Origin of the sequence: Streptomyces griseicoloratus, from assembly GCF_014534645.1 — a bacterium.
GTDB classification, from domain to species: Bacteria; Actinomycetota; Actinomycetes; order Streptomycetales; family Streptomycetaceae; genus Streptomyces; species Streptomyces griseicoloratus.
Genome location: NZ_JACVQF010000205.1, coordinates 1 through 54,843 on the forward strand (window position 1 = coordinate 1; position 54,843 = coordinate 54,843).

Below are 54,843 nucleotides of genomic sequence, written 5' to 3' on the forward strand. Positions count from 1 at the left end.
GACCGGGTCTACGTCGCCAACGGCAGCTCGGGCACGGTGGCGGTGATCCCCGTCTAGAACACGCCGCACGACAGGGACCGGACGGACCGGCTGCCGGCCGCCGCACGTTTCCCCGGGCCTGCGGCCAGGCCCCGGGCGGCCACTGACGTGACACGTTGCGGCACCGGCCGTTTCACGGCCCCGCCGGGTGCGGTGCCCCCGCGGGACCGGGCACGGCCGCGGGACCGGGCACGGCCGCCTCACCTCACGGCGGGGTACAGCCCGGCGGATCCCAGACGAGCGTGCCGTCCTCGCCGTAGTGGTAGTCCGTGCAGGTCCCATGGGGCGCCGCGCTCGGCGACTGCACCGTGGCCGGCGTCGTACGAGGCACCGCCTCGGCGCCCGCCACGCCCGCCGTTCCGGCGAGCAGCGCAGCAGCGCAGGACGCACCGGCAAGGTGCCGAAGGCGCCTATGGGCACGTATCGCCATGATGATCTCCCTTCGGGGGTGGATGAGTTGCTTACCCACCAGCCTGAAAGGCCGGTCGTGACGGCGTCAACGGACCCGAAAGGCTTGTCACAGGATCGGGACATTCCATGGCATTCAGGATTTTCCGCAGGTCTTCCCGGGCGGTCGGGAAGCCGTTTCCCGGCGGAGCGGCGGCCGGGCGGCCGCTGCACGCCCCTTGCGGACCGGGCATCGTGCGACGGTCCAAGTCCCCGGCCGGCGGGCGGGGTTCGGCGGGGCCCTTCCGGGAGGGCCGGGTGGCCGGCGGCCCTCGGCGGGCTCGTGTCCCGGTGAGCCGCGCATGCGCCGGCGCAGGCGGCCGGCCGTCACTGCGCGTCGGCGTACTGCGGCATGATGACCGTCATGGACACCGGGATACTCGCCGGCGTCCGGCAACGGCTTCTCGCCGGCCCCCGCAAGCCCGGGTGCCGGAAGACCGTGCGGGGCAGGCCACCGGGATCCTCAGGGAGTTCGGTCCGGTCCATGCGGCCTCACCGGCGGGCGACGTCGCGTCCTGGCCGGCGGGAAGGTGTCACAGCCCGAGGGCGATGGCCAGCCGCATCAGTTCCGCCGTGCTGGTGACGTCGGACTTGGCCCGGATACGGCGCAGGTAGGCGTCGACGGTGTGCCGGGAGAGACCCATCCGGCGGGCCGTCTGGGCGTAGGTGCGCCCTGCGGCGATGTGCCGCAGGACCTCCCGCTCCCGCTCAGTCAGCGGGACGGGGACGGGGACGGGGGCTTCGGGGTCGGGATACGGCGTGGTCGTGGTGTTCATGGGATGACGGGGGCTTTCGTCCGACGGGCCGGCTCGGTCGTCACCGCTCGCACCCTCGAAAGCGGTTGATACGCGCCGGATGTCGTTATTGGTGTCCTTCACGTGGAGGGCTCGGGATGCGGTTCCACGCCGGATGCACTTTCTGAAGATTTTTCCGCGCCGTCTCGCCCCGTCTCGTTCCTCCTCGTTCCGCCCGCCCCGCCCCCGCCCGCCCGGGGCGGGGCGGGGCGGGGGTGTCTGCCGCCTGAGGGGTGGACGTCCGGCCTGGAGCCCTCGGGCGGCGTTGCGTTGGTGCTGCGTGCTTCGCAGGATCATGCTTGTCAGTAGAGCCCTGGCCGTGCAGGTCCCGTGGTGGGGACTGCGGGGAAAAGGATCTACGAGGGCGAGATGAGCGGCGATGGAGCGACTTCCCCCACCTCTGGGTGAGCGGCACGACAGGGCGGACGACATCGGCGAGCCGGCGTACACGGCCGCGGCCACCGTCGATGCGCGGGGCATCGTGAGGGGGTGGAGCGAGGGGGCGCGGCGGCTGCTCGGCTACGAGCCCTCGCAGGTGGTGGGGCGCCCCGCCGCCCGCCTCCTCGCCGACGCCCCCGACACCCCCGGCGCCCGCCTGCTCGCCGGCGCCCTCGACGCGCCCGACACCCCCGGCGTCCTCGACGCGCCCGACACCCCCGGTGCCCCTGGCGCGCCCGGCGCACTCGACGCGCCCGGTGTGTCCGGTGTGCCGGGCGGGGGCGTGCGGGGGGATCGGCCCGGGCGGGACAGGTGGAGCGGCAGCGTGGCGGTGCGGCACCGGGACGGCAGCCGGCTGCGGCTGCGGCTGCTCGCCAACCGGCGCACGCACGGCGGGCAGGGCGGCGAGTGGCTCGTGGTGTCCGCCGTGGCTCCCCGGCCCGCAGGGCCCGGGCAGGAGGCCGGGCCCGGCGGGCGCGGGCAGGAGGCCGGGCCCGGCGGGCGCGGGGTGGGGGAGGCGCCGCTGGGGGAGTGGGCGTTCATCCAGTCGCCGTGTGCTCTGGCGGTCTTCGGCACGGATCTGCGGCTGGTGCGGGCGAACGCCGCCATGGAGCGTGTTCTCGGGTTCGCGGAGGCCGAGATGCGCGGGCTGTGTCTGCCGGAGATCGCGCCGCATCCCGTGAGCGAGGACGCCGACCGCAGGATGCGCCTGGTGGTGAAGACCGGCGAGCCGCAGTATCTGCAGGCCGGCATCCGTCCCGCGGCGCCGCCGGGCCCGCAGCACGGCCGGCCTGCCTCGCTGGCCCCGATGAAGGATTCCGGCGGCCGGGTGCGCGCCGTGTGCCTGGCCACGCACCACGGGGTGCAGGAGCCGCCCGCCCGGCAGCACACGACGCTGCTGAAGGACGCCGGCGCCCGCATCGGCACCACCTCGGACATCTCACGCACCGCGCAGGAACTGGCCGACGCCGCCGTCCCCCGTCTCGCCGACTTCACCGTCGTCGACCTGCTTGACGTCCCCACCGGCGGCGAGGTGCCCTCCGCCCCGCCGGCCGCGGTCGTCACCCTGCGCCGCACCGCGGTGCGCTCGGTCCTCGACTCCCACCCCGAATCGGTGGCCGCGGCGGGCGAGACGACCGCCTACCCGGCACTGTCACCCGTGGCCGAGTGCCTGGCCCGGGGCCGTGGCGCCCTGCACACGACGGCCGACGCCGCCGTCGCCCGGTGGGCGGGCGAGGACCCCCAGGCCGCCCGGCTGCGCGAGGTGGGCACGCACTCACTGATGGTGGTGCCGATGCGCACCCGGGACATCACGGTCGGCGTGGCCCTCTTCGGCCGCCACCGCAGCCCGGAGCGCTTCACGCCGGAGGACCTGTGGCTCGCCGAGCAGCTCACGGCCCGGGCGGCCGCCGGCATCCACGACGCCGGGCGGCACATCCGCGAACGCACCACCACCATGACCCTGCAGCGCAGCCTGCTCCCGCAGACACTGCCCGACCAGGCGGCCCTCGAGATCGCCTCCCGCTACCTGCCCGCCGACAGCCGGGCCGGCGTGGGCGGCGACTGGTTCGACGTGATCCCGCTGTCCGGCGCGCGGGTGGCCCTCGTGGTGGGCGATGTGGTCGGCCACGGCATCCGCGCCTCGGCCACCATGGGCCGGCTGCGCACCGCGGTGCGGACCCTGGCCGACGTCGACCTGCCGCCCGACGAACTGCTCACCCACCTCGACGACCTCGTCATCCGCCTGTCCACCGACGTGGCCGTCACGGGCGGCGACGCCGAGACCGCCGGGGGCATCGGCACCACCTGCCTGTATGCGGTCTACGACCCGGTCTCCCGCCGCTGCACCCTCGCCCGGGCCGGCCACCCCCCGCCCGCCGTGGTCACCCCGGACGGCGCCGTGTACCTCCTCGACGTCCCGGCCGGCCCGCCGCTGGGCCTGGGCGGCCTGCCGTTCGAGACCAGCGAGACCGAACTGCCCGAAGGCAGCCTCCTCGCCCTGTACACCGACGGTCTGCTCGAAGTCCGCGACCGTGACATCGACGACGCCCTGGACAAGATGTTCGCCGCCGTCGCCCGGCCCGCCCAGAGCCCGGAGTCGGTCTGCGACCAGGTCCTCGCGGACCTGCTGACCCACCGCCCGGACGACGACATCGCCCTGCTCATCGCCCGCACCCGGGCCCTCGACTCCGACCGGGTCGCCGCCTGGGACCTGTCCAGCGACCCCGCCGACGTCGCCCGGGCCCGCCAGCTGGCCACCGGCCGGCTGGCCGACTGGGGACTCACCGAGGCCGTCTTCGTCGCCGAACTGATGGTCAGCGAACTCGTCACCAACGCCATCCGCTACGGCCGGCCGCCCATCCAGCTCCGGCTCATCCACGAGAACAGCACCCTCATCTGCGAAGTCTCCGACTCCTCCAGCACCACCCCGCACATGCGGCGGGCCCGGATCTTCGACGAAGGAGGCCGCGGCCTGCTGCTGGTCGCCCAGCTCGCCCGCCGCTGGGGCACCCGGCACTCCCTCGTCGGCAAGACCGTGTGGGCCGAACAGTCCCTGACCGGCAGCTGAGCAGGAACAGAGGAACCGAGCAGGAACCGAGCAGGAGCCGAGCAGGAACTGAGCGGGAGCCGAGCGGGAGCTGAGGACCGAGGGGGAACCGAGCGGGCGTCGAGCGCCGGGCCCGGCCCGCGCGGCCATGCCCCGTCAGGCTCACAACGGCCTCAACTGCCCCCCAGCCGCCCACGACTCCTTCTAGGCTGGCCTTCCCCGACCTCCGGGAGAAGGCGAGAGGGGTCCTCATGGCGGCAGGCCCGGAAGCAACCGTCGTCGCGAAGGCCGCGGGCACCGTGCTGCGCGGACTGTCGGAGCGCGCCACCGCGACACCGGCATGGCCCGGCATGCACGAAGCGCTGCTGGAGCTCCACGAGATCCTCGACGACTGGTGCCAGGCCGCGCAGAGGACCGGCGAAGCACTGGAGCGGCTCAGGTCCCAGCACCTGACCCGCAGTTACGTCGCCTACATGGCCGGCGTGGGCAACGGCGGCGGCCGTTCGGTGCGCTTCCTCGGGATCCCCCTGCGACAGGGATACATCGAGACCGCACAGCGCGACATCAGAGCGATCATGGAACCCCCCGCCCCTGTGGCACAGCGCTGGAGCCCGGCCCGGCGCCGCCAGGCAGCCCGGCGTACGCTGCGCAGACTGATGGGCATCTACTGCCCCGACCTGCTGGAGAGCTTCCACCGCGCAGTGGAAGGCCGCGTCGACTGGGTGACGCGCCACCGCCACGACATCGACCACGCCCTCACACACGGACTGCAGCCCGGCACCCTGGCGGACATGATCCGCGAAGCCACGCGGACGACCACGGCGCTGGCCTCGGCACGCGACGACATCAAGCGTCTGATCCTGGAGCGCTACCCGATGGGCACCGCGACCGCAGGAGGGGACACGGCCTGAGCCCGCACCGGGCCCGGCCACCGCACGGCGCCCGCCACCGCGGGACGGCGCCCGCCACCGCGGGACGGCGCCCGCCACCGCGGAACGGCGCCCGCCACCGCGGGCGCGGGCCCGAGCGGTGACCGCCTCCAGCCGGTCCCGGCGCCCCTGCCCCGGCCGGCCTGCACCGTCGGCCCCGCCGCGACCGGCCTGCACCGCCCCGGCCGGCCTGCACCGTCGGCCCGCCGCGGCCGCCACGCCCTGCCCCGCCGCGGCCGCCCTGCCCCGCCCCGGCCTGCGCCGTCGCCCCGCCGCGGCCGGCCTGCACCGTCCGCTGCGGCCTCACGGCGCCCCGGCCCGGACGGCCTCGGTGTGCCGGCCGCTGTTCACGTCCGGCGGCAGCGGGCCCGGCCGGCCCGGACCGCAGCCGGAATCCTCCTCCCGCGCAGGGCCACGGGAAACGGCAGACAACAGCACAGCTCCGCCGGGCCGCCGCCGTGGCCGGCCGGCCTCCCGCCCCGCGCCGGCGGGGCGCGGTTCAGGCGGCTCTCACCGGTCCGAGGGGGCGGAGCCGCCGGTCAGGACGGCCGCGGTCCGGGTGAGGTGCCGGATCAGCACCTCGGCCGCGGTGTCGGCGTCGCGGGCCAGCACCGCCTCCTCCAGCAGGCGGTGTTCCTCGGCCCCGTCGCGGCCGGGGTTGCGGTGCGCCGACCAGCGGCGGGCCAGTTCACTCGCGGTCCACAGCCGGTCGAAGGTCTCCAGCAGGACGGGATTGCCGCACCCCTCCAGCAGGGTGCGGTGGAAGTCCCGGTGGGCCTTTGACCACGCGCTGCTGTAGTACTCGCCCTCCTCCGGCACGTACGCCGGGGTGCGGGCCAGGCGGTGGTGGGCGGCCCGTACCCGGGCCTCCCAGTCGACGTCGCCGCGCTCGACGGACATGCGCAGCACGACCGGTTCGATGGTCCGGCGGGCCTCGGCGATCTCCTGCCAGCGGCGGTCGGAGAAGGCCGGCACGGCGAAACCCCGGTTGGGCAGCCGGTCGGCGAGGCCCTCGCCGACCACCCGCACCAGCGCCTCCCGCACGACGGCCAGGCTCACGCCCTGCTGCTTGGCGATGTCCTGCGGTTTGAGCGCGTCACCGGGGGCGTAGTCGCCGCGCATGATCGCATCCCGCAGGCGTGCGTAGACCTGCTCGGAGAGCATCTGCTTGCCCGCCGGGGCCGTGGCCGGGGCCGGGGTGGGGACCGTCTGAGTCATGCCCCCACCATAGACGACCCGGCAGATAATCGATTATCCGTGGTACTGTCGATTCAGTGGTCGGGTGGGTGACGACGGCGCGGGCTGCGCAGCGGCCTCGATGCTGCGATCCGCCCGCCGCATGCGACCGACCCCGGCCGCCCCTGTCCGGCACTGCCTGAAAGGCAACGACACGATGCACGCCAACGACCCCTTCGCCCGCCTCCCCGAGGCGGCGTCCTTCACCGTCACCAGCACCACCGTCACCGACGGCGCCCCCTGGCCGCCCGAGCAGTTCGCCTCCGGCGTCCCCGGCGGCAGGGACGTCTCCCCGCAGTTGTCCTGGAGCGGCGCCCCGGCGGGCACCAAGAGCTACGCCGTCACCGTCTACGACCCCGACGCCCCCACGGGGTCCGGGTTCTGGCACTGGGCGGTCGCCGGCATTCCCGCCACGGTCACCGAGCTGCCCGAGGGCGCCGGCGACGACACCGGCTCGGGCCTGCCCGAGGGCGCCTTCCAGCTGCCCGGCGACACCCGCGCGGCCCGCTTCATCGGCGCCGCCCCGCCCCCCGGACACGGCCCGCACCGCTACTTCGTCGTGGTCCACGCCCTCGACGTCGCCTCCCTCGGCGTCCCGGCCGACGCCACCCCGGCCGTCCTCGGCTTCGCCATGTCCGGCCACACCCTCGGCCGCGCGGTGCTGACCGCCACCGCCGAGACCCCCGCCTGACGAGCGGCATGTCCCACCTCATCGACACCACGCAGATGTATCTGCGCACCGTCCTGGAGCTCGAGGAGGAAGGCGTGGTCCCGCTGCGCGCCCGCATCGCCGAGCGCCTGGACCAGAGCGGTCCCACCGTCAGCCAGACCGTGGCCCGCATGGAACGTGACGGTCTGCTGCACGTCGCGGGCGACCGGCGCCTGGAGCTGACGCAGGAGGGCCGGCGTGCCGCCACCCGGGTGATGCGCAAGCACCGGCTCGCGGAGTGCCTGCTCGTCGATGTGATCGGGCTGGAGTGGGAGCAGGTCCACGCCGAAGCCTGCCGCTGGGAGCACGTGATGAGCGAGGCCGTCGAACGCCGCCTCTTCGCGCTGCTGCGGCACCCGGCCCGCTCCCCTTACGGCAACCCGATCCCCGGCCTGGAGGAACTCGGCGGCGCACGGACGGCGGACCTGCTCCCCGACGACACCGCGGTCAGTCTCAAGGACCTGCGGCCCGGGCCGGACGGCACACGCGTCACCGTGCGGCGCATCGGGGAACCGGCCCAGACCGACTCCCGGCTGATGCACGCCCTGCGGCACGCCGGGGTGCGGCCGGGCGCGGTCGTCACCGTGACGCCGTCGCCCGGCGGCGTCACGGTCGCCGCCGCCGGCAGGGCGGCCGAACTCCCCGCGCAGAGCGCCGCGCACGTCTTCGTGGCCACGCCCTGACCCCACCCGGGGCGCCGCCCCTCCCCGGCGCCCCGGGCCACGCCCCGCCCGCCACGGCCGTGATGCCGGCGCCCGGCCTCCCACCGCGCATCCCGCCGCACCGCATCCCGCCGCAGCGCCCGTGACCGCGGGCGGCCCCAAAGCCGACGGGCTCGGTCCGGTGGTGCGGGTGAGGAGGCCGCCGGGCGTGCGGTGACCCGGCCGGTCATGGCGGGCCGGAGCCGGGCCGACCGGTGCAGCGGCGGCGGGGAGGGCGCGACACCGGCGTGTGCATGGGCAGGCCGCCTGCGGCCCCGCCCGGGCGCAACGGGACCCTGGTCCCCGCCCGGCCGCAAGGGGCACCGGGGCGGCCGGCGGCCTCCCCTCCTTGCCGGCCCTCCTGCGGCGGGCCGGCAAGGACCTTGCGGCCCTCGGCGCGGCCGGCGGTCAGTGCGGCCGGCGCAGTCCTGCGACGAGGAGGCCGACCAGCCGGCGTGCGTCGTAGCGGGGATTGCTGCCGGCGCCCGCGCACAGGCCCCCGACGCCGCGCATGAGCTCGTAGGCGTCCAGGCCGGACCGGATCTCGCCGCAAGCGGCTGCGGCGTCGAGCAGCCGGGCGCACACCGGCTCGAGCCGGTCGAGGAAGTAGGTGTGCAGCGGGTCGAAGCAGGGGTCGTCGGACTGCAGCACGGCGGCGAGCCCGTGTTTGGTGACCAGGAAATCGACGAAGAGGTCGATCCACCGCCCCAGCGCGGCGTGCGGTGACGCGCTGCCGGCCAGCAGGGAGGGGCCGGCCTCGGCGAGCGCCTCGACCTGGTGCCGGTAGACGGCGATGATCAGATCCGCCCGGGTCGGGAAGTGCCGGTAGATCGTGGCCGTCCCGACACCGGCCTCGGCCGCGATGTCGCGGACCGGCGCCTCCACGCCCGAGGCGACGAACACCGCCGCGGCCGCGTCGAGCAGCGCCTGCTCGTTGCGCCGCGCGTCCGCCCGCCTCGGCCTGGACGTGCCTGCCGCGCCCTGTTCCCTGCCGCTCACCGCACCGTTCCCTCCGCTACCGGCCTTTGCTAAACGGGACACTGTCCCGTATCTTCAACCGGGACAGCGTCCCGTTTCTCATGGTGCCAGATCAGGGACCCGGGAACCACACCGCGCACGGCCGGCCCGATGCGGCCAAACCCCGGTGCGCGTCACCAGGGCGGAGCGAGAGCCATGTCGACATATCTGCTGGTGCACGGTGCCTGGCACAGCGGGCAGTGCTGGGAGCGGGTGGCCCCGCTGCTGGCCTCGGCCGGGCACCGGGTGCTGACGCCGTCACTGACCGGCTACGGCGACAAGGCGCACCTGCTCAGCCCCGAGGTCGGCCTCGACACGCACGTCGACGACATCGTCGGGCTGATCACCGGCGAAGACCTCACCGACGTGGTGCTCGTAGGACACAGCTACGCCGGGCTGGTCATCTCCGCCGCGGCCAACCAGGTCCCGGACCGGATCGCGCATCTGGTCTACCTCGACGCGATGGTCCCCGAGGACGGCGAGAGCGCGGCCGATGTCCAGCCCGCGACGAGGGCCCTGATCGACCTCGCCCTCACGTCCGCCGGCGGCTGGCGGGTTCCGCCGCTGCCCGAGATGCCGCCGCCCTTCGGCCTGTTCGGGGTCACCGACCCGGCGGACGCCGCCTGGCTGCGCACCATGCTCTCGGACCAGCCGGTGCGCTGCCTGCAGCAGCCGGTCCGGATGGACAACCCGGCCGTGAAGACGATCCCGCGCACGCACATCCACTGCACCGTCAAGCCGGAGGGCATTCCCCGGCGGCCCGTCCCCGCGGTACAGCCCGACGGCACCCCGGCACGGGTGTGGGAGCTGCCGACCGGCCACGACTGCATGATCACCATGCCGGCCGAGCTCGCCGGACTCCTGCTCAGGCTCGGCTGACCCGTCCGCCCGGCACCCGCGGGCTGCGCGCAGCGGCGGGCCTCACCGGAGGCCGGCCGGGACCCGGGCCCTCCTCCGTCGCGGTCCTGCGCGTGCTGTGACGGCGGTGTCCGGGAACGGGCGGACGCCGGCGGGCACGGGGGAGGGGGGAGGGGCTGCGGCCGGAGGCCGATGGGTCATCCCGCGAGGGCGTGCGCGAGGAGGGTTTCCGCTGCCGTCCGCGCGTGCCGGCCGTAGTCCGCATCGCCCAGCACCATGGCCCGGCTGGCCGCCCCGTCCGCGAGGGTGACCAGCTGTTCGGCGAGCGCGGCCGGCTCGCGGCAGCCCAGCTCCGTCACCAGCGCGGTGACCAGCCCCACCATCCGCAGTTTCTGCTCGCGGGCGTAGGAGTGGACCGTGCTGTCCGGGTCGGGGAACTCCGCCGCGGCATCGATGAACGGGCACCCGCGCACCGGTGCCGCCTCCGGCACGGGCGGGTCGAACAGCCCGAGGATCCGCTCCCGCGCAGGGATGTCCTCGCGGGTCAGCACGCTCTCCAGGGTCGCCCCCGACGAGGCGAGGTCCTGGAGGTGGGCGATCACCAGGTCGCTCTTGGTCCGGAAATGCGCGTACAGCGTCCGCTTGGACACCGGTGCCGCCTCCGCGACCTGCTCCATACCGGTCGCGTTGATCCCCTGGACCGCGAACAGCCGGGCGGCGGCGGCCAGGATGCGCTCCCGCCCGCCGCGCCCGCGCCCCCCGGAGGCCGTAGTCGTCGCACTCATACACCAAGTATACGGCAGCGTTTACCTCGACGGACAACGTCTGCTAGGGTCCCGCCGTACCCGCAAGGTAAACGGATTCGTTTACATTGTTTGCTGTCGAGGAGTGTTCCATGAGCCTGCTGGTCCCCACCGAGCTGAGCGGCTGCGCCGAGAAGCTGATACGCGGCCGTCACGCGACCCGCGCGTTCCGTCCGGAAGCCGTGCCCGAGGACACGATGCGCGCGATCTTCTCGCTGGCCGGCGCCGCGCCGTCCAACTCCAACGCGCAGCCGTGGCGGGTGGAGGTGGTCAGCGGCGCCGCGCGTGAGCGCCTGGCGGACGCCTTGCAGGAGGCCCACGCCGCACACCGCACCTCGGCCGACTTCCCCTACTCCGAGGACATGTACGCGCCGGTGCACCAGGAGCGCCGGGCGGCGTTCGGCGCCCGCCTGTACGGAGCGCTGGGCATCGGCCCCGACGATCACGAGGCGCGGGCGGCCTACGACGCGCAGAGCCTGCGCTTCTACGGCGCGCCGCACGCCGCGTTCCTGTTCGTCACCGGGGACGGCGGGCCCCGGCTGGCCGCCGACGCCGGCGCCTACCTGCAGACGCTGCTGCTGGCGATGACCGCGTACGGCGTGGCGAGCTGCCCGCAGGGGCTGCTGAGCTTCTACGCCGACACGGTCCGCGCCGAACTCGCCGTCACCACAGGGCGGCTGCTGGTGGGCATCTCCTTCGGCTACGCCGACGAGGCCGCGCCGGTGAACCACGTCACGACCGAGCGGGCCGCGCTCGAAGAGGTCGCGATCTTCCACGGCTAGCCGGCCCGGCCGGTGCCGCCTGACAACCGGTCAACTGGCCAACCGATTCAGCTGGTCAGGATCACGCGGTGGTGTGCTGCCGGGCGGGTCCGGAACGGCAGGCCCGTGCGCGGCCTCACAGCCGCGCGAGGAGGGCGTCGAGCGGGGGCGGTGTCCCATCCGGGGCGAGGGCCTCGACCAGGAGGCGGCCGTAGCGGATCTTGCGGCCCTTCTTCGTGCCGAGGAAGCGCCGCACCTGCTGATGCCGGGGCCGGCCGTGCTGTGCGGGCTGGCGCTGGAAGGTCTGCCAGGCGCGCAGGTCGCCCTCGGCGCGGATGATCTCCTCGACCCCTGCCGTGCCGAGCGCGCGGATGAGTTCGTCCTCCAGGTCCGCGGCGCATACGCAGATGTCCTGGAGCGGTGCCTGCGCCCGCGTCAGGCCGCGCTCGTAGTAGCCCTGTTCGCGCTCGTCGCACAGTCCCGTCAGGCGCAGGCCGAGGCCGGGCGGCCCGAGGAGGCCGGCGTAGCGGCCGACGTTCATCGCCCCGCCCATCGCCACGACACACACTCCCTCGGCGGCCAGGTCCCGGCCGCGCCGGGCGGCCAGCGCCTCGACGGCCGCGAGATCGCTCAGCCCTTCCAGGAGCACCGCGGTTCGCACCCCCAGGCTTTCCGCCAGCTCGCGCGCCGGCCCGCCGGGACCGCCCGCCGCCCAGACGGTGACCGCATCCTGGAACGCCCTCATGTCCGCCATGAGGCGAGTCTGCACGTCCGCCGGTGGCACGGCACGGGATTATTCGCAGGTCCCCAAAAGATGCGGCAGCCCTCGGGCCCGGCCGCCGCGGGCCCGCACAGCCCGCAGCGGCCCTCGCCGTCCCGCCGCTGCCGACCACCGAGGCCGGACAGAGGCCGAACGGAGCGCCCGTACTGCCGTCGGGGCGGCCGCTGACCGACGTGGACCCGCTGAGCCGTAAAGCACGCCCGGGGCGGGCCCTTGGCGCGGACGCCGACGGGGCGGAGCCCGGCGCCGCTGGCCGGGGCCGCCGCCGTTGCCGCAGGTGCTCCCGGGCCGGAACCGGGTCCGGGTCCGGCGATTCGGCGAGGCGGGAAGCCGGGGCGCCCGGTGCAGGCCGCACCCGAAGGCCCCGTCCCGGGTACCGCCGGGTCTGGCCCGCGGGCCGTGCGTGCCGGCGGGAGCGGCCGTGGTGAGGGAAGGCGGTGGTGTTCCGGGCGGAAACGGTCCTGCCCCCGGCAGCGGTGCTGCGGCCACGGCCGCCGGGGGCGCAGCAGTGCGGCCCGGGAGCGCCGGGTGCCCGCCCGCGGCGTCGTCCGGTCAGCGGCCGGCCGGCCCCACGAGCCCTGCCACCAGCCGGCGCGCGTACGCGGTGTCCAGCCCCTGTGGGCGGAAGAGGATGCGGTACATCATGGGGGCGACGACGCGGTCGAGGACCGTGTCGACGCCGGGTGCCTTCTCCTCGCGGCCGGCCGCGCGGTCGAGGATGACGCCGATCTGCTCGGCCGCGTAGGCCGAGCACTGGCCGGCATTGCTGCCGTCCGGGTCGCCGAGCAGGGCGTCGCGGATGTAGGCACGGCCCGCGGGGGCGGACATCTCCTCCAGGAACTGCTCGGCCCAGGCCTCGAGATCGGACCTCAGGCTTCCCGTGTCCTGCGGCTCCGTCTCGGGCCGCAGGCGCTCGACCGCCACGTCCGACAGCAGCTCCTGCAGGTCGCCCCAGCGGCGGTAGATCGTGGACGGGGTGACTCCCGCGCGGGCGGCCACCAGGGGGACGGTCAGCGCCTCCCGGCCCGCCTCCGCCTCCAGCTCGCGCACGGCGGCATGCACCGACGCCTGCACCCGGGCGCTGCGCCCACCGGGGCGCACCATGGTCTTCCGGCTCATGAAAACCACCTTAAAGCAAATATCTTGCTTCAAGTGTCCGTCCCGGCCCCGGGTGCCGGCCGGTGCGTCATACCGTCGCCGTGCGGCGTGCGGGCTGGGTCTGCTCGTAGGCGTGGCCGACCCGCAGCAGCACCGGCTCGCCGAGGGGCCGGCCGAGCAGCTGCATGCCGATGGGCAGGCCGGCCGTGTCGTGGCCGACGGGGACGGACAGTGCGGGCACTCCGGTGATGTTGGCGGGGGCGGAGAGGCGCACATAGGCGTCGGAGACGCTCTCGGTGGTGCCGTCCGGCCAGGTGATGGTCTCGTCGCCGGCCTTCACCGCGGTGGCCGGGACGGTCGGGGCGGCGATCACGTCGGCCTCTTCCAGCAGGCGTCCCCAGGCCTGCCGCATGAGGGTGCGCGCGCGCTGGGCGCGCAGGTAGTCCCCGGCCGGCATCAGCTCGCCGGCTTCGAGGAGGATGCGCACGTCGGCCTGGTACAGCTCGGGCACGGTGCGCAGGGTGCGCTCGTGGTAGGCGGTGGCCTCCGGCACCATCAGGCCCCACTGGGTGGCCTGGATGTAGCGGGTCATGGGGATCTCGACCTCGACGAGCTGTGCGCCGAGGCTCTCGAGCCCGGCCAGGGCGCGCCGGACGGCGGCCTCCACCTCCGGGGCGACGTGGTCGAAGTAGTAGTTGCGCGGCACGCCGATGCGCAGTCCCGTCAGGTCCGTGGCGCCGACCGGCCGGTGGTCCGGGCCGCAGGCGGCGAGGGAGGCGGGGTCGCGGGGGTCGTGGCCGGCCAGGGCGGTCAGGGCCAGGGCCGCGTCCTCGACGGTGCGGGTGATGGGGCCGACGTGGTCCAGCGACCAGGACAGGGACGTGACGCCGTGGCGGGGGACGAGGCCGTAGGTCGGTTTGAGGCCGACGACGCCGTTGAGCGCGGAGGGCACCCGGATCGATCCGCCGGTGTCGGTGCCCAGCGCGAAGGTCGCGGTGCCCGCGGCGACGGCGACGGCGGACCCGCCGCTGGAGCCGCCGGCGACCCGGTCCCGGTCCCAGGCGTTGTGGGTCTGCGGGGTGGTCAGGCCGTAGGCGAATTCATGGGTGTGCGTCTTGCCGACCAGCACCGCGCCGGCCGCGGCCAGACGGGCGGCGACCGTGCTGTCGGCCTGCGCGCGGTGGTCCGCACGGACCCGGGAGCTGGCCGTGGTGGCCGCGCCGGCCACGTCGATCAGGTCCTTCAGCGCCAGGGGGACGCCGTGCAGCGGGCCGCGCAGGCGGCCGGCCGCGACATCCTGCTCGGCCGCGCGTGCCGCCCGGCGGGCCTGCTCCGCGGTGACGGTGACATAGGCCCCCAGATGCGGCTCGGCCTGCTCGATGCGGTCGAGGACGGAGTCCACCAGCTCCACGGGGGACAGCGTCCGCGCCCGGATCGCGTCAGCGGCCCGGGCGAGGGACAGCTCATACGGCTGCATCGTCGTTCTCCTCTCCGGCGCGGTAGGCGGCGGCGGGCGGGGTGTCCGCGAAGTCCAGCTCCCGCAGGACCGCGACGACGGAGTGGATGTGGTTGGCGGTGGCGGCCACCGCGGCGTGCCGGCCGGCCGGCACCGGGAGCCCGGCGCGCGCGGCCCACAGGGCCGCCTGCGGTGGCGTGAGTTCGGCAGCGGACATGACGGTTTCTCCCCTGATCGGGCGGGGGCGGCGGAGCACCCCCGAGCCAAAAGCTAACAGTTTGCTTTAACCGCACAGTAGGACCTACGGTGCCTTAAAGCAAACCGATTGCGTTTAGCGGAGGAGTTCCATGTCCAGCGCCACGTCAGACACAGCCGCGCCATGCCCCGGCCCCTCCTCCGCCGCCCGCACCCCCACGGCGCACCGCACGGCACACGGCACGGCACACGGCACGGCGGACCGTGCGGCGAAGCGGACGGCGAAGCGGACGGTTTCCTTCGCCCTCGGCGTGTCGGTCCTGGCGGCCCTTCTGGCCGCCTCCAGCGCCCCGACCCCGCTGTACCCCCTCTACCAGGACCAGTGGGGCCTGACCGCCCTGACGATCACGGTGGTCTTCAGCGCCTACGCCCTGACGCTGCTGGTGGCCCTGCTCACCGTCGGAGCGCTCTCCGACCACCTCGGCCGGCGCCCCGTCCTGGCGGGCGCCCTGGTCCTGGAGGCGGCCTCCATGCTGCTGCTGGCCCTGGCGGACGGCGCCGGAGCGCTCATCGCCGCCCGCATCCTGCAGGGAGCGGCCACCGGCGCCGCCACCAGCGCCGCGGGCGCCGCCCTCCTCGACCTCGAGGACCCCCGGCGTCCCGGCCGGTCCGCCCTGGCCAACAGCATCGCCCCCGTCGCCGGCATGGCCGCCGGCGTCCTGGCCGCCACCCTCCTCGTCCGTTTCGCCCCCGCCCCCACGGCCACCGTGTACGCGCTCCTGGCGGCGCTCTTCGTCGCCCAGGCGATCGCGGTCGCCTTCACCCCGGAGACGGCCCGCCCGCACGCCGGCGCGCTGCGCTCCCTGCGTCCGCGGCTCGCCGTGCCGCCCCCGGCACGCCGCGCCCTGACGGCGGCCGGCACCGCGGTCGCCGCCGTGTGGGCGCTGGGCGGCTTCTACTCCTCCCTCGGACCGGCGCTCGTACGCCTCGTGGCCCCCGGCGCCCCGCTCGCGGCCGGCGGCATGGTCTTCTTCACCGTCAGTGCCGCGGCCGCGCTCACCGTGTGGGCGCTGCGGCGCACGGCGCCGTTCGCCGCCGCCACCGGCGGGGCCCTGGCCGTCGTCCCCTCCGCGGCCCTGAGCCTGCTCGGTCTGCACGGCGCCGGCCTGCCCGCCGTCCACGCCGGCGCGGCCCTGGCCGGCGTCGCCTTCGGCGCCGTCTCCCAGGGCGCGCTGCGCATGATGCTCGCCCCGCCCGGCGGCGAAGGGGACCGCGCCGCGACCCTGGCCGCCTACTACGTCGTCAGCTACCTGTCCATGAGCCTGCCCGCCATCGCCGCGGGCGCCGCCACCCAGCACGTCGGACTGCGGACCGCCTCCCACACCTACGCCCTGGCCGCCGCTGTCCTCGCCGTCGCGGCGGCGGCAGCACTCACCGCGTCCCGGCGCACGGCACCGCACACCGCGGACGGCCGCCTCTGCCGGACACCACGTGAAGAACCCACCGCGTGAAAGACAGAAAGACAGAAGGACAAAGGAACAAGGGCCCAAGGGCCCAAGGGACCGAAGGAAACGACCGACCGTGAACACTTCACCGGCCACCACCACCCCCTCCACCCCCGCCACCCCGTCCTGGACCGTGGGCGCCGTCACCGTCCACCGCATCGACGAGGTGCCCCTGCCGCCCGAGACCGGGCCCTGGCTGCTGCCGGACGCCACCCCGGACGTGGTCAAGCGGCAGCACTGGCTGCACCCCGACTTCGCCGGCCCCGACGGCATCCTGCACATCGACAGCCACAGCTTCGCCCTCACCGTCGGCGGGCTGCGCGTCCTCGTCGACACCGGCATCGGCAACGGCAAGGAGCGGGCCAACCCCGCCTGGCACGACCTGCACACCGACTTCCCCGAGCGCCTCACCGCCGCCGGTTTCCCCCCGGACTCCGTCGACCTGGTGATCCTCACCCACCTGCACGCCGACCACGTCGGCTGGAACACGCGGGAGGTGAACGGCGAATGGGTCCCCACCTTCCCCCACGCCCGCCACCTCACCTCCCGCGTCGAGCGGGAGTTCTGGGCCGCGTACGACATGGAGGAGGCGCGCAGGCAGATGTTCCGCGACTCCGTCATTCCGGTCGAGGAGGCGGGGCTGCTCGACCTCGTCGACGTCCCGGCCGACGGGCTGGAGATCGCACCGGGCCTGCGCCTGCTGCCCACGCCCGGCCACACCCCCGGCCACATCGCCGTCGAGCTGACCAGCCAGGGAGAGAGGGCGCTGATCACCGGCGACTGCATCCACCACCCGGTCCAGCTCGCCCACCCCGCCATCGGCGCGTGCGTCGACATCGACCCGGCACAGTCCGAGGCCACGCGCCGCAAGCTGCTCCGCTCCCTCGCCCACACCGGCACCCTGGTCCTCGGCACCCACTTCGCGCCGCCCACCGCCGGCCGCGTGGTCACCCACGAGAACGCCTACCGGCTCGCGCCCGTCCCCGCCACCCCGCGGACCGTCCCGCACTGACCCGCCGGCCGGCCCTTACCCTGTGCGGGGAGAACCGCCGCCCTCTTCCGGGCGCGGCACGGAGAGAGGGAGCGGATGTCCGGTGACGCGGGGCCGCGCCCGTCCGGAACCGGCGAAGCCGAACGGCGGTTCGTCGAGCACCGGGGGCTGCTGTACGCCGTGGCCTACCGTGTGCTGGGCAGCGTCACCGACGCCGAGGACGTGGTGCAGGACGCCTGGCTGCGCTGGAGCCGTCAGGACACGGCCGGCGTCGCGGACGCCGAGGGCTACCTCGTCCGCACGACCACCCGGCTGGCGATCGACCGGCTGCGCAGCGCACGCGTGCGCCGCGAGGCATACGTGGGCCCCTGGCTGCCCGAGCCGCTGCTGACCGGACCGGACGTCACCGAGAACGTCCTGCTCGCCGACTCGGTCTCGACCGCGATGCTGGTCGTCCTGGAGAGTCTGTCCCCGCTCGAGCGCGCGGTGTTCGTGCTCGGCGAGGTCTTCGGCTACAGCCATGCCGAGACCGCCCGCTGCGTCGGGCGCAGCGATGCGGCGGTACGGCAGATCGCGCACCGTGCGAAGAAGGCGGTCGAGGCACGCCGCCGCCGCTACGACACCGATCAGGCGACCCGGCTGCGCGCCACCGAACGCTTCCTCGCCGCCTGCGCCGGCGGCGACCTGCGGGCCCTGATGGAGGTGCTGGCGCCGGACGTGACGATGGTGAGCGACGGGGGAGGCCTCACCGGCGCGCCCCGCAAGCCGGTCCACGGTGCCGAGCGCGTGGCCCGCGCGGTCACCGTCCTGTTCCGGCGCAGGCCCGACGGTGCGACCGCGCGGGTGGTGCCGGTCAACGGCGGCCCCGGGATCGTCGTCCTCGCCGCAGGCACCCCCGTCCTGGCGGGCGTCCTGCACCTGGTGGACGGGGCGGTCGCAACGATCCACATGGTCAGCAACCCGGAGAAGCTGGCAGGCGTCGCGCCGTGACGCAGCCCGGGCCGTGACCGCGCCCCGCTCCGGCCCGCCGCCTCACCGGCACGCCTTCGCCTTCCGGCCGTGTCCTGCACGCCCGCGGCGGCCGGCGTCCTCGACCGCCGCCCACGCCCTCTTACGGCCCGGGCGGCGCCGGGCAGCTGTGAGGACAACGGGCGCACGGGCCGGGCCGGATCCGGCAGCCGCAGCCCGGCGGGGAACGCGCCGCCGGTGACGACTGGTGACGACCGGGTGCCGGCCGCCGCGCCTGCCCCTGCCGGACACGGTGCCGGGCCTTTCCTGTGCCGGCCCCCGGGCGCTCGCCCGCTCGGCGACCAGCCGGCCGGCCCGGCCGCGTCACACTCCGCCGCGCTGCCTCGTCCGTGAGGCGAACCACCAGCACCTCTCACACCAACGGAGACACCCGTGTTCGCTCTCTACCTCACGGTCACCCTGATCGCCGCGTTCCTGTGCGGCTGGGCCGGCGTACTCGGCCTGATCGGCCACGACATCCCGAAGAGCCAGGCGGAGAAGCTGGGCGTGCCCGTGTCCTGGACACCCGTGATGGGCACCCTGCTGGCGGCGGGCACGCTGGGACTGCTCGCGGGGATCGCCGTACCGCTGCTCGGCACGCTCGCCGCCGCCGGCTTGGTGCTGTACTTCATCGGCGCCTTCTACGTCCATGTGCGGGTGCGTGACTACGACTTCACCTTCTGGTCGGTGTTCTTCGCGGCCGTGGTGGCGGCCCTGGCCGTCGCCCTCGCCCACTACGGCCCGGACGGCGCCTGGCAGCTGTGAGGACAAGGAACGCGAGACGGGCCGGGACCAGACGCCTGCCCCCTGCTGCACGGCCTCCGCCACACCTGCCCGGCCTGACCGCCGGCCCCGCCTCTCCTCCACCGCGAAAGCAGACGGGGACCGCCCGTCTGGGCGCGGCCTGCTGCTGCCGGTGAACAGCCGGTCCGGCAGACGGGCGGACGGGCACAGTCCCGGGCGGAGCCGCCGCGAGGCGTGCACATCGGCGGCGACGCGCCCGGCCCTGTGCTCGGCACGGCCGGCGGGGCGGTCGCCCGGGGGACGGCCGCGCCGGGGCCTCGCGGACGGGTGTCGTGTCCGCCGTCACTTGGGGGCGGACGGGTTCACCGTGCTCCAGTCCTGGTTGCCGCGTCCCTCGGCGAGCGCGGCGGTGAACACGGCGAGGACGCTGTCGAGGAGCGGGTGGTGGTCCTGGCCGGCGTCCTGGGCCAGGCGGGCCGCGTAGGCGAGGTCCTTGTGGGCCCAGGCGGCGGAGAAGTTCAGCGGCTCGGGCGGGGTCAGGTAGCTGTCCCAGGCGAGCCGGGTGACCGCGCCTCCGGGGCGGTCGAGCAGGGCCTCGCCGACCTGACGGGCATCCAGGCCCGCCGCTTCGGCCAGCCGCAGCGCCTCACCGAAACCCGCCAGGTGGATGGCCTGCAGGGCGTTGAGGACCAGCTTGAAGCGGGTGCCCGCGCCCGCCGGACCGAAGTGCCGTACGTCCCGGGCGACCGCGTCGAGCACCGGCCGCAGGGCCGGCAGACCGCTCGGGTCGCCGCCCGCGAGCAGGACCAGGTTGGTGGTCGGCGAACTCGCCGTCAAGAGCACCGAGTTCGCTGCCCTGTGGCAGCGGTACGAGGTACGCAGCCGCACCAACGGGCGCAAGGACTTCACCCATCCCGCCACCGGGGCCATGTCCTTGAGCTACGAGGCGTACGAGGTCGCCCGCACCGACGGCCACCGGCTGATCGTCTACCAGGCCGAGCCCGGCAGCCCCGACCATGACGCGATGCTCCTGCTGGGGCACGCGGACGCGGGCGCGGTGCGCGAAGACGCGGGCCGGCGCCCCGGGTAGAGGCGGAGTCCGGACGGCAACCGCGGTGCGGTCATCCGCGGTTGACCGCCGGCGGCCGGGGCGTGTGCGTCCTCACGGACGGGCGTGCCGGGGCAGGGTGAGGATCTCGGCCCCGTCGTCGGTGATGGCGATCGTGTGCTCGCTGTGGGCCGTCCGGCAGCCCGTCGCGCTGCGGAGCGTCCACCCGTCGGCGTCGGTGACGAGCCTGGCGGTGTCCGCCATGACCCACGGCTCCAGGGCCAGCAGCAGCCCGGGGCGCAGCGTGTACCCGCGGCCGGGCCGTCCGGTGTTCGGAACGTGCGGGTCCTGGTGCATCGTCGATCCGATGCCGTGACCGCCGAACTCGGTGTTGACGGGGTAGCCCGCTTCGCTGAGGACCGTGCCGATGGCATGGGAGATGTCGCCGATGCGGGCCCCGGGCCCGGCGGCGGCGATCCCCGCGGCCAGCGCGCGTTCGGTCGCACTGATCAACGCGACGCTCTGCGGGGGCTTCGCGTCGCCCACGAGGAAGCTGATGGCGGCGTCCGCGGCTACTCCGCCCTGCAGGACGGCGAGGTCGAGGGTGAGCAGATCGCCGTCGGCGAGCGTGTAGTCGTACGGTCGTCCGTGGAGCACGGCGTCGTTGACGGCCGTGCAGATGTAGTGGCCGAACGGGCCGCGTCCGAAGGACGGCGCGTAGTCGACGTAGCAGGACCGCGCCCCCGCCTCGGTGATCATGGCCTTGGCCCACCGGTCGATGTCCAGCAGGTTCGTGCCGACCGTGCTGCGGCTTTTCAGCGTCTGCAGGATGTCGGCGACCAGGGCGCCCGTGTCTCTTGCCCGGTCCAGCAGGGTGGGGTTCAGGATCTCGATCATGCGGCGCCCTTCTCGCGCACCAATAACTATACCGTCATTACTATACCGGTGCGGGGGGTCGGGGCCATGGCGGGGCCGCCGCGCGGCTCGCCGCCGGGACGTCACCGCCGCGGCCGGCCCGGCCGGGCCGTTCGACGAGGCCGTTGCCGAAGTGATGGTCAACGGGCGTTGCTGCGGGAGAAGATGGGGGCCATGACGGAAGGCTCCTCCATCGACCCCACCAGGCCCAGCATCGCCCGCGTCTACGACTACCTGCTCGGCGGCAAGGACAACTACGCCGTGGACCGGGAGATCGGCGACGTGTTCAAGCGCGACCTTCCGGGTTCGGTGGCCATCGCCTTCGCCAACCGCGCAGCCCTGACCCGGGCGGTCCGGGAGATCGCGACCACCACCGGCGTACGGCAGTTCATCGACCTGGGCAGCGGTCTTCCGACCGCCGACAACGTGCACCAGGTCGCGCAGCGGCACGCTCCCGAGTCCCGGGTCGTCTATGTCGACACCGACCCCCAGGTGCTGGTCCACGGCCGCGCACTGCTGGAGGAGAACGACCGGACCCGGGTCGTCCCGGTCGACGTACGCGACCCCGAAGCCGTCCGCACCCACCCCGACACCCTGGAACTGATCGACTTCGACCGCCCCGTCGCCGTCATGTTCAGCGCGATCCTCCACCACGTCAACGACGAGGAGGACCCGGCCGCAATCGTCCGCTACTGGCGCGACCACGTGCCCTCGGGAAGCTGCTTCTTCGTCAGTCACTTCCGCTGCGGCAACAACCCGGAGACGGAGGAGGCCGAGCGGATCCTCCAGAAGACGTTCGGCCGCGGCCGGTGGCGCACCGACGAGGAGATCGCATCCCTGCTGGACGGCCTGGAGATCCTCGACCCCGGGATCGTCCCCGCGCCCCTGTGGCGTCCGGACGCGGCGGACGGCCCGTGGAACGGCGGCGCCAGGGAACTCACCGTCTGGGAGCGCCTCATCGTCGCCGGGCTGGCCCGGAAGGCCTAGGCCGCGTCCGCCAGCGGCCGGCGCCTTGGTCCGCGTCGCCGTGAGCCGGCCGGGCCCGCAGGAAGCCCGACTCGGTGTGGGTCAGGCCCGGGGTGGGGCGGGGCGTTCTATGGCGATCATGACGGCGTCGTCGTCCAGGTGTCCGCCGACGTGGTGCAGCAGGTCGCGCCGGAAGCGGCCGAGGAAGGCGTCGCAGTCGTTCTCGGTCCAGCCGGTGATGCGCTCGGCGAGCGGGTAGCAGGTGCCGGTGGAGTCGCGGGCCTCGGTGACACCGTCCGTGTACAGCAGCAGAAGATCTCCCGGGTCGAACGGGAAGCTCTCGACGTGGTAGCGCGGATCCGCCAGTTCGCCCAGCCCCAGCGGAGGCGCGGGATGCAGGGCGTCCATCGTCATCGGCCGGCCGTTGCGGAGGACGACCGGCGGCGGGTGCCCGCAGGAGACCATCTGGACCCGGCCGTCCCGGTCGGGGATGTCCAGGACGGTGGCGGTGATGAACGTTTCTCCGTAACGGGCCGCCTCGCCCGGCTCCATCAGGTCCCAGCACACGCTGCGGTCGAGGTAGGCCACCAGCTCGCCCAGGCCCGCCTGGCGGTGCGCCGCGACGCGGAACGCCCCGAGCAGCAGTGCGGCGTCACTGACCGCGGTCATCCCCTTGCCCCGCACGTCGCCGACGATCAGCCGGGTGCCGGAGGTGGTGCGTGCCGCCGCGTACAGATCCCCGCCGATCTGGGCCTCGGCCTCCGCGGCGAGGTAGAGGGAGGCGGCGCGCAGCGGTCCGAGCTGCCTGGGCAGAGGAGGCAGGACCACACGCTGGGCGGCCTCGGACACGTACCGGACCTGCATCAGCTCTTTCGCGCGGCGCTCTCGCAGTACGCAGAAGATGACGAGGCTCGTTCCGACCAGCACGAGGGCGATGATCTGTGCCTCGTGGTTGGCCGAGAGCAACTCGTCGGGATCGCGCAGCACCCCGATGACCGTCTGCGCGATCACCGCCAGCGCGGCCACCACCCCCACCGTCCGGGGCCCGCCGAAGGACGGCGTGACCGCCGGGGCCGCGACGAGCAGCGGACCCAGATGAATGTGGGGCGGCGCAAGAACGTCGATGGCGGACACCGCGACTATCCATGCGACCGGGATGACGATCAGCGCCCGGCCCGCTCGCACCGGCCGGCGAAGTCCGTCGGGACCTTGCGACATGACTCCTCTCTACACCGCGCCCGACCCGCTCGCACCGGCAGAGGACGGGCATGCAGGCGCCCGCCGGAGCCGTTGCCGGCTCACCCTGACCACCCTGACACCCGCCGGCCTGCCGGGCACTGCCCTCGGCGCCCCGCCTAGGCCCGCGCGCCGGCCGGGCGCTCCGGGAGCGCCCCGGCGCACGGACCGGCGTCCGGCAGGTGGGTCTTCGCCCACGTGGCCAGTTCCCTGAGCGCGGGCTCCAGGGCGGCGCCGGCCTCGGTCAGCCGGTAGGAGACGCGCAGCGGCGGGCCCTCGTCGACCTCGCGCAGGACGAGGCCGGCGGCGCCGAGCTCGGCCAGCCGGTCGGACAGCATGCGCTCGCTGATGCCGGGAACCGCCCGGCGCAGGTCGGCGAAGTGCGCGGGCTGCTCCACCAGCACGGCCACGATCGGGCCGCTCCAGCGCTTTCCGAGCAACTGGAAGACCCGGGTGATGCCCTCGTCCACCCGCTTGCACGCCGCGCCGTCGTGGTTCTGCTCCGCCGCCATGTGATCAGGGTACTACCTCGCCGTAGGGGGATGAAAAAAAGTAAGCACCTATGTTAGATGTAGTTCAGTACGAAACCTCAGCAGCCCGTCCTTCGCTGGTGCCGGGCTGCCTCATCCGTTCTTCTGGAGACACCCATGGCCACCCTGCTGCACATCGACTCCTCCGTGTTCCCGGGCGAGGCATCGGCGTCGCGCGCCGTGACGGCGGCGTTCCGCGCGCACTGGCAGGAGCAGCACCCCGAGGGCACGGTCGTCTACCGCGACCTGGCGGCGCAGCCCGTCCCGCACATCACCGCCGAGGCGCACACCGCCGGCTTCGCCGACCCGGCCTCGCACACGCCCGAACAGGCCGCCGCCTTCGCCGGGCGCATCCGGCTCATCGAGGAGCTGGAGCAGGCCGACGCGGTGCTGATCGGTGCCCCGATGTACAACTTCACGATCCCCTCGACCCTCAAGGCCTGGTTGGACAACGTGATCCTCATGGGTCGCACCGCGGGCGAGTCCCCCTCCGCCAAGGGCACACCGGTGACCGTCGTCGCCAGCCGGGGCGGCTCCTACGCGCCCGGCACTCCGCGCGAGCCGTACGAGTACGTGCAGAACTACCTCACGGCCGCTCTCGGCGACGGCCTCGGCCTGGCGGTCGACTTCATCGTCCCGGAGCTGACCATGGCCCCGCACAACCCGGCGATGGCCGAACTGGTCCCGCTGTTCGAGGCCTCCCGTGACCGTGCCCTCAAGGAGGCCGCCGCGAAGGCGAAGCAGCTCGCGCAGCGCTCCGCGGCCTGAGGTCACCGGGCGGCCCGGTCAGCCGTGACCGGCCCAGGTGCTGAGCCTGATCCTGACCTGGTGGTTGTGGCCGGTGTGCCAGACGACTTCGCCGCTGACCCGCTCTCCCGGCGCCGGAAGGCTCGCGCCGGCCGGCATGGAGCCGATGTCCGCCATGCCGACCGCATGGGGCACGTGGTCGATACGGATGAAGACGCCGAAGGGCCGCCGTGCGGTGACCCGGCCGGTGATGAGGGTGCCCACGGGGAGCGCGGACACGGTTGCCGGCCAGTGTGCAGCAGGATCGCCCCCGTCGCCGGTTCGGGCGTGGTCAGGCATGTTCCCCCTCCTGTCCGGCGGCGGCCATCGTGTGATGGCCGGACTCCATCCTGGAGCACGTCTGCGGCCGGCGGTGTCCCGGGCTCACCCGGGCGATGCGCCGGGCGTGCGTGGTGCACCGCCGCGTTCTAGCGTCGTAGGGCCTTGCGTTGACAGGACTGCAGGGCCCGGGCGGCCCCGCACTGTGCGCCCTGGACGGGGCCGCCCACATTCCTCGGCCGGCCGGCCGGGCAGCCCGCCTCATCCGGCCGGCCGGCCCCCGGCGGGCCCCGTCCGTGCCCCGGCCCGCGACCCGCCGGAGCCGGGGCCTGCGCCCATCACGCGGAACATGCCGATCGAGTCGTGTGCGGCGGTGTCGGCGAAGCCGAACTTCTGGTACAGGAACCGCGCGGGACCGTCGGCGATGAGCGAGACGTAGGCGGTGGCCGGTGCCCGCCGCTCGAGTTCCCCGGTGAGCGCGGCCATGATGCGGGTGCCGAGGCCGCGTCCTTGGTGCGCGGGATGGACGCAGATGTCGACGATCTGGAATGCGGTACCGCCGTCGCCGATGATGCGCCCCATGCCGATGGGCTCCCCCTCGTGGTGGAGGACCACCCCGTACCACGTGTTGAGCAGGGCGGGCGCGACGGCTTCGGGTGCCTTGTCCGAGAGGCCGGCGTCGGTGCGCAGGCGCCGGAAGACCTCGACGGAGGGCACGCCGGCGCGCAGCTCGTAGGAGTCGTTCGGGCTAGTCATCGGCGGACGGTACCAGCCACGCCGCGATGAGGGCGGAGCCCGCGGCGACGCCGGCGGCGACGAGGAACGCGTCGTCGAAGCCGGAGGCGGCCCGGGCCGCGGTGTGTGCGGTGATGCCGGCGGCCGCGGCGCTGGAGACGGCCGCGGCGCCGGCCGAGGCGCCGAACTCGTGGAAGGTGCTGACGATTCCGGAGGCCACCCCGGCTTCGTGAGGGGCGACGCCGCCGAGCGCGGTCGCCGAGGCGACGACGAACAGGGCACCGAGTCCGGCCGCGGCGATGCTCACGCCGGTGACCATGGCGGCGGTGCCGGACCACAGCACCGGCACCAGGAATCCGCCGGCCGCGACGAGCAGGGCCGCCGCGGCCGGCGACCGCGCCCCGGTCAGGCCGATCACGCGGCCGGCGGCGGTGGCGGCGGCCATCGTCACCAGCGCCACCGGCAGGAACAGCACGCCGGTCGTCAGCGCACCGTGGCCTTGGTGGTTCTGGAGGTAGAAGGAGCCGAGGAAGAAGACCCCCACCATCAAGGCGGTGGCCACCGCGATCACGAAGATGCCCGCCACGACCGGGCGCCGGCCGAGCAGACGCAGGTTCATCAGCGGTGCGGACGCCCGGCGCTGCCAGGCGGCGAAGACGGCGTACGCGACGGCGGCGCAGGCCACGAGCGACAGGGAGACCGCGTCGAGCCAGCCGTGGTCCCCGGCCCGGATCAGCGCGTAGATGAGGGCACCGGTCCCCGCGGCGACCAGGGCGGCGCCCGGCACGTCCAGGGAGCCGCCACCCGCGCGGGGCAGCACGGGCAGAATCCGGGCGAGCACGACGAGGACGGCCAGCCCGACGGGGACGTTGACGAAGAAGACCCAGGCCCAGCCCGGCCCGGCCGTGATCAGCCCGCCCAGCAGCACGCCGAGGGCGGCGCCCCCGCCGCCGAGCGCCGACCAGATCCCCAGCGCCCGGTTGCGTTCGTCGCCGTCGAACAGCCGCACCACGACGGACAGCGCGGCGGGGGAGAGCAGCGCGGCGCCCGCTCCCTGGACGACCCGGGCGCCCAGCAGCAGCGGTGCGCCGGTGGCGAGCCCGGCGGCGAGGGAGGCGGCGGTGAACAGGGCGAGGCCGGCCAGCACGATCCGCCTGGCGCCGAACAGGTCCGCGGCCCGGCCGCCGAGCAGCATCAGGCTGCCGAAGGCGAGGGCGTAGCCGCTGACCACCCACGTCAGGGCGGCACGGTCCAGGCCGAGTTCGGCGCCCATGCCGGGCAGCGCGATCGCGACCACGGTGATGTCGAGGATCAGCATCAGCTGCGCCAGCCCGAGCAGGCCGAGGACCGGCCAGCGCCGTGGGTGGGGCGCTTGCGGTGCGTGCGTGCTTGTGGCTTCCGTGTCGCTCATGGCGCCCACCCCTCATCCATAACTCATACAGGTGTGTTCAGGTTAGAGCAGTGAAGGCCGTAACCCAAACAGTGCTGTTCGGATTGGTCGGGTAGGGTGGGGGCATGGGCAGCAAAAGCACCGCCAAACGCGCCGACGCCCTGCGGAGCATCGACGCGATCGTGCAGGCCGCGGCCGAGTGCCTGGGACGCAACCCGGAGGCGAGCCTCAGCGAGATCGCCCGCGCCGCGGGCGTCGGCCGGGTGACGCTGTACGCGCACTTCGCCTCCCGGGCGGAGGTCGTCGACGCGGCGATGAGCCGTGCCATCGACCGGGGCAACGAGGCGCTGGACGCCGTCGACCTGACCGGGGATCCGCTGGTCGCGCTGGCGCGATACATCGAGGTCGGCTGGCATCTGGTGGACCAGGCGCGCGCCCTGCTCGCCGCCGCCCAGCGGGAGCTGCCCGCCGGGCGCATCCGTGAGCTGCACAGCGGCCCCGCCGCCCGCGTCGAGGGCATCATCGCCCGCGGCCGCGCCGAGCAGGTCTTCCGCACGGACCTGCCGATCGCCTGGCTGGTCAACGTCCTGCACTCGGTCATGCACAGCGCCGCCGACGAGATCCGCGCCGGCCGCCTCACCTCCGGCCGCGCCGCCGACCACATCACCGCCACGGTGCTCGCCGCCTTCACCCCGCCCGGCAAGCCGGTGCCGGAACCCGGCGCGGGGGAGTGAGCCGGACGTTCGCCGCCGGTGCTGCGCCGCGGTATAGTTGATCTTGGTGATGCGGTCCGCTCCGGCGGCTGTGTCCGTGCGTTGGTGGTCCAAGGAAAGACGCCCCGCTTCCTGCGGGGAGATGCAGGTGCAAGGCCTGCCCGGCGCTCCGCGTAAAGAGCCCTTGTTCCCCGCCGTCCGGCCGGGAACAAGGGCTCTTCGCCGTCCGGTGCCCTCCCTCCTCCCTCCCTCCCTTGCTTCCTTTGTCTGCGGGGCGGGGGCGGCGGATCAGTGCCGGTGGCTGGTGCCGCCGTGCGCTTCGCCGGCCGCCGGCTGCGGTGTGCTGCCGGGCGCGGTCGTACCGGCGTGGACGGTGCTCCTGGCGGCCCGGCTCTTCGCGGCTGCGGGATCGACCGCCGTGCCGGCTCCGTAGGCGGTGCGCCGAAGGTGGCCGCGAGCGCGGCAGCGAAGACAGTGATCTTTTACTCCGGTGTCCATGACGCACCTCTCTCGCCGGCGTCGCCGCTTCTGTGAACCGACCCCCGGACTGCAAACCCCATAGGGGTATGACTGTGCGCCCTCCGGGTTTGCCAAACATACCCCGAGGGGGTATACCTGTGGAACGTCCCGCCGTACCCCTGGGGGGTACGCGATCGTCTCGTCTAGGAGGAACCATGTCCTGCTGCACCCCTGACGGCAGCTGCTCCACCGGCACCGCCACCGCCACGGTCACCGCGGGCGTCACCACCGTCTACAACGTCTCCGGGATGACCTGCGGGCACTGCAAGGCCACGCTCACCAAGGAGATCGGTGCCCTGGACGGGGTCCTGGCGGTCGACGTCGACCTCGAGGCCGGCCAGGTCGCCGTCACCACCTCGGACGAGCCCGACGACGCGCTGCTGGCCAAGGTCGTCGACGACGCCGGCTACGAACTCACCGGCCGCGCGGCCTGAAGGGCCCGCACACGCCGGGCCCGCCCGCGGGCCCGGCCGCCCTTCCCCTCCCCTCCCCATGTCCTCCGAACAGCCCAGGAGCAGTGATGGCCACCACGGTCCCCGACACAGCAGAGGTGGAACTCGCCATCGGCGGGATGACCTGTGCCTCGTGCGCCGCCCGGATCGAGAAGAAGCTGAACCGGATGGAGGGGGTCACCGCCACGGTCAACTACGCGACGGAGAAAGCCAAGGTCAGCTACGGCGCCGGGGTGTCCGTGCCGGAGCTGATCGCCACGGTGGAGGCGACCGGGTACACCGCGCGCGAGCCCGAGCCGGCACGGCCCGAGCCCGCGCCGGGAGCGGAAGCCGCCGAGGAGGCCGACGAGCTGCGGCCGCTCAGGCAGCGGCTGGTGACCGCGGTGGTGCTGGCCGTGCCGGTGATCGCGATGGCGATGGTGCCGGCGCTGCAGTTCACCTACTGGCAGTGGCTGTCGCTGACGCTGGCCGCGCCGGTGGTCACCTATGCGGCATGGCCCTTCCACCGGGCTGCCGTGACCAACGCGCGGCACGGCGCGGCCACGATGGACACACTGATCTCGGTCGGTACGGCGGCGGCGTTCGCCTGGTCGCTGTGGGCGCTGTTCTTCGGCACCGCGGGCACGCCGGGCATGACGCACCCCTTCGAGCTGACCATCGCCCGCAGTGACGGCGCCGGGAACATCTACCTGGAGGCCGCCGCCGGCGTGACCGCCTTCATCCTGGCCGGCCGCTACTTCGAGGCGCGGTCCAAGCGCAAGGCGGGTGCCGCGCTGAAGGCCCTGCTGGAGCTGGGCGCCAAGGACGTCACCGTGCTGCGCGACGGCGGCGAGGTGCAGATCCCGGTGGCGGAACTGGCGGTCGGCGACCGGTTCCTGGTACGCCCGGGCGAGAAGATCGCCACCGACGGCACGGTCGTCGAGGGCTCCTCCGCGGTGGACGCCTCGATGCTCACCGGCGAGTCGGTGCCGGTGGAGGTCGGTGCCGGGGACGCGGTGACGGGGGCGACGGTGAACGCGGGCGGCCGGCTGGTCGTCGAGGCCACCCGGGTCGGCGCCGACACCCAGCTCGCGCGGATGGCGAAGCTGGTCGAGGACGCGCAGAACGGCAAGGCCGCCGCCCAGCGGCTCGCCGACAAGATCTCCGGCGTCTTCGTCCCCGTCGTCATCGCCCTCGCGCTGGCCACCCTCGGCTTCTGGATCGGCAACGGCGCCGGACTGACCGCCGCGTTCACCGCCGCCGTCGCGGTGCTGATCATCGCCTGCCCCTGCGCCCTGGGCCTGGCCACCCCGACCGCGCTGATGGTCGGCACCGGACGCGGCGCCCAGCTCGGCATCCTCATCAAGGGACCCGAGGTCCTGGAGTCCACCCGCCGGGTCGACACCATCGTCCTGGACAAGACCGGCACCGTCACCACCGGACGCATGACCCTGCTCGCCGTCCACACCGCCGACGGGACCGACGAGACCGAGGTGCTGCGCCTGGCGGGCGCCCTGGAGCACGCCTCCGAACACCCGATCGCCCGCGCCGTCGCCGACGCGGCCGCGGCGAAGCTGGGGCCGCTGCCCGCCCCGGAGGACTTCGCGAACGTCCCCGGCCTCGGCGTGCAGGGCATCGTCGACGGACACGCCGTCCTGGCCGGCCGGGAGCAGCTGCTCGCCGAGTGGGCCATGGCCCTTCCGGCGGACCTGGCCCGGGCGAAGGCCGAAGCGGAGACGGCGGGCCGCACCGCCATCGCCGTCGCCTGGGACGGCGAGGCCAGGGCGGTCCTGGAGGTCGCCGACGCGGTCAAGGACACCAGCACCGAGGCGATCACCCGGCTGCGCGCCCTCGGCCTGACCCCGGTCCTGCTCACCGGGGACAACCGGGCCGTGGCCGAGTCCGTCGCCCGTGAGGTCGGCATCGGCGCCGAGCACGTGATCGCCGAGGTGATGCCCGAGGACAAGGTCGACGTCGTCAAGCGCCTGCAGGCCGAGGGACGTTCGGTGGCGATGGTCGGTGACGGCGTCAACGACGCCGCCGCGCTCGCCCAGGCCGACCTCGGGCTGGCCATGGGCACCGGCACCGACGCCGCCATCGAGGCCGGCGACCTCACCCTCGTCCGCGGCGACCTGCGCGCCGCCGCCGACGCCATCCGGCTGGCCCGCAAGACCCTGGGCACCATCAAGTCCAACCTCTTCTGGGCCTTCGCCTACAACATCGCCGCCCTCCCCCTCGCCGCGGCCGGACTCCTCAACCCCATGATCGCCGGAGCCGCCATGGCCTTTTCCTCCGTCTTCGTCGTCGGCAACTCCCTACGACTGCGCGGCTTCAAGGCCGCAAGCTGAGAGCACATCCCAGGAGGGTGGGGGCGGGCCGCCGGGCCCGCCCCCACCCTCTTTCGGCCGCCCGTCTCCCGCACCGCGATACGGCATGGTTGGTCACCCTGCCCGGGCAGCCGGGCAGCCGGGCAGCTGGGCGGCCGGGGGGCCGGGGAGCCCGGCCGGGCACCGGCAAGTGCCGGGCGGGCTCAGCCCCGCAGGACCTGGACCGCGTAGAGCGTGCCGATTCCCGTGGCGACGGCGCCCAGGAGCAGCCGGAGCGCGGTCTCGGGCAGGTGCGGCTGGAGGCGGGCACCGAGACAGCCGCCGATCAGGCCGCCCAGGCCGCAGGACAGGCCGAGCAGCCAGTCCGGGGCGATGTCGCCCGGGGCGGCCGGCGACAGCAGCGCGTAGGTGGCCGCGCCGGCCACGGACGTCACGAAGGTGGAGGCCAGGGCGGCGGGCGCCACGACGGCGACCGGTACCCCGCGGCCGGCCAGGATCGGCCCGAGCAGGGAGCCGCCCCCGATGCCGTAGATGCCTCCGGCGATGCCGACGGCCACGGCCGGCGCGGTGGTGGCGCGGGGTGAGGGCTGCCCGGTGCGGCGGCTCCGGCCGGCCGCAGGGTACGCAGCCACAGCCATGACCCGAGCGGCAGGAGCAGGGTGGCGATGAAGAGCCGGAAGACGTGCGGGCCCGGGACGGCGAACACGCGGATCACCGCGCCGGCGACCACTCCTGGCACGGTGCCCGCGATCAGCACACGGGCCAGCGGTCCGCCCAGGCGTCCGGCCCTGTGGCGGCACAGCAGCGCGCTCGGGCCGGACACGACGTTGAACACAGGTTCGTCGGCGTCACCGCCGGGCTCGGCACCCCGAGGACACTGACCTGCACGGGCAGCATGAACATGGCACCGGAGAACCCCCACGGGAGCCGTCGCGACGGAGATCAGCAGCCCTGCGGCGAATCCGAGCAGCCCCGTCGACCACGTCACGCCAAAGGCCCCCTCCCCCCAGAGCAAAGCCTCCAGTATCGGCGGCGACCGCTGCCCGCCGGGCGCCCCCGGTGCCGTAAAGACGGGACGGGGCCGTTGCGCCGACGTCGTCGGCATGCAACGGCCCCGCCGGCTGCCAGGACGCACCGGCAGCCCATGGATCAGGTGTTGACGGATGCGCTGTCCGCAGCCGCGGGCTCCTCGGCGCCGGGCGCCGTCCGCCCGCGCATCAGCACGGCCGTCAGCAGGCCGCCCGCGGCGGCGACGGCCGCGGCGCCGAGGAAGGCGGCGCTGAAGCCGTCGGTCAGGGCGGGCAGGTCACCGGTCCGGTCCGCGCCCTGCGAGGTGGCCAGGGCGGTCAGGGCGGCGAGGCCGAGGGCGGAACCGGCCTGGTAGGTGGTGTTGACGATGCCGGAGGCCAGGCCGGCCTGTTCCTGCGGCACGCCGGAGACCGCCGACATCATGGCCGGGATGTAGGCGAGCGACATGCCGGTCGCGGCGACCAGCGAGGCCGGCAGGACGTCGACGGCGAAGGTGCCGGTGGGCTCGGCCGCCGCCAGCCAGACCAGGCCCGCGGCCAGCACGAACAGGCCGCCCGAGATCAGCGGCCTGGCGCCGAGGCGGCCCAGCAGGCGGGCGGTGACAAGGGTCATGAAGACCATCAGCAGGCCGGTCATCGGCAGCAGGGCGGCGCCGCTGGCGAAGGCTCCGTAGCCCAGCACCTGCTGCAGGTAGAGGTTGAGGAAGTACCACATCGGGATCCAGGCGGCGCCCAGCAGCGTCATCGCCAGGTTGGAGACGCCCAGGCCCGGGGTGCGCCACACGCGCAGCGGCATCAGCGGTGTCCGCACCGACTTCTGCACGACGAGGAACAGGGCCAGCAGGACGGCGGCGCCGAGCAGTTCCAGCACCGTCCGGCCGGCGCCCCAGCCGGCCTCGGGCGCGCGGACCACGGCGAACACGGCGAGCGCCAGGCCGGCGGTGGCGAACACGGCACCGAGGACGTCGACCGAGCCGCGGCTGGGCGCGACGGCGGGCAGGAGCCCGGTGGCGGCCAGGGTCGCGATGCCGATGGGGACGTAGATGATGAAGACCCAGGGCCAGCTCGCCCACTCGGTGAACACACCGCCCAGGAAGACGCCCGCGGTGCCTCCGGCGGGGGCGGCGGCACCGTAGAGGGCCATGGCCTTGCCGAGTTCCCGGGGGTTGTGGCCGAAGAGCATCATCAGCAGCGTCATGGAGGCGGGTGCGATCAGCGCTCCGCCCGCGCCCTGGACGGCGCGGCCCACGACCTCCACCCAGGCCGTGCTCGCGGCGGCGGCGACGACGGATCCGGCGATCAGCACGATCCAGCCGCCGGCGAAGACCCGCCTGGCGCCCAGCAGGTCGGACAGCCGGCCGCCGAGCAGCAGCAGCCCGCCGAAGGCGATGACGTAGGCGTTGAAGACCCACTGCAGGCCGCCCTGGGAGAAGCCCAGGTCACGCTGCATCTCCGGAAGGGCCACCCCGATGATCGAGGTGTCCATGATGACCATGAACTGTGCGGCGGCCAGCACCACCAGCGCCCACCAGCGCCGCGGATCGACGGTTGACATCGCTAGATCCCTCCCAAACGCAAATACCCCATGGGGGTATGCTTTCCGAAGCCCGAACGATATACCCCAGGGGGGTATTCTGGAAGGGGGGAGGGGGTGCGAACGGATAACCGGTTGCCTGCCGCTGGTGACGGTGGATCAATGTCCGGCATGAGTACGCCACCATCACCGCCGCCGCCCGCAGCCGAGCGGACCGACGGGTCAACCGTCCGGATCGGCGCCCTCGTTCCGCTGACCCGGCCCGGCTGGGCCGAGGCGGGCCGGCACCTGCTCGCCGGACTCGAGCTGGCCGTGCGCGAGGTCAACGACACCGGCGGGATCACCGGAAGGCCACTCGAACTGGTCGTCCGGGACACCGCGGCCGATCCGCACAGGGCCGCGGCGGCCGTGGAGGAACTGGCCCGCCTGGGCGTGGCCGCCCTGGCGGGGGAGTACCACAGCGTCGTCGCGCGTGCCGCCGCCGCCCGGGCCGACGCCCTCGGCCTGCCGTTCCTGTGCTCGTCGGCGGTCCTCGACGCGCTCACCGAACAGCCGACGCAGTGGGTCGCGCGCCTGGCCCCCGCGCAGTCCCACGGCTGGCGGATCTACGCGGACTTCCTCCTCGGCGCGGGCCACAGCCGCATCGCCGTGGCCACCCAGCCGAGCGTCTACTGGGCGTCCGGGACCCGCATCCTGCGGGACCACCTCGCCCCCCGCGGCGGCACCGTCGTCGAACTCGACATGAACGCGCTCACCCCCGCGGCCGTGTGCGACGAACTCGTCGGCAGCCGCGCGACGGCCCTGCTTCTCCTGGCCGGCCACCCGGAGCCGGCGGTGTCGATCGTGAGGTCCGTGCGCCGCGACCGGCGCCTCGCCCAGATCCTGATCGGCGCTCCGGCCGGGCAGCCGGAGTTCACCGAATGGGCGGCGCTGCTGGGCGACGACGGCGCCGCGGTCCCGTTCCTGCGCTACCTGCCCGAGCGCCCGACCCCCCTCGGCGCACGCGTCGAGACGGCCCTGCGCGAGCGGCTGGCCCAAGCGCCCTCCTTCGTCGCCTTCGAGGGCTACGACACGATCGCCGTCCTCGCCGAAGCACTGCGCTCCCACGGCAGCACGGACCGGGCACGTACCGCCGGGTCCTGGCCGCGCGTGGCGGTCGAAGGCACCCGCGGGCAGATCCGGTTCTCCCGCACGCCGGGCACCGGCGTCCGGCAGTGGGCATGGCCGCCGGTCCAGGTCGCCGACCGGGACCCGGCGCACCCCGACCGCTTCCGGATCTTGCACACCGGCTGAACCGCAACAGCCGCCCTGCCGCCGTCCGGTGCCGCCCGGATGCCGTCCTGACGACTGGGCGCAGGCCGAGAGTTCGGCGCGATGAGGTGGTCGGCGCCGGTCGTCGCGGCGGCGAGCGGTGAGGCGAGATACGCGACGAGCGCCGCGACCTCGTCCGGTTCGACGAACCGTCGATGAGCATGCCCATCGCCGAGGGCACCCCGGCCGGCAGCTCGGCGTGAGACACCCGTGTTCACGCGCACGCCCCGCGGGCCGAACTCGTGGACGAGCGCCTTGCCGAACGCGGTGAGCGCGGCCTTGGCCGTCGTGCAGGCGATGGGCCCTCCGTGCGGGACGCGGGCGCCGATCGAGACCGGCCTGCTCCGGCCCGACACCGACCCCGACTGGGCACGGCGCGTCTACTACGCCCTCATCCACGAGGCAGCGGCCGGGGCACCGGACACCGACGCCGCCGTGGACGCGGCCGCCACACGCGTCGTCGACACCCTGCTGCACGGCATCGGCGAACCGGCCGCCCCCTGACCGGGCGAAGGCCCACAGCTGCCGAACCGGCCGAGCCGCCAAGGGTGCCCACTGGATCCCCGGGGCCGGGAATGAACGGGTGTGCGGCCCGGTTGTACGAAGCGGTCGCAGTTTTACTTGTGTGTTTGTGTCAGTCGCATGCTCGCAGAGAACGATGTTGCGGGCGCGAAGCTTGTCCTCCAGGCCGCTGGAGCAGGCCGCGTCGTGAACCGGCCGGGAATACCGCACGGTGCGGATTCCTCACACCAGCCCCTGTAAGGAGCAGCAATGACTCAGGGCACCGTCAAGTGGTTCAACGCCGAGAAGGGCTTCGGCTTCATCGCCCAGGCCGGCGGCGGTCCGGACGTCTTCGTGCACTACTCGGAGATCGACAGCTCGGGCTTCCGCAGCCTGGAGGAGAACCAGCACGTGGAGTTCGACGTCGTGCAGGGTCCCAAGGGCCCGCAGGCCTCGCGCGTCCGCGCACTGTGAGGACAGCGGCAGGCCGAAGCCGCCGCACCTGATCTGACAGAGGGCCGGCACCTTACGGGGTGCCGGCCCTCTTCGCGTCGCGGTCAGCGGCCCGGTTCGTGGTGGCTCAGCGAATGAGACCGATCGCCTCGATCTCGATCATCCACTCGGGATCGGCGAGCGAGGAGACCTCGACGAACGACTCCGCGAGGTGCGGCTTGTCCGGGAAGTGTTCCGCGCGCAGTCGGGCGAAGACGTCCTGCTGCGTGATGTCGGTGACCCACACGGTCGCCTTGACCGTGTCGGCGAGGCTGGAGCCCGCGTTCGTCAGCACCGTGGACAGATTCGCGAGCGCCTGACGGGCCTGGGCCTCGAAGTCCCCCACGCCGACCGTGGCCCCTTGGGCGTCGATCGGGGCCTGTCCCGATGTGAAGACCAGGTTCCCGACGCGGATGCCGAGCGAGATGCCGGCCGACTCGTACCAGTCGGGCTCCGCGGAAACACGCACACGTTCGACCGCGGGCTGTGTATCGGACACGATGCTGACACTCCCTCAGAATTCGCCAATGCCGAGAGCCGCAACCGCCGCCCCGGCGTGATCCACACTCGACAGCCACGGCAGGCCGTGATCCATTCCCGAAGGCGGGGCGAGGGCTGCCCCGGGTACCCGCTGCGCCCCGGCCCCGGTATCCGGAGCTTGGCCCGAACGAACAGGCCCTAGGGGCGTGTGGCGAGCCGCTCCAGCAGGGCGGCGCTGCGGGCCAGCAACGCCTGCTCCTCGTCCGTGAGTTCGGCCTCGATGGCCTGCGCGAGCCAGCCGACCCGGCGGCCGCGCTCCGCTTCGAGCGCGGCCCGGCCCGCGTCCGACAGCTCGACCAGCGACTTGCGGCCGTCCGTGGGGTGCGCCCGGCGCGTGATCAGGTTCTGTTCCATGAGCAGCCCCACCGCCCGGGCCATCGACTGGGGCCGTACGCGCTGATCGGCGGCGAGGTCGCTGGTGGTCATGGCGCCGTTGCGGTCGAGTGCGCCGAGCACGGCGACCTGGCCCAGCGGGATGCGGTCCTCGTGTTTGACGCGTCGGGTGAGCTTGCTCATCGCGGTGCGCAGTTCGGCGGCGATGGCGGCGGCTTCCGGGGTGGGCATAGGGCACTTTACCTCGCTGGTCAGCACAACTGTGCACCTGACCTGCACAGCAATGCTGCACAGCAATGCTGCACAGCAAAACTGAGCAGCATTGCTGTAGGGTTTGGCGTTGTCGGGCTCAGCGCCAGCGTTGTCGCAGCCAGGGCCACGGCACACGACAACGGGAAGGACCTCCCCATGTCCGCAAAGGCAGCCGGAACCGTCGACGCCGCCATCGAGACCGTCACCGCCCGCCGGATCATCGACAGCCGGGGCAACCCCACGGTCGAGGTCGACGTCGTCCTGGCGGACGGATCCCTGGGGCGCGCCGCCGTCCCCTCCGGCGCCTCCACCGGCGCCCGGGAGGCCGTGGAACTGCGCGACAAGGACCTGGCGCGCTGGCACGGCAAGGGCGTCGACCGCGCGGTGGCCCACGTCAACGGGGAGATCGCGGCGTCCGTGCACGGCCGGGACGCGGCGGACCAGGCGGGCCTCGACGCCGCGCTGATCGCCCTCGACGGCACCGCCACGAAGTCCCGGCTCGGCGCCAACGCGATCCTCGGCGTCTCCCTCGCCGCCGCCAGGGCCGCCGCGGCGGCCCACCGCCGGCCCCTCTACCGCTACCTCGGCGGCGCCGACGCCCACCTCCTGCCGCTGCCGATGATGAACATCGTCAACGGCGGCGCCCACGCCGACAATCCGCTGGATTTCCAGGAGTTCATGATCGCGCCCGTGGGCGCGGACACCTTCGCCGAAGCCGTCCGCATGGGCAGCGAGGTCTTCCACACCCTGCGCCGCGATCTGCTGGCCGCCGGGCACTCCACGGGCGTCGGCGACGAGGGCGGCTTCGCACCCGCGCTGCGTACCGCCGAGGAGGCGCTCGACTTCGTGATGAGCGCCATCGAGCGCACCGGCTACCGCCCCGGCACGGACATCGGCCTGGTCATGGACCCGGCGTCGTCGGAGTTCTTCCGCGACGGGATGTACGACTACGCGGGCGAGGGGGTGCGCCGCACCCCCTCCGAGCACGCCGACTACCTGGCCAAGCTCATCGACGCCTACCCCGTCGTCTCCATCGAGGACCCGATGGCGGAGAACGACCTGGACGGCTGGCGCGAGCTGACCGCCCGCGTCGGCGACCGCTGCCAGCTCACCGGCGACGACGTGTTCTGCACCAACGAGACACTGCTGCGCGAGGGCATCCGCACCGGCGTCGGCAACTCGGTCCTGATCAAGGTCAATCAGATCGGGACCCTCACCGAGGCGCTGGCCGCGGTGGCCACGGCCCACCAGGCGGGCTGGACGGCCGTCATGTCGCACCGGTCGGGCGAGACGGAGGACACCACCATCGCGGACCTGGCGGTGGCGACCGGCTGCGGCCAGATCAAGACCGGCTCGCTCTCCCGCTCCGACCGCACGGCGAAGTACAACCAGCTGATCCGGATCGAAGAGGAACTGGGCGACTCGGCACGCTTCGCGGGCCGCTCCGCACTGCGCCGGGCGTGACCAGCAGGCAGAGACAGAGACCACGCGGGCCCCTCACGGCCGCGGGCCCCCGTCACGACCGGGGGCCCGCCTCGCGTGCCGGGCCGGCCGGCCGGGTGCCGGCGCAGCGCGGCGTCACCGGTGGCTCACCGTCCACGGCCGCAGCTTCCCGGGGGTTGCGTACGCCCCAGATGCGCGTGATCCGGTCGCCTGCGACGGCGAACGCGTACACGGTCACGATGACGCCGTCCTGCTGGGCGACCAGGCCGGGCTGCCCGTTGACGGTGCGTTCCAGGATCGTCAGCCGGGCCGGCTCAACTCGTCGGCCGCGTGGGCGCAACCGCGGGCTGGGCACCCGGCGACGGCGCGGCGCCCGGGGGACGGGATGCGTCCGCCCGGGCGCGGTGATGTCACAGCGCGGTGAGCAGTGCGCCGTGGGCGACCCGTCCGTCCTGGAGCGGGCGGAGGGCCAGCCGTATCAGGGCGAGGGCGTTGTCGTCGCCGGCGATGCGGTTGGCGCTGAGCTCGTCGCAGGACAGGCACTGGTGGATGATCATCCATTCGCCGTCCGGTCGTACGGCCAGGCTCAGAGCCTCCATGCGGCCGTGGCAGTCCGAGGCGCGGTCGCCGGGGACGCGGTGGTCGACGTGGAGGCTGGTCAGGCAGGTCGGGCAGTGGTTGCGGTGCGCGGTGCCGGGGGCGTCGAGCGGGACGTCGAGCCGGCAGCCCACGCACCGGAAGTCGTGCCCCCGGTGCCGGCCGCTGCCGTGCAGCACGTCCTTGTGCCGCTGCGGCCGGCGCTGCTGCGAGGGTTTGCGTCGCGGCATGGCTGAACCGTCCTTTCCGTGACGGGTGCTCACAGCGATCCGAACGCTTCGAGCGGGAAGGGAGGTTCGGCCAGCGGCCGTACGGCCATCCGCATCAGGATGAGCTGGTTGTCGTCCCTGCAGACCGGGTTCGAGGTCAGCTCGTCGCAGCCGACGCAGCGGTGGATCAGCATCCAGTCGCCGGTGCGCAGCACCGCGATGGAGATCGGGCTCATGCGCGAGCCGCACGTCGAGGCGCCGCCCTCGACATGGTCGAGGACATGCCGGGAGTGAAGGCAGGACGGACAGTGGTTACGGCGTGGGCCGTCGGGCGCGAGCGCCGGCACGGTGAGTCCGCACCGGATGCAGGTGAAGGTCTCGGTGCTGAGGACGTGGTGTGCGGTGGTGTGCTGAGGGCCGGTGTTGTTGCTGGACACCCGGGGTGCTCCTTGCTGAGGGAGGTACGAGGACAGCAAGAGCAGGCCGAGCGGCCTCGGAAGCACCCGGACGCCCGGCAGTGGCGGACGGTCTGCGTCCACCCCTTTGGGGGTTTTCGGGCGGCTGCGGAAACACCGGGATGCCGTCCCGGGAATCCGCCGCGCGACGGGCGGCGAAAGGGACGGTGATCACGCGGTGCGGGGAGGCGCGCTCGGCGCGATCCGGGGCACAAAAACACCTCTTCCATGGCACAGGCGCCCGTGAGCGATGAAGCAGACCTCTGGAACGTAACACGGGGGTGCGGCGAGCTGCCCGGGTATTTTGACCTGCACTGATGCCGGACGTGCCGGGAACCCGCAACGGGACGGCCCGGCATCGCGGGCACTACGTCCCTACGGCGAAGGGATTGCCGTGCCCGGGAAGCCGCCCGCCCGGTGGCAGATACCGCAGCCGCCCCCTCCCGTCGGTCACCGGTGTGAACCCGGCGGCCTGCAGGAGGGCGGCGTACTTGGCCCGGTAGCGCCGGTTGACGGCGAATCCGACGGGCAGGAGGGCCATCAGCGCGGCCCAGACGGCACCGGCCAGGACAACGGCGGTGGCACCCGTGCCGAGCTGGAAGCCGATGGGCACGGCCAGCGGAACGGCACCGACACCCGTGAGCACGATCCGCTGCCTGTCGGTGTACCGGGTGGTGATGTCGAACGTGATGCGGGCCTTGAGGAGTTCGACCTCCTCGGGCACCAGGGGCGGCAGCGCGCCGCCGTCGCTCGCGTCCGGGTACTGCGCCCGGTTCCGCGCGGCCCGCGCGCGGGCCTGCGGACGGGGGTCGGGCACGAGCAGCATCACGAACCCGTTGCCCTGCGGCCCGCCGCCCTGCCGTATGTCTGCGTACTCGTACCCGAACTGCTGGGCGATGAAGGCGAGTCGGGCGAGCTTCCTCAACGTCGCGATGGCCGGGGCGACCTCGAAGGGCTCCCCGCTCGCCGTCCGCCGCAGCATCTTGCGCACATGCCGGTCACTCATCGAATCCCCCCGTCACTCACACGGCGGCCTCGGCGGTCGCCGCGGTGCCGTCATGTCCCGTGGACGCCCACCAGCTTGCCGATCATGGACTGCCGCCGCAACCGGCGGACGCACCGGGCCGGCCGGGGCTGATCGCGGCCTCGATGTGGGCGAGTTGGGCGGCGAGGATCTCTTCGAACGCGGCCCGGCGGTCCGCCCCGAGGGGACGGACGTCACGGGCGAAGTGGGCCAGGGCGGGGAAGCGTTCGGGGTCGGCGCCCAGGACCGCGACGCGGAACAGCTCCATGCCCTGTTCGTACTCCTCGGGGGTGATGGTGCTGACCCCGGCCTCCGAGGCGATCAACGCGGCGATGAGGACCGCGAGCCGGTGGTAGCGCGCCGGGATCTCCTCGTCGGGCAGCCCCGACGCCCGCAGGGCCTGCAGCACCTCCTCCATGACCAGCCGGGAACCGGCGCCACCCGACGCATAGCGTCCCCAGACCGCGGCGAGCTGGGGCTGCTGACCGAAGGCCTCCCTCAGACGCAGGGCCAGGGCGGTGATGCGCTGCTTCCAGTCGCCCTCGGGGCGGTAGCCGTCCATGGCGGCCACGAGGATCCGGTCGGCGACCGCCCGCAGCAGTTCCGTCTTGCTGCGGAAGTGCCGGTAGAGGCTGGAGGAGTCGGTCCCGAGGGCCGCGGCAAGCCTGCGCACGCTGAACGACTCGGCGTCGCCCGTGCGCAGCAGCTCCGCCGCCGCATCCAGGATCTCCTCGGTCGACCAGCGCCTTCGGCCCGCCATCCCACTCCTCTCGCCGGAGCTCAGCCTAACCCATGCACTTGGTGTTGCACGCACCGCGTGCATAATGAGGGCATGAGCGTGCCGAGAGGCCCGGCAGCACGCAGTGCCGTGCCCCTCGTGCCCTGGCACCCGGGCCGGGCGTCCGACGCGGCGCTCACCCCGGGACATACGGAAGGACGCGTGCCGTGAACAGCCCACTGGATCCCGCCGAGCTCGACGCCGCCCTCGAAAACGTCCACCGCGCCGGAATGCCGGGCCTGTTCGCCGAGGTGCGCGACGGCGACCAGGTCTGGCGCGGCGCCGCCGGGGTCGCCGATGCCGCCACCGGCCGCCCCGTCACCGCCGGCATGAGGCACCGTGTCGGCAGCATCACCAAGACCTTCACCGCCGCCGCGGTGCTGCAGCAGGCCGACAGCGGCCGGATCGCTCTCGATGCGCCGATCGGCCGGTACCTCCCGGACCTGGTTCCCGGCGGACGCGGTGACGCGATCACGGTCCGGATGCTCATCAACCACACCAGCGGCCTCGCCGAATACCTCCCTCACGCCTACCCCTCCCTCAAGGCGTTCCCCGCCCTCGCGGACACCGGGCCGCAGAGCCTGGACGACAACCGGTTCACGCGGTTCCACCCCGCCGAACTGATCGAGATGGGGGTCACCGCACCCGCCGTCGGCGCGCCGGGCGGCACACCGGGGGTGTACTCCAACACCAACTACCTGCTCCTCGGCGAACTCCTGGAACGGGTGACCGGCATGACGGCCGAGCGCTGCATCACCCGCAACGTCATCGAGCGCGCCGGGCTCCGGGAGACCGAACTGCCCGCCGGACCGTACGTCGGCGGACCGCACTCGCAGATCTACGAGGCGTGGTTCGGCATGATCGACCCGCCGCGCGACTACAGCGTCTACGACATGTCATGGGTGGGGCCGGCGGGCTCGCTGATATCGACCGTCACGGACCTCAACCGCTTCTTCGGCATGCTGCTGGCCGGCGAGATCGTCAGCCCGTCGTCACTGGCGCAGATGCAACGCACCGTCCCGGTCGTCTCCCAGGAGGGAAGGACGATCGACTACGGCCTCGGCCTGCACCCGATGGAGATTCCCGGGCAGGGCACCTTCTGGGGCCACGGCGGCACGGTCTGGGGCGCCGGAGCACTGGCCATGACCCGTGCCGACGGCACACGGCAGATGGCCGTCGCGGTGAACCTGCAGAGGTGGAACGGGCTCGACTCCTCGGGCAGGCCGCAGCCCCATCCCCTCGACGACGCGCTCGCGGCCTTCTACCGCGCGGCGATGTCCGGCTGACCGGGCCGGCAGGAGCCGCCCGCCCCGGACGCCCGGCCGTCACAGTCCCAGGGAGATGGCCAGCCGGGTGAGCTCGGCCGTGCTGCTGATGTTGAGCTTGGCCCGGATACGGCGCAGATAGGCGTCGACCGTGTGCTTGGAGAGCCCCATGTGCCGGGCCGTCTGCTGGTAGGTGCGCCCCTCGGCGATGTGCCGCAGTGTCTCCCGCTCACGAGGAGCCAGAGCGGGTGCGGGGGCTTCGACGTGCGGCGTGGTGACGGTGAGGCTCATGGGATTTCCTCCGGCGGATCGGCTGGGGCACCACTGCTCACACCCTCGGAAGCAGAAGACGTATGACCGAATAGTGCTTTTTGCCCTCTTTTCACAAGGTTGCCGGGGTGGCTTCACGACGGTGTCCGCCGACTGTCACGGATGTGTCACGGGTCACACCGGCCGGTGCGCCGCAGCACGGTCACAGGGCGATGCGCCGCCGGAGGCCGCCGGGCCCGGCCGGACGCACGGGGCCGTTGTCGGTGGCGGCTGCCACAATCGGCCCATGATCGAGAACCGCTTCGACTGGCAGCAGTTCCTCGGCCGTTGGCAGCAGGAATGGATCCCGGACGAGGACGACGCGGAGGAACTGGCGGAGGGCGGCGTCACCCCCGACGACCTGGCGCTGGCCGCCCCGCCCGCGGCCGAGGCGGAGATAGCCGCCGCCGAGGAACGCCTGGGCACCCGGCTCCCCCCGTCCTACCGGCAGTTCCTCAAGGCCAGCAACGGCTGGCGGCTCGACCAGGGCTCCATCTACCGGCTGGGCGCGGCCCACGAGATCGGCTGGTTCGGGGATCCGTTCGGCATGACCGCGATCTACCAGGAGGGGCTGACCGAACGCTCGACCGAGCAGGAGGTGCTGCTGGCCGGGATGTGGCGGCGGGCCCTGCAGCTGGAGACCGACTCGGACATGTCCTACGCCCTGCTGGACCCGGGCGACACCGACGAGGACGGCGAGTGGGCCCTGTACGTCTACAAGGGGTGGAGCGGCGAACTGCCGGACCGGTATCCGTCGTTCCGCGCCTACATGCAGCGGATGTACCAGGACTTCCACTCCGCCCGGGCGAACAGCCCCGGCTTCGTGAACGACACCACCCGCGCCCTGGACGCCGGGGTCGAACGCGCACGGCAGGAGGCCCTGAGCGGGAGGTGGCGGACCGCCCGGGAACTGCTCACCGAGGCGGAGCGCTACGGACGGCCCCGCGCCCGCGGCATGCTGCGGCAGCTGGAGGCGCTGGCGCACGGCAGCGGCCATCACGGCTACCACGGCTTCGGTGAGCTCGTCGCCGATCCGCGCTGCACGGGCGAGCTGGTGCCCGTGATGGCCGCCGCGCACCTGCGGGAAAGGCGCCCCGGCGCCTTCCCCGACCGGTTCGTGCTGGGCACCGAGACCGACGACGGCGTCACGGCGGCCGCGGAGGCGATCCTCGCCCAGGTGCGCGAAGGCTCCTACCGCTATGCGCCGGACGGCGCCTTCGGACAGGCGGTGGCCGAGGCACGGGAGTCGGCGAGGTGGGGCGACACGGACGCGGCGTGGCGGCTGATCCGTGCCGCGCTGCCCTCGTGGTCGCCGCCGGGGCCGGACCTGCTGGCACCGCTCGGCCTGCTGGCGGACCCCGTCCTCGGCCCGGTGGTGACGCGGGAGCGCGGCCTGGAGCTGCTGGCCACGCCCCGGGCCGGCCGGCCGGGCCCCGCGCCCGACCCGGTACCGGACCTCGATCCGCCGGGACTGAGCTGGCTGGCGGACACCCCGCGGTGGAACGCCCCGCACGACTCCTACCGGTGCCTGTGGGTGGAGGGCGTCGAGCCGGAGGCCCTGCCCGGCCTGGTCGGGGAGGACGGGGGCGCTGGTCTGACCGCTCCGCCCGGCCGCCGGGACGGGTGGTTCCACCACGGCCCGCACCAGCGGGACGATCTGGCGCCGTGGGAGGACCGGGCCGTGATGTCGGTGGGCCGGACGGCCTCCGGGTGGGCGTTCGGCTGCGACGCGGCCCCGCGCACATCGGCGGCCGGCACCTTCTTCGTCTCCCCGGCCGCAGCCGCCTCGCGCGGCGGACGCGCGGTGGTGCTGTGGGCGCGCAGGACCCGTGACGGCGGCCTCGCGGTGTTCCACCTGTCGGTCGCCGAGCGGGGCGAGGAACGGTACGCGTACACGCTGCGCGGCACGGACGTCCAGCGCTCGGGGCCGGTGCCCGAGACCCTCGATCCGGAACGGGTCCTGCACGGCGCCGGCGAGGCGGACCGCGAGCGGTGCCTGCTGGCCGCCGTGCAGGACGAGTTCGGTCTCGCCCTGCCCCGGCTCGCCCTGGCCGAGGGCATCCTGCCGCAGCTGACCACACGGTCCTGGAACCGCGCGCCGCGGGAGGGCGAGGCCTACGCGTACGCCACGATCCGCGTCGTGCGGTGACGACGACACACGCCCCCCGGCGCGGCCGGCCGCATGTCCGCGCTGTGCGTGAACGACCGCCGGCGTCATCCCTGCCTCGTCCGAAAGCCGGCGAGAAAGAAGAGGAAGGGGGGGAAGAACCCGGCGCGGGGATTCCGGCGCGGGCAAGAACCCGGCGGGGGAGAAGATCCCGCCGCGGGGAAGGGAACCCCGGCGGGGGAGGGGCGGCACAGGAGAAGAACTCGGTACGGGGGAGGAACCCGGCAGAGAGAAGCATCCGGCAGGGGAGAAGCACCCGTGCGGGAGCTACGCGCTGAGCGCCCCGTCGCCTTCGCCGAGGGCGTGCATCTCCTCGACCTGCCGCACCAGATCGTCGGCCAGCCACCGCCACATCCCGGCGTATCCCTGAGCGAGCTGCGCCACGGACTCCTTGCAGTGCGCGGGCACCGTCTCGGTGATCTTCTGCCGGTCCTGGGTGACCAGTGCGCAGGCGTCGAGCAGGCGCAGGAGGGAGCGCCCCGAGGCGTTGTGGCGCAGCGAAGGGTCACGGGCCAGCATGGTGATGAGCTTCCGGATGTCCTCCAGGGCCATGCCCGGGGTCTTCTCGTCGGCGCGGGCCCGCTGCCCCGTGGCAGGCAGCCGGGTGACGGTGGCCCCGGCCGACGGCGCCCGCACCAGGGCCATGTCCGCCGCCGACGTGTGGGGCGCGGTCTGTGCGGTCCGAGCCGTGCGGCCCCGTGCGCCGCTGGGTACCGGGCTCTCGCCGCGCTGGATCCGGTTGCGCACGTCCGCGACGGTCGCCGGGGCCAGTCCCACCTCCGCCGCGATCTGCCTCAGGGAGAAGCCGGGATTGCTCCGGATCAGCTCACCGGCGCGTTCCCGTCTGCGTGCGGAGTCCACGGGCCGGACCCGGCCGTCCCGCCCGACCCGGCAGTCGGACTGCGGCAGCACCAGCTCCTTGCGCAGACGCGCGATCTTCTTCGGCGACAGACCGGTGACCGCCGCGACGGCCCGGTCGGACCACCGGGGATGCGCGGCGAAGATACGCATCGCGGCAGCCGCGCGGTCGGTCCTGGACAGCGGCCGCCCGTGCGTGATGTTGGCCGCCACCGCCAGGAGCCGGGCGTCCTCCTGGTCCCCCTCGAAGAAGCGCGCCGCGATGTGCTCGGCCCCCAGGAGCTCGGCCACGCGCAACCGGTGGACGCCGTCGATGACGGTCATGCTCGCGCGGTGCACGAGGATCGGCGGGAGCTCCTCGGCGGTCTCGGCCAGGAGCCGGACGTGATCGGCGTCCTCACCGTGCACCCGGGGAGAGAAACCCGTCCGGAGCAGCCCCACCGGAACCTGCTCAACGGGCAGCTCTCTGAGGCCGGCTTGCAGTTTTGTCACATACTCTGATTCTGCTGGGTCCATGGCCATTCCCGTCGTACGAAGCCGATCCGATTCACGAGTGGTCGATTTCACTGCCATCCGTGGTCGTCCGGGTTGGCCGGAACCGTGTCCGAGTAAACGGCCTGCGTATGAACTTCCAGGGCTCGGGAATCAGCATTCCCGCCCTGGGCGGAAATTCCCGCCGTCATCGCAATGACACCGGCCAGGACCATGTTTCCAAAGACGCTGCGCAGAATCACACGGGACATTGGGTTCCCCTTCACCGTGGCTGGGTCTCGCCGACAGGAAAGAGATTGGCGCCGGCCCTAGGAGAAGGAAAGTGGGAAGGCGGGAGGTAAACCGGCCATGACCTACTCCGTCCATCCCAGCCCGGGGAGCGGACCGGTCTCCAGGTCGGGCCTGAACAACGGGACCTCGGCACGCGTCGGCTCCCAGGCCTGCAGCTCCACCACCGCGGAGCTGGCATGGCCCCACAGGGACAGCGCCGCGGACTCGGCCTCCTCCAGCGAGCCGGCCTGCACGTAGAAGCCGACGACCGGGTGGGGGAGCGCACTCGGGTGCACGCTCACATGCTCGAAGCCGTCCCGGTCGGTGCAGGACCGGGCGATGGACTCCGCGGCCGAGGGAGGCATTTCCGCGGCCGGCCAACGCGGCTGCAGAGATATGTGCACGAGGAACATAGATGTCATTGCCATCCGAATACCTGGTTCCGGACGATGTGATTCCGCAGTCACCGGGGGCCGGTCCCGGCCGCCGCCTGCGACCCCTGACAGTACACAGCTGGGCCATCTGGGGAAAATCAATCAACTCTGTTCAACTCGGGCAGCTTCTTGCCTCGCCGTATCTTGGGCAAATAGGATCGCTCAACCGGTCGGGTATAGCTTGAAATGCGTCGGGGCGGGGGCGGCATGGCTGACACGGGGGCGACCAGTTCAGGTGCTCTGGGCATGCTCGGCCTGGAGCCTCTCGTCGAGTCCGTCTACATCGCTCTGCTTGAAGGAGCAAATAGCGTGGCCGGCATATGCGGCCGCCTGGACCTGCCGGAACACGTCGTGCGGGGCGCCCTGGACCGCCTCAGCGAGCTGTCCCTGGTGCGCCCCTCCGCCGATTCCCCCCATCGCCTGTACGCGGTCAGCCCGCACGTGGGCATGGAGATCCTGATCGCCCAGCAGCGCACCGAGGTCGCCGCGCAGCAGCAGAGGCTGGAGGCGGCGCAGGCCGCGGCGGCCAGGTTCATCCTCGACTACGACGGACGCCAGGCCCCCGGCGGCTCCGAAGCCGAGGTCAAGTACCTGTCGGGGCTGGACGCCATCCGTGACCACCTGACCGTTCTCAACGACCAGGTGGCCGAAGAACTCCTCACGTTCGCGCCCGGCGGCCCGCAGAAGCCGGAGAACATGCGGGCGTCCCGGCCGCTCAACCAGCAACTGCTCGGCCGCGGTGTGCAGATGCGTACGATCTACCTGGACAGCATCCGGCACGACCGGCCGACGATGGATCACGCGCGCTGGCTGACCGAGCAGGGATGCGAGGTGCGCACCGTCCCGTCGCTGCCCAACCGGATGATCATCTACGACCGCAAATTCGTGATGATCGCCTCCAACGCCGACGACACCGCGGCCGGAGCCGTCCAGGTGAGCTCCCCGGGGATGGTCACAGCGCTGCACAGCCTGTTCGAGAGCGTGTGGCGGTCCGCCGAACCGCTCGACGCACCGCAGCACCCGGCTCCCGGCCAACTGACCGCTCAGCAGGCCGAGGCGCTCAGGCTGCTGGCGCTCGGCCACACCGACGAGGCCATCGCCAAGCGCCTCGGGGTGTCACCGCGTACCGCCCGCCGCATCGCCTCCAGCCTCATGACCCACCTGGGCGCGCGGAGCCGCTTCCAGGCCGGGGTGATCGCCATACGGCAGGGATTCCTCCCCTCCGACGCCGACTGAGCAACCGGTACCGCGTCCCCGCCCGGTGTCCAAGTGATGCCGGGATTCGCTTGAACGCCTCGACGCGTTCGACGCGTCGAAGGGCCGTCCACATCCTCCGCGTTGACGCTCCCGAGCCGTTTCTGGTCTGGTGGTGCACCACAGCAGCAGATCTCCGACCAGCGGCAATTCAGATGCCGCGGAGAACTTTTCCAGAGCTGGGATTCCCGCTTTTCCCGCGCTTGCAGAGAACCGCCCCGGACATGATGCGGAGTCGAACCAGATGCGTGATGCGTTTTCCCTCCACGGGCGGTTCCGCCGGCAGGCCGGGCGTACTCCACACGCGGTGGCGGTGCGTTCCGCGGGGCGTGAGCTGACGTATCGGGCGCTGGACCGGCGGTCCGATGCGCTGGCGCGGGTCCTGACCGGTCTGGGAGTGGGCCCCGAGACGCCGGTCGCGGTGCTGACCGACCGCAGCGTGGACGTCACGGTGGCGTTCCTGGGCGTGCTCAAGGCCGGCGGCTGCTACGTGCCCCTGCACACCGGGTTCCCGGCCGAGCGCATGGAACGGATCATCCGCCTCACCGGCGCACGGGTCCTGCTGACCGATGCGGTCATGGCCGCCCGGGGGCTTCCCGGGGGCGACGTCACCGTCGTGCGGGTGGACGGGCCGGCCACCGCCGAGACCGGCACCGGGCCCGGGCCGGCCGAGGCGGTGTGCACGCCGGACCAGCTGGCGTACGTGATGTTCACCTCCGGCTCCACCGGGACCCCCAAGGGCGTCGCCGTCAGCCACCGCAACGTGCTGGACCTGGTGGACGACACGCTGTTCGACACCGGGCACCACGACCGGGTCCTGATGATCGCCCCGTACGCGTTCGACGCCTCGCTGCACGGCCTGTGGATGCCCCTGCTGCGCGGCACCACCTCGGTCCTGTCCGCGGCCGGCGACGTGTCCGCGCCCCGGCTGCGCGAGATGTTCGACACGGAGAAGATCACCAGTGTGGAGATGACCGCCGGCCTGCTGCGGACCATCGCCGAGGCCGCACCGGAAACCTTCCGCGGCCTGCGCGAGGTGTCCACCGGCGGCGACATCGTCTCCCCGGTCGCGGTGCGCCGGATCCTGCGGTCCTGTCCCGGCACGGTGGTACGCGCCACCTACGGCCCCACCGAGACCACCCTGTACGCCACCCAGCACGCCTACACCGACGCGGCCCAGGTCGCCGACCGGGTCCCCATCGGCCGCCCGCTGGACGGCATGCGCACCTACGTCCTGGACGAGCAGCTGACCCCGGTCCCGGCCGGCACCCCCGGCGAGCTGTACATCGCGGGGGCGGGACTGGCCCGCGGCTACCTCCGCCACGCCGCCCGTACCGCCGAGCGCTTCGTCCCCGACCCGCACGGGCCGGCCGGCAGCCGCATGTACCGCTCGGGCGACATCGTGTGCCGCAACCGCGACGGCATGCTCGACTTCCTCGGCCGCGCCGACGACCAGGTCAAGATCCGCGGTTTCCGCGTCGAGCCGGGCGAGATCGAAACCGTCCTGTCCGGGTTCCCCGGGCTCACCCAGGCCGTGGTCACGGCCCGCGAGGCCGAGGGCGGCAAACGCCTGGTGGCCTACTACGTCGGCGACGGCGACCTCGACGCCGGCGCCCTGCGCGACCACACCGCCGCCGCCCTGCCCGACTACATGGTCCCCGCCGCCTTCGTGGCCCTGGACGCCTTCCCCCTCACCCCCAACGGCAAGGTCGACCACCGGGCCCTGCCCGCACCGAAGTTCACCGCGACCGCCGCCTACCGCGCCCCGCGCACCGCGGACGAGGAAACGCTCTGCGCGCTCTTCGCCAAGGTCCTCGGCACCGAGCGGGTCGGCGTCGACGACAGCTTCTTCGACCTCGGCGGCCACTCCCTGCACGCCACCCGGCTGATCGGCGAGCTGCGGACCGCCTTCGGCACGGACGTGTCGATCCGGCAGCTCTTCGACGCCCCGACGGCTGCCGCACTCCTTCGCCTCCTGCACGCTCGGGCCCCGCGGGAACGACGCCCGGTACCCGCCCGCAGCCGCCGCCCCGCCCGCATCCCGCTGTCCACCGCCCAGCACCGGATGTGGTTCCTGCAGCAGTGGGGCGGCCCGTCCCCGCTCTACAACCTGCCCGTCGTCCTGCGGCTGCGCGGCGACCTGGACCGCGACGCGCTCGAGCAGGCCGTCCGGGACGTGACCGCCCGGCACGAGAGCCTGCGCACCGTCGTGGGGCAGGAGGACGGAGTGCCCCACCAGGTGGTGCTCGATGCGGCCGGCCTCCACCCCGACCTGCCCGTCACGGCCGTCGACGAGGCGGACCTCGACACCGCGGTACGACAGGCCGGCCGCCGGCCGTTCGATCTGACGGCCGACCCGCCCCTGCGCGCCGAACTGTTCGCCCTGGACGAGCACGAGCACGTCCTCGTGCTGACGCTGCACCACATCGCCTCCGACGGATGGTCCAAGGCACCGCTCAGCCGCGACCTGGCCACCGCCTACGCGGCCCGGCGCTCCGGAAAAGCCCCCGCCTGGGCCGAGCTGCCCCTGCAGTACGCGGACTACACGCTGTGGCAGCACACACTCCTCGGCGACCCGGGCCGCCCCGGCAGTCTCGCCGCTCGACAGCTCGCCTACTGGAAGGACGCCCTGGCCGGCGTGCCGGACGAGCTGGCCCTGCCCTTCGACCGGCCCCGTCCCGCGGACAGCGGCCACGACGGCGCCGCCCTCCCGCTCCACCTCGACGCCGGACTGCAGACCGCGATCGGCGCGCTGGCACGCCGACACGACGCCACACCGTTCATGGTGCTCCAGGCCGCACTCGCGATGCTGCTGCACAGGCTCGGCGCCGGAGAGGACATCCCCCTGGGCAGCGTCGTGGCCGGACGCGGTGACGCGGCACTCGACGACCTGGTCGGCTTCTTCGTCAACACCGTCGTCCTGCGCACCGACCTGTCCGGAAACCCCTCCTTCACCGAACTGCTCGCCCGGGTACGGGAGACCGCCCTGGCCGTCTACTCCCACCAGGACGTGCCCTTCGAACAGGTCGTGAGCGCCGTCAACCCGGCCCGCTCGCTCTCCCGGCACCCGCTGTTCCAGGTCATGCTCGTCCTGCAGAACGTCACCGGCTACGCGTTCGAGATGCCCGGCCTCGACGTCACCGTCGTCGAGGAGGCCACCTCCACCGCCAAGTTCGACCTGCTCATCAGCGTCACCGAGCACTACGACGACGACCGGCGCCCCGCCGGCATCACCGGCTACATCGAGTACGACACCGCCCTGTTCGACGCATCGACGGTCGAGCGGATCGGCGAGCGCTTCACCGCGCTCCTCGCGACCGTCGTGGCCGACCCCGGACACCGGGCCGCCGCCCCCGACGAAAACAACGCCGTACCGGCCTGACCCGAACCGGAAAGAACGCGTTTCACGACACCGCCGGGACGGCGCGGGAAAAGCACTCGGACGACTCATCGGAATTCAGGGGAGTTTCATGCCAGGAAACACCGCTACCACCGACACCCGTTCACGGGACTGGCTGGACATGGCAGAGCTGCATGGCAGTGTTTCCGAGCCGTTGCTCGACACCATGAACTTCCTCAACGAGATCACCCACCGCTACCCGGACGCGATTTCCTTCGCACCGGGACGGCCCTACGACGGATTCTTCGACCCCGAACAGGTCATCGCCCACATCCGCCGGTACATGGACCACCTGGCACAGCAGGGCGGCACCCCGGACGACATCCGCACCGCCCTGTACCAGTACGGGCCGACGGCGGGGCTGATCCGCGGCATCATCGCCGACTCGCTGCGCGCGGACGAGGACACCGACGTACCGGCCGAGTCCATCGTGGTGACCGTCGGCGCCCAGGAGGCCATGCTTCTGGTGCTGCGCGCCCTGATGGCCGGCCCCGACGACGTGCTGCTGGTCTCCAGCCCCTGCTACGTCGGCATCACCGGCGCCGCCCGGCTCCTCGACGTGCCCGTACGCCCGGTACCGGAACGCGAGGACGGCTTCCGCGCCGCCGACCTGGAGGCCGCGGTGCGCGAGGAACTGGCGAACGGCCGCCGCCCGCGGGCGTTCTACGTGGTGCCCGACCACTCCAACCCCTCCGGCACCACGATGGGACCCGACGCCCGCGAGGAACTGCTCAACCTCGCCGAGCGGTACGACTTCCTGGTCCTGGAGGACAGCCCCTACCGGCTGGTGAGCCCGGGCACACCCCTGCCGACCCTGAAGTCCCGGGACCGCACACGCCGGGTGGTGCACCTGGGCTCGTACTCCAAGACGGTCTTCCCCGGCGCCCGCGTCGGCTTCGTCGTCGCCGACCAGCGCGTCCGGGACGCCCAGGGCGGCGAGCACCTGCTGGCCGACGAACTCGCCAAGATCAAGAGCATGGTCACCGTCAACACCTCGTCCCTGAGCCAGGCGGCCGTGGCCGGCGCACTGCTCGGCGCCCGCGGCCGGCTGTCGCAGCTGAACGCCCGGGCGGCCGCCCGCTACGGCGACGCGATGCGGCAGATGCTGCGGCAGCTCGACGCCCGGCTGCCCGCCGACCGCCGCGCCCGGCTCGGCGTCAGCTGGAACGAGCCGACCGGCGGGTTCTTCCTCACCATGCGGGTCCCGTTCCGGGCCGACAACGCCCAACTCGTCCGCTCCGCGGAGGACTTCGGCGTGATCTGGACGCCGATGAGCCACTTCCACCCCGGCGGCGGAGGCCACCACGGCATCCGGCTGTCCACCAGCTATCTGACCCCTGCCGAGATCGAAGAGGGCACCGCGAGGCTCGCGCGCTTCGTCGAGGCACAGAGCACCGCGCTCTGACCAGCAGTGCAGGCAGCGCCATTCTCAGCGAGAGAGGACATACACGTGTCCGGACCAAGTCGGCACCGACGACCGCGGAGCAAGCCGCGCATGTGGGGGTGGACGTTCCGATGACCCTGGCAGCCGAGCTGCGGCCCCGCGCCCTCGGCGTGGGCACGGCGGTGACACCCACGTCGTACACCCAGCAGGAGGTCCTCGACGCCTTCCGCATCACCGACCCCAAGATCCGGTCGGTCTTCCTCAACAGCGCCATCGAGCGCCGCCACCTGACACTCCCGCCGCCGGACGGCGCGGGCGGCCGCGTCCACGAACCGCAGGGCGACCTGCTCGACAAACACAAGGCCACAGCCGTCGAGATGGGCGCCGAGGCGTTGCGCACCTGCCTCAAACGGGCCGGCGCCGAACTGTCCGACCTGCGCCACCTGTGCTGCGTGACGTCCACCGGACTCCTCACCCCCGGACTGAGCGCCCTGCTCATCAAGGAACTCGACATCGACCGGCACTGCAGCCGCTCCGACATCGTGGGCATGGGATGCAACGCCGGCCTCAACGCCCTGGGCGTGGTCTCCGGCTGGGCCGCCGCCCACCCGGGCGAACTCGCCGTCGTCCTGTGCACGGAGGCCTGCTCCGCCGCCTACACCATCGACTCCACGATGCGCACCGCCGTGGTCAACAGCCTCTTCGGCGACGGCGCCGCCGCCATCGCCATCCGCTCGGGCCCGGACCCCGCCCAGGCACCCGCCCCCGAAGGACCCCGCATCCTGAAGTTCGCCAGCTGCCTCATCCCCGACGCCGTCGACGCCATGCGCTACGACTGGGACCGGGACCAGGCCCGCTTCAGCTTCTACCTCGACCCGCAGGTCCCCTACGTCGTCGGCGCCCACGCCGAACAGGCCGTGGACCGGCTGCTGGCCGGCACCGGCCTGCGCCGCAGCGACATCACCCACTGGCTGGTGCACTCCGGCGGCAAGAAGGTCATCGACGCCGTCGCGCTCAACCTCCGGCTGACCCGGCACGACGTACGGCACACCACCGGTGTGCTGCGCGACTACGGCAACGTGTCGAGCGGCTCGTTCCTGTTCTCCTACGAACGGCTCCTGGACGAAGGAGCCGCCCGGCCCGGCGAGTACGGCGTGCTGATGACCATGGGCCCGGGCTCGACGATCGAAACGGCGCTGGTGCAGTGGTGAATGCGGAGGACGTCATGGAAGAAGCACTGACTGTGGTGATCGACGGCACCCGGCCGCCGTCGGCGGAGACCGTGCAGGCCGTGCACGCGGTGTGCGACGCGGCCGAGGACCGGGCCGGCTCCGGCACCCTCGCCGTCCACGTCACCGGTGTCCCGGCCGAGGGATGGACCACCGGCCTCGACGTGACGAAGGTCAGCAAGTGGGAACGGGCGCTGCGCCGGCTGGAACGGGTCCCGCGCGCCACCGTGGCGGTGGCCTCCGGCGACTGCGGCGGCGCCGCCCTCGACGCCTTCCTCGCCTGCGACATCCGGGTCCTCACGCCCGGCACCCGGCTGCTGGTGCCCAAGGACACCACCGCGACCTGGCCCG

At 73.3% G+C, this 54,843-nt stretch carries 55 protein-coding genes and 2 pseudogenes (1 of these 57 only partly in view); 27 read left to right on the forward strand and 30 right to left on the reverse strand.

The genetic code is table 11. The features are described 5' to 3' along the window. Nucleotides 1–244: 244 nt before the first annotated feature. Together H0H10_RS23255 and H0H10_RS23260 are read right to left on the reverse strand one after the other, a co-directional pair. A complete protein-coding gene (locus H0H10_RS23255) occupies nt 245–469 on the reverse strand; it encodes a hypothetical protein (RefSeq protein ID WP_188183021.1) in 225 nt (74 codons plus the stop codon). A 550-nt stretch (nt 470–1,019) separates the two neighbouring features. Then, the gene (locus tag H0H10_RS23260; protein ID WP_188183022.1) at nt 1,020–1,262 is read right to left on the reverse strand and encodes a response regulator transcription factor; all 243 of its coding nucleotides are present in this window, start codon (nt 1,260–1,262) and stop codon (nt 1,020–1,022) included. A 397-nt stretch (nt 1,263–1,659) separates the two neighbouring features. Here H0H10_RS23260 and H0H10_RS23265 point away from each other — a divergent pair, with 397 nt between their 5' ends. Beyond that, nucleotides 1,660–4,287, forward strand: coding sequence for a SpoIIE family protein phosphatase (locus H0H10_RS23265; RefSeq protein ID WP_188183023.1), 2,628 nt, complete (start codon nt 1,660–1,662; stop codon nt 4,285–4,287). A 230-nt stretch (nt 4,288–4,517) separates the two neighbouring features. Then, the gene (locus tag H0H10_RS23270) at nt 4,518–5,177 is read left to right on the forward strand and encodes a hypothetical protein (RefSeq protein WP_188183024.1); all 660 of its coding nucleotides are present in this window, start codon (nt 4,518–4,520) and stop codon (nt 5,175–5,177) included. 528 nt (nt 5,178–5,705) lie between these two features. Here the strand turns inward: H0H10_RS23270 and H0H10_RS23275 are convergent. Continuing rightward, complete coding sequence (locus H0H10_RS23275; protein WP_188183025.1) at nt 5,706–6,413, reverse strand: GntR family transcriptional regulator; 708 nt, start codon at nt 6,411–6,413, stop codon at nt 5,706–5,708. A 175-nt stretch (nt 6,414–6,588) separates the two neighbouring features. On the opposite strand from H0H10_RS23275, the gene H0H10_RS23280 reads away from it, so the two are divergent. Together H0H10_RS23280 and H0H10_RS23285 are read left to right on the forward strand one after the other, a co-directional pair. Then, nucleotides 6,589–7,122: a YbhB/YbcL family Raf kinase inhibitor-like protein gene (locus tag H0H10_RS23280; RefSeq protein WP_188183074.1), complete on the forward strand. Its 534-nt coding sequence runs from the start codon at nt 6,589–6,591 to the stop codon at nt 7,120–7,122. Between the two features lie 8 nt (nt 7,123–7,130). Continuing rightward, the gene (locus tag H0H10_RS23285) at nt 7,131–7,823 is read left to right on the forward strand and encodes an iron-dependent transcriptional repressor DtxR (protein WP_188183026.1); all 693 of its coding nucleotides are present in this window, start codon (nt 7,131–7,133) and stop codon (nt 7,821–7,823) included. A gap of 426 nt (nt 7,824–8,249) precedes the next feature. Here H0H10_RS23285 and H0H10_RS23290 read toward each other — a convergent pair whose 3' ends face one another. Next, nucleotides 8,250–8,840 (reverse strand): TetR/AcrR family transcriptional regulator, encoded by a 591-nt coding sequence (locus tag H0H10_RS23290; RefSeq protein ID WP_188183027.1) that lies wholly within the window; start codon nt 8,838–8,840, stop codon nt 8,250–8,252. Between the two features lie 174 nt (nt 8,841–9,014). On the opposite strand from H0H10_RS23290, the gene H0H10_RS23295 reads away from it, so the two are divergent. After that, on the forward strand, nt 9,015–9,737 hold the full coding sequence (locus tag H0H10_RS23295) for an alpha/beta fold hydrolase (RefSeq protein WP_188183028.1): 723 nt from the start codon (nt 9,015–9,017) through the stop codon (nt 9,735–9,737). A gap of 176 nt (nt 9,738–9,913) precedes the next feature. Here H0H10_RS23295 and H0H10_RS23300 read toward each other — a convergent pair whose 3' ends face one another. Then, nucleotides 9,914–10,501 carry a TetR/AcrR family transcriptional regulator gene (locus H0H10_RS23300; RefSeq protein WP_188183029.1) on the reverse strand — a complete coding sequence of 196 codons (588 nt, stop codon included), beginning with the start codon at nt 10,499–10,501 and terminating at the stop codon, nt 9,914–9,916. Nucleotides 10,502–10,611: 110 nt separating this feature from the next. On the opposite strand from H0H10_RS23300, the gene H0H10_RS23305 reads away from it, so the two are divergent. Then, a complete protein-coding gene (locus H0H10_RS23305; protein ID WP_188183030.1) occupies nt 10,612–11,301 on the forward strand; it encodes a nitroreductase in 690 nt (229 codons plus the stop codon). Between the two features lie 115 nt (nt 11,302–11,416). On the opposite strand, the gene H0H10_RS23310 is transcribed toward H0H10_RS23305, so the two are convergent. The 4 genes from H0H10_RS23310 to H0H10_RS23325 form a co-directional block, all read right to left on the reverse strand. Then, nucleotides 11,417–12,034: a TOPRIM nucleotidyl transferase/hydrolase domain-containing protein gene (locus tag H0H10_RS23310; RefSeq protein ID WP_188183031.1), complete on the reverse strand. Its 618-nt coding sequence runs from the start codon at nt 12,032–12,034 to the stop codon at nt 11,417–11,419. 579 nt (nt 12,035–12,613) lie between these two features. Then, on the reverse strand, nt 12,614–13,180 hold the full coding sequence (locus H0H10_RS23315) for a TetR/AcrR family transcriptional regulator (RefSeq protein WP_188183032.1): 567 nt from the start codon (nt 13,178–13,180) through the stop codon (nt 12,614–12,616). A 67-nt stretch (nt 13,181–13,247) separates the two neighbouring features. After that, nucleotides 13,248–14,636, reverse strand: a complete 1,389-nt coding sequence (locus H0H10_RS23320) for an amidase (RefSeq protein ID WP_188183033.1) — start codon at nt 14,634–14,636, stop codon at nt 13,248–13,250. After that, nucleotides 14,623–14,832 carry a hypothetical protein gene (locus H0H10_RS23325; RefSeq protein WP_188183034.1) on the reverse strand — a complete coding sequence of 70 codons (210 nt, stop codon included), beginning with the start codon at nt 14,830–14,832 and terminating at the stop codon, nt 14,623–14,625. Before H0H10_RS23325 ends, H0H10_RS23320 begins: the two co-directional genes overlap by 14 nt. A 130-nt stretch (nt 14,833–14,962) precedes the next feature. Here H0H10_RS23325 and H0H10_RS23330 point away from each other — a divergent pair, with 130 nt between their 5' ends. From H0H10_RS23330 to H0H10_RS23345, 4 genes are all read left to right on the forward strand, one after another. Then, a complete protein-coding gene (locus H0H10_RS23330; protein WP_188183035.1) occupies nt 14,963–16,321 on the forward strand; it encodes an MFS transporter in 1,359 nt (452 codons plus the stop codon). A gap of 70 nt (nt 16,322–16,391) precedes the next feature. Then, complete coding sequence (locus tag H0H10_RS23335) at nt 16,392–17,327, forward strand: MBL fold metallo-hydrolase (RefSeq protein ID WP_188183036.1); 936 nt, start codon at nt 16,392–16,394, stop codon at nt 17,325–17,327. 75 nt (nt 17,328–17,402) lie between these two features. Beyond that, entirely contained in the window at nt 17,403–18,296 is an 894-nt protein-coding gene (locus tag H0H10_RS23340; RefSeq protein ID WP_188183037.1) for an RNA polymerase sigma-70 factor, read from the forward strand. Between the two features lie 411 nt (nt 18,297–18,707). Continuing rightward, a complete protein-coding gene (locus H0H10_RS23345; RefSeq protein ID WP_188183038.1) occupies nt 18,708–19,079 on the forward strand; it encodes a DoxX family protein in 372 nt (123 codons plus the stop codon). Between the two features lie 321 nt (nt 19,080–19,400). Here H0H10_RS23345 and H0H10_RS23350 read toward each other — a convergent pair whose 3' ends face one another. Further along, nucleotides 19,401–19,895, reverse strand: coding sequence for an NAD-binding protein (locus tag H0H10_RS23350; protein ID WP_223180299.1), 495 nt, complete (start codon nt 19,893–19,895; stop codon nt 19,401–19,403). Here H0H10_RS23350 and H0H10_RS23355 point away from each other — a divergent pair. Continuing rightward, nucleotides 19,873–20,148, forward strand: a complete 276-nt coding sequence (locus H0H10_RS23355) for an MmyB family transcriptional regulator (protein WP_309141878.1) — start codon at nt 19,873–19,875, stop codon at nt 20,146–20,148. The genes H0H10_RS23350 and H0H10_RS23355 overlap by 23 nt on opposite strands. Before the next feature lie 72 nt (nt 20,149–20,220). On the opposite strand, the gene map is transcribed toward H0H10_RS23355, so the two are convergent. Continuing rightward, nucleotides 20,221–21,003 (reverse strand): type I methionyl aminopeptidase, encoded by a 783-nt coding sequence (gene map, locus H0H10_RS23360; protein ID WP_188183041.1) that lies wholly within the window; start codon nt 21,001–21,003, stop codon nt 20,221–20,223. A 183-nt stretch (nt 21,004–21,186) separates the two neighbouring features. Here map and H0H10_RS23365 point away from each other — a divergent pair, with 183 nt between their 5' ends. Further along, entirely contained in the window at nt 21,187–22,008 is an 822-nt protein-coding gene (locus H0H10_RS23365; RefSeq protein WP_373566861.1) for an SAM-dependent methyltransferase, read from the forward strand. A gap of 81 nt (nt 22,009–22,089) precedes the next feature. On the opposite strand, the gene H0H10_RS23370 is transcribed toward H0H10_RS23365, so the two are convergent. Beyond that, the gene (locus H0H10_RS23370) at nt 22,090–23,205 is read right to left on the reverse strand and encodes a PP2C family protein-serine/threonine phosphatase (RefSeq protein WP_188183043.1); all 1,116 of its coding nucleotides are present in this window, start codon (nt 23,203–23,205) and stop codon (nt 22,090–22,092) included. Nucleotides 23,206–23,342: 137 nt separating this feature from the next. Continuing rightward, nucleotides 23,343–23,735: a winged helix-turn-helix transcriptional regulator gene (locus tag H0H10_RS23375; protein WP_188183044.1), complete on the reverse strand. Its 393-nt coding sequence runs from the start codon at nt 23,733–23,735 to the stop codon at nt 23,343–23,345. 135 nt (nt 23,736–23,870) lie between these two features. Here H0H10_RS23375 and H0H10_RS23380 point away from each other — a divergent pair, with 135 nt between their 5' ends. Next, nucleotides 23,871–24,521: an FMN-dependent NADH-azoreductase gene (locus tag H0H10_RS23380; RefSeq protein WP_188183045.1), complete on the forward strand. Its 651-nt coding sequence runs from the start codon at nt 23,871–23,873 to the stop codon at nt 24,519–24,521. Between the two features lie 18 nt (nt 24,522–24,539). Here the strand turns inward: H0H10_RS23380 and H0H10_RS23385 are convergent, their stop codons facing one another. The 3 genes from H0H10_RS23385 to H0H10_RS23395 all read right to left on the reverse strand — a co-directional run bounded on the left by H0H10_RS23385 (nt 24,540) and on the right by H0H10_RS23395 (nt 26,964). Further along, nucleotides 24,540–24,779: a hypothetical protein gene (locus H0H10_RS23385; RefSeq protein ID WP_223180301.1), complete on the reverse strand. Its 240-nt coding sequence runs from the start codon at nt 24,777–24,779 to the stop codon at nt 24,540–24,542. Nucleotides 24,780–25,079: 300 nt separating this feature from the next. After that, on the reverse strand, nt 25,080–25,574 hold the full coding sequence (locus H0H10_RS23390) for a GNAT family N-acetyltransferase (RefSeq protein WP_188183047.1): 495 nt from the start codon (nt 25,572–25,574) through the stop codon (nt 25,080–25,082). After that, nucleotides 25,567–26,964: an MFS transporter gene (locus H0H10_RS23395; protein WP_188183048.1), complete on the reverse strand. Its 1,398-nt coding sequence runs from the start codon at nt 26,962–26,964 to the stop codon at nt 25,567–25,569. The genes H0H10_RS23390 and H0H10_RS23395 overlap by 8 nt, the downstream gene beginning before the upstream one ends. 104 nt (nt 26,965–27,068) lie before the next feature. Between H0H10_RS23395 and H0H10_RS23400 the strand changes: the two genes are divergently transcribed. From H0H10_RS23400 to H0H10_RS23410, 3 genes are all read left to right on the forward strand, one after another. Next, entirely contained in the window at nt 27,069–27,677 is a 609-nt protein-coding gene (locus H0H10_RS23400; RefSeq protein WP_188183049.1) for a TetR/AcrR family transcriptional regulator, read from the forward strand. Between the two features lie 653 nt (nt 27,678–28,330). Then, nucleotides 28,331–28,609 (forward strand): heavy-metal-associated domain-containing protein, encoded by a 279-nt coding sequence (locus tag H0H10_RS23405; protein WP_188183050.1) that lies wholly within the window; start codon nt 28,331–28,333, stop codon nt 28,607–28,609. 86 nt (nt 28,610–28,695) lie between these two features. Continuing rightward, a complete protein-coding gene (locus H0H10_RS23410; RefSeq protein ID WP_188183051.1) occupies nt 28,696–30,954 on the forward strand; it encodes a heavy metal translocating P-type ATPase in 2,259 nt (752 codons plus the stop codon). A gap of 182 nt (nt 30,955–31,136) precedes the next feature. Here H0H10_RS23410 and H0H10_RS23415 read toward each other — a convergent pair. Together H0H10_RS23415 and H0H10_RS23420 are read right to left on the reverse strand one after the other, a co-directional pair. After that, nucleotides 31,137–31,921: pseudogene (locus tag H0H10_RS23415) on the reverse strand (TSUP family transporter). A 161-nt stretch (nt 31,922–32,082) separates the two neighbouring features. Next, the gene (locus H0H10_RS23420) at nt 32,083–33,516 is read right to left on the reverse strand and encodes an MFS transporter (protein WP_188183052.1); all 1,434 of its coding nucleotides are present in this window, start codon (nt 33,514–33,516) and stop codon (nt 32,083–32,085) included. A gap of 150 nt (nt 33,517–33,666) precedes the next feature. On the opposite strand from H0H10_RS23420, the gene H0H10_RS23425 reads away from it, so the two are divergent. After that, on the forward strand, nt 33,667–34,788 hold the full coding sequence (locus H0H10_RS23425; RefSeq protein WP_188183053.1) for an ABC transporter substrate-binding protein: 1,122 nt from the start codon (nt 33,667–33,669) through the stop codon (nt 34,786–34,788). A gap of 143 nt (nt 34,789–34,931) precedes the next feature. On the opposite strand, the pseudogene H0H10_RS40990 reads toward H0H10_RS23425, so the two are convergent. Next, nucleotides 34,932–35,162: pseudogene (locus H0H10_RS40990) on the reverse strand (hypothetical protein); the annotation flags it as partial. Between H0H10_RS40990 and H0H10_RS23435 the strand changes: the two are divergent. Further along, a complete protein-coding gene (locus H0H10_RS23435) occupies nt 35,086–35,310 on the forward strand; it encodes a hypothetical protein (RefSeq protein WP_188183077.1) in 225 nt (74 codons plus the stop codon). The pseudogene H0H10_RS40990 and the gene H0H10_RS23435 overlap by 77 nt on opposite strands. Nucleotides 35,311–35,577: 267 nt before the next feature. Then, nucleotides 35,578–35,781: a cold-shock protein gene (locus H0H10_RS23440; RefSeq protein WP_188183054.1), complete on the forward strand. Its 204-nt coding sequence runs from the start codon at nt 35,578–35,580 to the stop codon at nt 35,779–35,781. Nucleotides 35,782–35,887: 106 nt separating this feature from the next. Here H0H10_RS23440 and H0H10_RS23445 read toward each other — a convergent pair whose 3' ends face one another. Together H0H10_RS23445 and H0H10_RS23450 are read right to left on the reverse strand one after the other, a co-directional pair. Beyond that, on the reverse strand, nt 35,888–36,298 hold the full coding sequence (locus H0H10_RS23445; RefSeq protein WP_188183055.1) for a RidA family protein: 411 nt from the start codon (nt 36,296–36,298) through the stop codon (nt 35,888–35,890). Nucleotides 36,299–36,477: 179 nt separating this feature from the next. Continuing rightward, nucleotides 36,478–36,903 carry a MarR family winged helix-turn-helix transcriptional regulator gene (locus H0H10_RS23450; RefSeq protein WP_188183056.1) on the reverse strand — a complete coding sequence of 142 codons (426 nt, stop codon included), beginning with the start codon at nt 36,901–36,903 and terminating at the stop codon, nt 36,478–36,480. 177 nt (nt 36,904–37,080) lie between these two features. On the opposite strand from H0H10_RS23450, the gene eno reads away from it, so the two are divergent. After that, nucleotides 37,081–38,388 (forward strand): phosphopyruvate hydratase, encoded by a 1,308-nt coding sequence (eno, locus tag H0H10_RS23455; RefSeq protein ID WP_188183057.1) that lies wholly within the window; start codon nt 37,081–37,083, stop codon nt 38,386–38,388. Nucleotides 38,389–38,440: 52 nt separating this feature from the next. Here eno and H0H10_RS40175 read toward each other — a convergent pair whose 3' ends face one another. The 5 genes from H0H10_RS40175 to H0H10_RS23480 all read right to left on the reverse strand — a co-directional run bounded on the left by H0H10_RS40175 (nt 38,441) and on the right by H0H10_RS23480 (nt 41,412). Continuing rightward, on the reverse strand, nt 38,441–38,722 hold the full coding sequence (locus H0H10_RS40175; RefSeq protein WP_223180302.1) for a hypothetical protein: 282 nt from the start codon (nt 38,720–38,722) through the stop codon (nt 38,441–38,443). Between the two features lie 55 nt (nt 38,723–38,777). After that, nucleotides 38,778–39,194, reverse strand: a complete 417-nt coding sequence (locus H0H10_RS23465; RefSeq protein ID WP_188183058.1) for an RNHCP domain-containing protein — start codon at nt 39,192–39,194, stop codon at nt 38,778–38,780. A gap of 29 nt (nt 39,195–39,223) precedes the next feature. Next, a complete protein-coding gene (locus H0H10_RS23470) occupies nt 39,224–39,610 on the reverse strand; it encodes an RNHCP domain-containing protein (RefSeq protein ID WP_188183059.1) in 387 nt (128 codons plus the stop codon). A gap of 385 nt (nt 39,611–39,995) precedes the next feature. After that, nucleotides 39,996–40,634, reverse strand: coding sequence for a hypothetical protein (locus H0H10_RS23475; RefSeq protein WP_188183060.1), 639 nt, complete (start codon nt 40,632–40,634; stop codon nt 39,996–39,998). An 82-nt stretch (nt 40,635–40,716) separates the two neighbouring features. Then, on the reverse strand, nt 40,717–41,412 hold the full coding sequence (locus H0H10_RS23480; protein WP_188183061.1) for a TetR/AcrR family transcriptional regulator: 696 nt from the start codon (nt 41,410–41,412) through the stop codon (nt 40,717–40,719). Nucleotides 41,413–41,597: 185 nt separating this feature from the next. Here H0H10_RS23480 and H0H10_RS23485 point away from each other — a divergent pair, with 185 nt between their 5' ends. Next, nucleotides 41,598–42,716 (forward strand): serine hydrolase domain-containing protein, encoded by a 1,119-nt coding sequence (locus H0H10_RS23485; RefSeq protein ID WP_188183062.1) that lies wholly within the window; start codon nt 41,598–41,600, stop codon nt 42,714–42,716. A 39-nt stretch (nt 42,717–42,755) separates the two neighbouring features. Here H0H10_RS23485 and H0H10_RS23490 read toward each other — a convergent pair whose 3' ends face one another. Continuing rightward, a complete protein-coding gene (locus H0H10_RS23490) occupies nt 42,756–42,986 on the reverse strand; it encodes a response regulator transcription factor (RefSeq protein WP_188183063.1) in 231 nt (76 codons plus the stop codon). Nucleotides 42,987–43,251: 265 nt separating this feature from the next. On the opposite strand from H0H10_RS23490, the gene H0H10_RS23495 reads away from it, so the two are divergent. After that, entirely contained in the window at nt 43,252–45,153 is a 1,902-nt protein-coding gene (locus tag H0H10_RS23495) for an SMI1/KNR4 family protein (RefSeq protein WP_188183064.1), read from the forward strand. A gap of 285 nt (nt 45,154–45,438) precedes the next feature. On the opposite strand, the gene H0H10_RS23500 is transcribed toward H0H10_RS23495, so the two are convergent. The 3 genes from H0H10_RS23500 to H0H10_RS23510 form a co-directional block, all read right to left on the reverse strand. After that, complete coding sequence (locus H0H10_RS23500) at nt 45,439–46,437, reverse strand: ParB/RepB/Spo0J family partition protein (RefSeq protein WP_188183065.1); 999 nt, start codon at nt 46,435–46,437, stop codon at nt 45,439–45,441. 155 nt (nt 46,438–46,592) lie between these two features. After that, on the reverse strand, nt 46,593–46,763 hold the full coding sequence (locus H0H10_RS23505) for a hypothetical protein (RefSeq protein WP_188183066.1): 171 nt from the start codon (nt 46,761–46,763) through the stop codon (nt 46,593–46,595). Between the two features lie 111 nt (nt 46,764–46,874). After that, nucleotides 46,875–47,156 (reverse strand): hypothetical protein, encoded by a 282-nt coding sequence (locus H0H10_RS23510; protein WP_188183067.1) that lies wholly within the window; start codon nt 47,154–47,156, stop codon nt 46,875–46,877. Nucleotides 47,157–47,432: 276 nt separating this feature from the next. On the opposite strand from H0H10_RS23510, the gene H0H10_RS23515 reads away from it, so the two are divergent. The 5 genes from H0H10_RS23515 to dpgB form a co-directional block, all read left to right on the forward strand. After that, nucleotides 47,433–48,461, forward strand: a complete 1,029-nt coding sequence (locus H0H10_RS23515; RefSeq protein WP_223180304.1) for a helix-turn-helix transcriptional regulator — start codon at nt 47,433–47,435, stop codon at nt 48,459–48,461. A gap of 262 nt (nt 48,462–48,723) precedes the next feature. After that, nucleotides 48,724–51,861: a non-ribosomal peptide synthetase gene (locus H0H10_RS23520; protein WP_223180305.1), complete on the forward strand. Its 3,138-nt coding sequence runs from the start codon at nt 48,724–48,726 to the stop codon at nt 51,859–51,861. Between the two features lie 139 nt (nt 51,862–52,000). After that, nucleotides 52,001–53,284, forward strand: a complete 1,284-nt coding sequence (locus H0H10_RS23525; RefSeq protein WP_223180306.1) for an aminotransferase-like domain-containing protein — start codon at nt 52,001–52,003, stop codon at nt 53,282–53,284. A gap of 110 nt (nt 53,285–53,394) precedes the next feature. Continuing rightward, nucleotides 53,395–54,474, forward strand: coding sequence for a 3,5-dihydroxyphenylacetyl-CoA synthase DpgA (gene dpgA, locus H0H10_RS23530; RefSeq protein ID WP_188183069.1), 1,080 nt, complete (start codon nt 53,395–53,397; stop codon nt 54,472–54,474). A 14-nt stretch (nt 54,475–54,488) separates the two neighbouring features. Continuing rightward, nucleotides 54,489–54,843: the 5' portion of an enoyl-CoA-hydratase DpgB gene (gene dpgB / locus H0H10_RS23535; RefSeq protein ID WP_188183070.1), read on the forward strand. Its footprint extends 305 nt past the window's final position; the window shows 355 of its 660 coding nt (coding positions 1–355); the start codon lies at nt 54,489–54,491; its stop codon lies beyond the right edge, outside the window.

What these genes read in the sequence shown, in the direction of transcription:
- H0H10_RS23255 (WP_188183021.1), bottom strand. Translation starts at nt 469, where the DNA reads ATGGCGATACGTGCCCATAGGCGCCTTCGGCACCTTGCCGGTGCGTCC.
- H0H10_RS23260 (WP_188183022.1), bottom strand. Translation starts at nt 1,262, where the DNA reads ATGAACACCACGACCACGCCGTATCCCGACCCCGAAGCCCCCGTCCCC.
- H0H10_RS23265 (WP_188183023.1), top strand. Translation starts at nt 1,660, where the DNA reads ATGGAGCGACTTCCCCCACCTCTGGGTGAGCGGCACGACAGGGCGGAC.
- H0H10_RS23270 (WP_188183024.1), top strand. Translation starts at nt 4,518, where the DNA reads ATGGCGGCAGGCCCGGAAGCAACCGTCGTCGCGAAGGCCGCGGGCACC.
- H0H10_RS23275 (WP_188183025.1), bottom strand. Translation starts at nt 6,413, where the DNA reads ATGACTCAGACGGTCCCCACCCCGGCCCCGGCCACGGCCCCGGCGGGC.
- H0H10_RS23280 (WP_188183074.1), top strand. Translation starts at nt 6,589, where the DNA reads ATGCACGCCAACGACCCCTTCGCCCGCCTCCCCGAGGCGGCGTCCTTC.
- H0H10_RS23285 (WP_188183026.1), top strand. Translation starts at nt 7,131, where the DNA reads ATGTCCCACCTCATCGACACCACGCAGATGTATCTGCGCACCGTCCTG.
- H0H10_RS23295 (WP_188183028.1), top strand. Translation starts at nt 9,015, where the DNA reads ATGTCGACATATCTGCTGGTGCACGGTGCCTGGCACAGCGGGCAGTGC.
- H0H10_RS23300 (WP_188183029.1), bottom strand. Translation starts at nt 10,501, where the DNA reads ATGAGTGCGACGACTACGGCCTCCGGGGGGCGCGGGCGCGGCGGGCGG.
- H0H10_RS23305 (WP_188183030.1), top strand. Translation starts at nt 10,612, where the DNA reads ATGAGCCTGCTGGTCCCCACCGAGCTGAGCGGCTGCGCCGAGAAGCTG.
- H0H10_RS23310 (WP_188183031.1), bottom strand. Translation starts at nt 12,034, where the DNA reads ATGGCGGACATGAGGGCGTTCCAGGATGCGGTCACCGTCTGGGCGGCG.
- H0H10_RS23315 (WP_188183032.1), bottom strand. Translation starts at nt 13,180, where the DNA reads ATGAGCCGGAAGACCATGGTGCGCCCCGGTGGGCGCAGCGCCCGGGTG.
- H0H10_RS23320 (WP_188183033.1), bottom strand. Translation starts at nt 14,636, where the DNA reads ATGCAGCCGTATGAGCTGTCCCTCGCCCGGGCCGCTGACGCGATCCGG.
- H0H10_RS23325 (WP_188183034.1), bottom strand. Translation starts at nt 14,832, where the DNA reads ATGTCCGCTGCCGAACTCACGCCACCGCAGGCGGCCCTGTGGGCCGCG.
- H0H10_RS23330 (WP_188183035.1), top strand. Translation starts at nt 14,963, where the DNA reads ATGTCCAGCGCCACGTCAGACACAGCCGCGCCATGCCCCGGCCCCTCC.
- H0H10_RS23340 (WP_188183037.1), top strand. Translation starts at nt 17,403, where the DNA reads ATGTCCGGTGACGCGGGGCCGCGCCCGTCCGGAACCGGCGAAGCCGAA.
- map (WP_188183041.1), bottom strand. Translation starts at nt 21,003, where the DNA reads ATGATCGAGATCCTGAACCCCACCCTGCTGGACCGGGCAAGAGACACG.
- H0H10_RS23365 (WP_373566861.1), top strand. Translation starts at nt 21,187, where the DNA reads ATGGGGGCCATGACGGAAGGCTCCTCCATCGACCCCACCAGGCCCAGC.
- H0H10_RS23370 (WP_188183043.1), bottom strand. Translation starts at nt 23,205, where the DNA reads ATGTCGCAAGGTCCCGACGGACTTCGCCGGCCGGTGCGAGCGGGCCGG.
- H0H10_RS23375 (WP_188183044.1), bottom strand. Translation starts at nt 23,735, where the DNA reads ATGGCGGCGGAGCAGAACCACGACGGCGCGGCGTGCAAGCGGGTGGAC.
- H0H10_RS23380 (WP_188183045.1), top strand. Translation starts at nt 23,871, where the DNA reads ATGGCCACCCTGCTGCACATCGACTCCTCCGTGTTCCCGGGCGAGGCA.
- H0H10_RS23390 (WP_188183047.1), bottom strand. Translation starts at nt 25,574, where the DNA reads ATGACTAGCCCGAACGACTCCTACGAGCTGCGCGCCGGCGTGCCCTCC.
- H0H10_RS23395 (WP_188183048.1), bottom strand. Translation starts at nt 26,964, where the DNA reads ATGAGCGACACGGAAGCCACAAGCACGCACGCACCGCAAGCGCCCCAC.
- H0H10_RS23400 (WP_188183049.1), top strand. Translation starts at nt 27,069, where the DNA reads ATGGGCAGCAAAAGCACCGCCAAACGCGCCGACGCCCTGCGGAGCATC.
- H0H10_RS23405 (WP_188183050.1), top strand. Translation starts at nt 28,331, where the DNA reads ATGTCCTGCTGCACCCCTGACGGCAGCTGCTCCACCGGCACCGCCACC.
- H0H10_RS23410 (WP_188183051.1), top strand. Translation starts at nt 28,696, where the DNA reads ATGGCCACCACGGTCCCCGACACAGCAGAGGTGGAACTCGCCATCGGC.
- H0H10_RS23420 (WP_188183052.1), bottom strand. Translation starts at nt 33,516, where the DNA reads ATGTCAACCGTCGATCCGCGGCGCTGGTGGGCGCTGGTGGTGCTGGCC.
- H0H10_RS23425 (WP_188183053.1), top strand. Translation starts at nt 33,667, where the DNA reads ATGAGTACGCCACCATCACCGCCGCCGCCCGCAGCCGAGCGGACCGAC.
- H0H10_RS23440 (WP_188183054.1), top strand. Translation starts at nt 35,578, where the DNA reads ATGACTCAGGGCACCGTCAAGTGGTTCAACGCCGAGAAGGGCTTCGGC.
- H0H10_RS23450 (WP_188183056.1), bottom strand. Translation starts at nt 36,903, where the DNA reads ATGCCCACCCCGGAAGCCGCCGCCATCGCCGCCGAACTGCGCACCGCG.
- eno (WP_188183057.1), top strand. Translation starts at nt 37,081, where the DNA reads ATGTCCGCAAAGGCAGCCGGAACCGTCGACGCCGCCATCGAGACCGTC.
- H0H10_RS23465 (WP_188183058.1), bottom strand. Translation starts at nt 39,194, where the DNA reads ATGCCGCGACGCAAACCCTCGCAGCAGCGCCGGCCGCAGCGGCACAAG.
- H0H10_RS23475 (WP_188183060.1), bottom strand. Translation starts at nt 40,634, where the DNA reads ATGAGTGACCGGCATGTGCGCAAGATGCTGCGGCGGACGGCGAGCGGG.
- H0H10_RS23480 (WP_188183061.1), bottom strand. Translation starts at nt 41,412, where the DNA reads ATGGCGGGCCGAAGGCGCTGGTCGACCGAGGAGATCCTGGATGCGGCG.
- H0H10_RS23490 (WP_188183063.1), bottom strand. Translation starts at nt 42,986, where the DNA reads ATGAGCCTCACCGTCACCACGCCGCACGTCGAAGCCCCCGCACCCGCT.
- H0H10_RS23495 (WP_188183064.1), top strand. Translation starts at nt 43,252, where the DNA reads ATGATCGAGAACCGCTTCGACTGGCAGCAGTTCCTCGGCCGTTGGCAG.
- H0H10_RS23510 (WP_188183067.1), bottom strand. Translation starts at nt 47,156, where the DNA reads ATGCCTCCCTCGGCCGCGGAGTCCATCGCCCGGTCCTGCACCGACCGG.
- H0H10_RS23515 (WP_223180304.1), top strand. Translation starts at nt 47,433, where the DNA reads ATGGCTGACACGGGGGCGACCAGTTCAGGTGCTCTGGGCATGCTCGGC.
- H0H10_RS23520 (WP_223180305.1), top strand. Translation starts at nt 48,724, where the DNA reads ATGCGTGATGCGTTTTCCCTCCACGGGCGGTTCCGCCGGCAGGCCGGG.
- H0H10_RS23525 (WP_223180306.1), top strand. Translation starts at nt 52,001, where the DNA reads ATGGCAGAGCTGCATGGCAGTGTTTCCGAGCCGTTGCTCGACACCATG.
- dpgA (WP_188183069.1), top strand. Translation starts at nt 53,395, where the DNA reads ATGACCCTGGCAGCCGAGCTGCGGCCCCGCGCCCTCGGCGTGGGCACG.